Raw genomic sequence first — 53,672 nt, 5'->3', positions numbered from 1 at the left:
GTTTTGATCTAAATGTTATTGGTGACCACGGGGGAAGTTTCTCAGCATTCTTGTAAGCAACCTTCTTGACAACTCGATACAGATTTCTCACTCTGGCCCCATATAAAAATGAGATGTAATCCCCAACTTCTATGTCAAAAAACGTCCAGAGCCCGTTTATACTGTTCGTAAAACCTGCGAGGTTGTACTTTACACACAGCTCGAGGTTCTCCCGGTTTGAGAGCGATAGTAGGAAGTAATCTGACACTGCTCCTCACCTAAGCTAAGTCTTGTCATGATTTAACCGTTTGCCCAAACCCCTAAAAACCCTGGAGATTATATCCATCCGGTGAAACTCATGTCGTGGAAGGAGAAACTCGGCCTTGTGCACATCTACACCGGCAACGGGAAGGGAAAGACGACCGCCGCTTTGGGGTTAGCGGTGAGGATGCTGGGTTCTGGTGGGAGAGTAATAATCATCCAGTTCATGAAGGCCCCGGACGTCTACGGCGAGCAGAAGAAGATAAGGGAGTGCGGAGCGGTTATAGAGTCCTTCGGTTTGCCCAAGTTCGTGCACGGAAAGCCCGAACCGGACGATATAGAGGCCGCCAAGAGAGCATTGGAGCGCGCCAGGGAGGTTGTTTCGAGCGGTGAGTGGGATTTGGTGATCCTCGACGAAATCTGCGTTGCCCTCGGCTTCAAGATGCTAAACGTCGAGGAAGTGAAGGGGCTCATCGAGAGCAAAGCCCCTCACACCGAGCTAGTCCTCACCGGCCGCTACTGCCCGGAGGAGCTCTTTGAGCTGGCAGACTACGTAACGGAGATGAAAGAAATAAAGCACCCATACCAGAGGGGAATCCTGGCGAGACGGGGGGTGGAGTTCTAAGTCTGCACTTTCTTTTCCCCCAGTTTCGACGTTAACCGAAAAGCTTTTTAGTTAGAAAAGCTTAAGATAATCCGGGAATATTTTAGTAACAATTCTTTAGAAAAGGGGGTGATGGAATGAGCGAGCTCATCGGACAGATTGTGCAGGTTCTCAAGGAACAGGTCGTTCAGGACACAGTCGTTCCCAGGAACATAAGGCGCGCAGCGGAGCAGGCCATCGAGGTTCTCCTCGATGAGAGCAAGGAGCCGGCGGTTAGAGCCGCCGACGCCATAGCTATACTCGAGGAGATAAGCGAGGACCCGAACATGCCAATGCACACGAGGACGATAATATGGGAGGTCCTCGGTGCCCTCGAGCAGGTTAAGTGAGCTTTATTTTTTCGCTCATTTCCCGCTCGACCCTTTTCTGCTCAAATACCACAGCTTTGCGCTCTCCTCAACCAGCTCCGCCTTGTAAAACGCCTCCCTCAGACTCCTGCCAGCGGTTACGATGCCGTGCTTCGCCATCAGCGCGGCGTCAGAACCTGCTATGACCTCGGCAACCACCCGGGCAAGCTCCTCAGTCCCTGCGGGTCTGAAGGGTGCGACGGGTATCCTGCCGAGATAGATTTCGGCCTCGGGGGTTATTATCGGTAGTTCCCCCGCTTTCTCGAGCAGGGTCGCCGCGATCGTTGCATAAGGCGGGTGAAGATGGGCTATCGACCTCACGTCCGGTCTTTTCCTGTAGACTGCAAGGTGGAGCCTGTACTCCGAGGAAGGTCTAACACCTGAGAGCTGCCTTCCGCTCATGTCTATGACCGCAACCTGTTCCGCCCTCATGTCGTCCATTACAGCCCCCGTCGCCTTGATGAAGACGAGGTTGCCCTGCCGAATGCTCAGGTTTCCTCCAAAGGCCGCGGTTAGGCCGCGTTCGTGAGCCAGACGGGAGTACCTCACGAGCTGGGCTTTGATGACCCTGCTCATTCTCTCACCACCTTAACCCTGTAGCCGCAGTCCCGACAGTAGGCCCCCTCACCTTTCCATGCCAGCTCGCCGCCGCAGACCGGGCAGGTGTCGGTGCTCTCACTTTCTTTCCAGCGCTCGTAGGTCTCGCGGTCGATGACGAGGAAAAGGCCCTCTTCATCCTCCTCGAAGTGGCCGAGAACCGGGCTGCTCTCGAGCTCAAGGGTTTCTGCATCGATTATCGCCGGCTCCAACCCAATGTTACCCTCGTATTCGATGTCGTTGGCGGGCAGTATCTCGACTATGAAGGCATTCAGTTGTTTGTCCCTGTACGCGATGACCTCAAGGGCATCACTCAGCTCACCGCTCGCGGGGATTATATCCACCATCAGCACGTCCCCCCGCGGAAGAAGGAGCGCAATAACATCCCCGTTCCTGAAAACTGTAACGCCCCTGCCGAGACAGGCCTCCTCCAGGCCAAACTCCTTCAAAATTCTCCTCACGGTCTCGCCGTCCGGAACACCTCCGCGCTCCATTATGATTTCGTCGAGCTCCTTTGCAAGAGGCATAGCGAGGTTGACGGGCTCATACACCTTCATGCTCTCACCGCCACTCAATCAGGAGAAAAATTTATAAACCTACCCGGGGCACTATGGAACGGGTTGCCCAGTAGGGTCCCGCGGTAGCCTAGCCTGGGAGCGGCGGCGGACTGTAGATCCGCAGGTCCCCGGTTCAAATCCGGGCCGCGGGACCACCAGAATTTTAAACTCCTTCTCCGAGCGCTTCTCTGGACGGTTCTCTCGATATCCCTCTGTGGACTCTGTTTATCCTGGGTGCTCTTTCCTGTAGTCCGAGCTTTGCTTGGGAGACCTCCGAGAAAAACTTTTAACCTTTCTCAACATGTTAAATTCAGGTGTTTAAAATGGGAAAGAGCTTCCTCACGGAACAGCAGATTAAAATCCTCCGTCTTCGAGCGAGAGGGCTGAAGCAGAGTGAGATAGCAGAGATGCTGGGTACGAGCAGAGCAAACGTGAGCATCCTCGAGAGGCGGGCACTTGAGAAGATAGAGAAAGCCAGAAACACGCTCCTCCTCTGGGAGCAGATTAACTCGAAGATAAGCCTCGAAGTTAAAGCCGGTGAGGACATCTTCACCGTACCGGAAAAGCTGTTTAAAAAGGCCGATGAACTCGGTGTTAAGGTTCCCTACAACACAGCAGAGGTCATAGCCTTCCTTGTGGAGCACGCGCCCATTGAGGACAGGCTCGCCAGAAGGGACTTCACGCTCTTCCTCGACGCCAAGGACAGGCTCAGGATAAGCGAGTGCCTACTTGAGGACTTCGATGAGGTAGGGAAGAAGGAGTGAGGTAAAGACCCCGTTCAGGGCCATGGCTAAACCACTCACCGCTCCCGCCAATTCATCATCGAGGATTATTCTGGCTGTGCCGAGGCCGTGCGAGGTAACGCCCATCGCGAGCCCCCTTGCTATTCTATCCTTAATCCCCGCCACATTTAGAAGTTCAACTCCGACCGCGTTGCCCAGTATCCCGGTCAGGACGACCAGAACTGCGGTCAGGGCAGGAATTCCACCTATTTTCTCGCTCACTCCTATCGCTATCGCAGTAGTCACGCTCTTCGGGGTCATGCTGAGGAGGACTTCCTCCGCTCCGCCGAAGAGCTTCGCGGTGTAGAAGGCGCTCAGAATCGCAACCGTTCCGCCGATGACTATCCCGGCGGTTATCTCGCGCGCGTAGGCTTTTATCGTCTCCCTGCCCTTGTAGACTGGAACCGCGAGGCTGACAACGGCAGGCCCCAGTAAGAACTTGAGTATGACCGCGCTCTCCATGTAGGACTCGTATGAGTATCCACCCGCCCACAGAAGGGCCGCTATCGCGGTTATCGAGAGAAGAACCGGGTTCGTGTAGAAGGCCCTCTTTCTCCTGTGCAGTTCGGAGAAAGCGTAGAAGACCACCAAGGTGAGCGCTATCCCGTAGGGGTTCATTTCCTCTCACCCCTTAGGAGTTCAACGGTTTTCGCTGTGACGAGGAGTGTTATCAGGAAGCTGATTATCAGCGCGCCGAAGACCGGGACGGCCTGGCTCTTCAGCAGGCCGATGTATGTGATTATCCCCACACCCGGCGGCACGAACATGATGCTCATATTCCTCACGAACAGCTCGGCCTCGTTCTCCACCCAGTCGAGCTTCACCGCGCCGCCGAGGAGGGCCGCGAGGAGGTATAGCATTCCCAGCACGCTCCCCGGAATGGGAAGGTCTAAGGCCGAGCTTGTGAACTCGCCCAGCGCGTAGAAGCCGAAGATTATCGCCAGTCCGCGGTAGGGCTTCATGATTCCAATTATGACCTTGAAGTATAAAAAGCCTCCCGAAAGGGCAATAAACCTCAAGCACGTAACACCAGTGGTGATATTATGCTCCTGCCAAACTACCGCTTTCCCGGCAGATACGGCCCCGAATGGGGCAGTGGAGGAATATTCGGGCTGAGGTACCACAACGGGACGCTCTACTTTACCCTTGCCTTCGAGGCGGAGGCCCACTTCATCGACGTTAGGAGCTGTGAAGAGAAGACCTACGACTTCACGCTCCTCGGCGAAGCCCCAACGAGCGGCGGCGACACCTACAACGCGGTCGAGACGGTTGACGGGTTCATCTACTTCGGCGGCTGGGTTCACGCTCCGGCCGTTTACAGGGAAGACCGGCGGATACTCTTCAACAACAAGTACTCCCACGTTCACGTCTACGACACTGAAGAAGGCTCGGTAAAGCTCCTCTGGAAGGACTCCATACACCACGAGACCGACTGGGCCGGCGAGGTGAGCGATATAATCTATGACCCCTACGGCGATAGACTTTTGCTCGCGAGGGAGGACGGCCACGCGAACCTCGGCGTTTATTCCCTCGACAGGAGAACCGGGAGGGCCGAGGCCCTAATCCACGAGCCGTCTCCAAAGGGAACCAGGGTGCACGATACCGCCTTCTTCGGAATCGGGAACAACTTCACGGAAGGGCTGAGAGAGTTTAGAGCGCTGGATTTAATAAGCGGAAGGTGGGAAACCTTCAAGCCGGGTGAAAGCGTCGATGGAAGGCCCTACATACGGCCAGAGCTCGGGGCTATGGCCTCATCCTACAACCGCGCTTTCGCTTTCGTCCGCGGTGGAATATTCGCCGGAAACCCGTTTATGGGCGAGGAGCTCAGTTTTTACCGCCTCTTCGACTTCTACACCTTCTACGCGCCCTTCAGAGTGAACGCGATCAACGCCGGCGGGGGAATTTTAACAGCATTCAACGCCCACCACGACGCGGTCTATAGACCGGACCCGAGCGACCCGAGGGGATGGGCAAGCACGAACACGATAACTGGCCCGAGCGTTTTGGTTTACGTCGCTCCGCCGATGGTTAAGATAGTCGGAGCCTTTGGAGCGAGGGTTACCAGCATCGAGAAGATGAACGGGAAGCTTCTTGTTGCCACGAACAGCGCACCAAACACTGGCGCTAGGGAGGCGACGCCCTTCGATACCGGCAACAGGGACATCGTCCTCCTCGACGAGAAGGTGCTCCAAGAAAGGCCCCCCGCGGTGAGCTTCTCGCTGCCGCTGGCACTGCCGGGCATGGCAAAAGAGCTTGGCGCCGGAACCTTCGGTGGCTTTCCCCTCGACGGCTACCGTGAGTCGAGAGCCGTCTTCCACCTCAGCGGGGACAACAGGCTGACCGTTTACGAGTACGACCTCTCGCTTCCGGCGGGAGAAGCGACGGCTGAGACCTTCGAACTCAAGGCGGGCAAAAACATCCTCGACCTTAGTTCCTTCAGCGGGATAGTGAGCTTCGAGCTTGAAAAACCTGAAAAGAGGGGAAAGGTAAGGGTGGAGCTCCGCTGAGCTCCCTTTATGATTCCATTTTTCCAAGGATGTTGTTCCATGAATAGCTGGACTCGATGAGTTCCTCAACGGTGAGCCTCTTTATCGCAGTTATCTCCGGCTCGAGCTCCTTCAGGGCCTCGAGGAGCTTCTCCTTAGGTATGAGTTCCTCATCGAAAATTACAAAGCCGTTCTTGGCGTAGCCGTTGAGGAATATCCTCCAGACGCCGAGTTCTTTCTCAAGCTCGTACTGCTTTATTGTGGCCTTCTCCCAGTCGATGTTCCCGAACTTGAAGTTGAGCCTCGTGAGCTTTTTGTTGAAGACCCTCTCCGTCGTCATCTGCATCACCCCTCGTTCAGGCCGAAGTAGTCCTCGATGTCAATGTAGGTCTTCCTGTAGAGCTCGCTGTTCCTCATCTTCTCAACGAACTCCTTGCTCCTGAAGTACTTGTCCTTCTTGTAGTCCCAGTCGGGATGGAGGGCCTTCCACTCCTCCCAGGTGTAGCTGAACTGGGCCTGCACCTTGTCCCTGTAGAGCTCCGGAATCACGTTGAAGGTACAGAACGGGACGACCCTTCCGTCCGGCATTGCGTAGTGGATGACGCAGCGCTCCACCCTCTCAACGTCGTAGTTGTACTCGTCCATGAAGTGCATCATTCCAAGGAAGAGCGCGTTGGTGTGGAACTTTCCGAGGGCGTCGTAGTTGCCGTGCATGAAGGCGTTCTTTATGAGTTCGAGGACGCTGATGCCCTTCGGGGCGTACTCCTCGTCGTAGAAGCTCTTGAACTTCATGAATATCTCTGCACCGAGTTTGAGTTTCTGGAGCCTCCCCAGCTTCTTCCACTGCTCAATTTCCTCGGCTTTGCTCTCGAGGAATTCAACAAAGCCCTCAACGTCTATGAACCTCGGGATTGGAACGACGCGCTTGTTCTCGCGGTCGAGGAAGACGTAGGTTGCCGCGCCACAGCAGTAGTGGCTGGTCATGTAGTAGCGCGAGCCGGTGAAGGCCTCAAAGAACCTGGCTATATGGCCTGCTATCGGAATCGGGTACCAGTCTTCCTTAGCTATTGCACCGTTGGTCTGCTCTTCAATCCTCTTGATGGCGCCCGGTATGGTTATCCTAAAGCGCTGGCGCTCCTTCTTGGGAACCCTCCCGACCTGGGAAATCGGCTGGAAGTTAACTCCCCTGACGATGTCGAGGTGGTTGAGGCCGAAGTTGATTATGGCTCCAAGCTCGTGGTCGTTGACGTTCCTTATGGTCGTCGGGACGAGAACTATTCCAGGTCCGCCGGCCTTTCTCACGTTCTCAAAGATGAGCGGGATTTCCCAGTGGTTCTTCCAGTTGGTCTGGGGCGTCATTCCGTCGTAGCTCAGGTAGAGGGTGTTGGTTCCGGCCTCGCGGATCTTCTTGACGAGTTCTGGGTCAAAGGCGAGCTTTATTCCGTCGGTGTTTAGCTGGACGTGGTCGTAGCCTTCCTCCTTGGCGATTTTAATTATCTCGATGAGGTCATCTCTGATGGTAGGCTCGCCGCCCGTAAACTGCACGGCGTTGGCACCTATTGGGTGCTCCTTCTTGGCATTTCTGAGCATCATACGTATCTGCTCAAGCGTTGGCTCGTATATCGGCTGGCCTTCCTTGGCGTAGAAGAAGCAGTACCAGCAGCTCAGGTTGCAGCGGTTGGTGAGGACGATGTTGAGCAAGTTGGTGTGAGAGCGGTGCCTGGCGCAGAGGCCGCAGTCGAGCGGGCAGTTGACACCACTGTTCTCAACGTTGGCGCTCATGAGCTTGAAGTCGTACTTCCACTTCTGGAAGCGGTAGTACATCTCAACATCCTCATAATAGAGGTCGGTAATCATTCCCTCGGGGCACTTCTTGGTTATCCATACCTTGCCATCCTTCTCCCAGACAAGGGCAGGAACAACTCTCCTCGTCTCGGGACAGATTGAATACGTCCTATGGGGCAGCGGGCCGCCGTAGGCCCTGCTCGCACCCTTCAGCATGTTCTCAAACTCTTCCTCGTTTATCTCCGGGAACTCTATTATATCTCTGATCCTGCGCGTGGATTCGGCAAATTCCTTTTCGCCGCTTGGCACTTCACCAACACTTTCCGCCATAGGGGTTCACCCCAGTTTGACCTCTATTCATCTTGGACGTTTATCCAATCTCTAGGTATAAAAGCTTTTGCGTAAATATGCAAGTTTTCCTTCATAGGTATGGACATATCTGGGTAGCAGGCGAAGTGTTAAAAGCACGAGGGGTATCTTATGGGCGGTGGTGAGATGTCTGCGAGGGAGATGCGGATGGAGATGTTCCTGAAGGCTCTGCTCAAGAGGGACTTCAGCAGGGCCAAGGGACACCTGGAGAAGCTCCAGAAGATGGCGGGAAGTGACGAGTGGGGCAGGGGATACAGCAAGGCCATAAACGGCTTCATGAGCGCCATAAAGGACAACGACCCCGATGCCCTCATAGTTCAGCTGATAACCGAGCACAATAGGGAGAAGGCAGAGGAGCTGCTCAGGCACTTTCAGGATGTAATCCTCGAGCACGAGTTCCGCGATGACTACGAGAAAGGCTACTACACCGCCTGGGTCGAGTTCCTAAGGGCCTACCTCAGCCAGAAGACCCTCACGTGATGACCATGGGAAACGAGGAACTCATGAGAAAGCTCGAAGAAAAAATCAGAAACTGCCAGAAGTGCCCGCTGGGTCAGCTCCGAACTAACGCAGTCCCGGGAGCCGGAAGCTACGATGCAAAGGTCATGTTCGTCGGAGAAGCACCGGGCTACTGGGAGGATCAGAAAGGACTTCCCTTCGTCGGCAGAGCTGGTAAAGTTCTCGATGAGCTTTTAGAAATGATAGGCCTGAGGAGAGAAGAGGTATACATCACAAACATAGTCAAGTGCAGGCCACCAGAGAACCGAGACCCGACCGAGGAAGAGATAAGGACGTGCTCTCCCTACCTCGACAGACAGATCGACATAATCCGACCGAAGGTCATCGTTCCGCTCGGCAGGCACTCGATGGGCTATATCCTGAGAAAGTTCGGATTCGAGCCAGAGCCGATAAGCAAAATCCACGGAAAGACCTTCGAGGCCCACACACTCTTCGGAAAAATAATCGTAATGCCTAGCTACCACCCGGCGGCAGCTCTTTACCGCCCACAGATACGGGAGGAGCTCAGGAAGGACTTCATGAAGCTCAAGGAACTTATAGGTTCTTCCCCATGAACTCTCTTTCACGTTTCAATTACTCTTCTAGGTGTGTGGAAGAGCCTCTGACGTTTTTTAAGCCCAAATCGGATTTGTCTGAAGCTTTTCTGGGAAATGTTTTTATGGTGGTGGCGAGCAGTAATGTACTTGAGAGTATCCATTAATGCAGCAGAACATAACTATACACCACGAGGCAGAATTAGAGTCAGCAAAATACAAGGCAGAGCAGCAATATTTTCGGAGAATTGACAAAACGCCAAAAGTATTCCAGAAAAATTTATATTCCGTCGATTGTTATTGGGGCGAAACCCCTTTGGAGGTGAAACCGTGTCGGACTTTGGTATACTGTCCCTGCTGCCGCCGCTGGTGGCAATTATCCTAGCGATTTGGACGAAAAGGGTTATCTTGGCCCTGTTCGCAGGAGTTTGGATTGGTGGCTTAATGGTGGCGGGATGGAACCCGATAACGGGAACCACCCAGAGCCTGGAGTGGGTAGTGGGCAGCGTGACGGATGACTGGAACGCCAGGATACTGGTATTCGATTTCCTCATAGGTGCAGGAGTTGGATTGGTCTACAAGTCCGGAGGAGTTCATGCCCTGGCCAGGGCGCTCTCCAGGCGGGTGAAGACCAGCAGAGGTGCCTCGGTTCTCGGCTGGCTCATGGGAGTTCTGGTGTTCTTCGACGACTACACCAACACCATCATAGTCGGAAACACGATGAGGCCGATAACAGACAGGACCAGGGTTTCGAGGGAGATGCTGGCTTACATAGATGATTCAACTGCGGCACCCGTTGCGGGGCTGGCCCTTATCTCGACCTGGATCGGCTACGAGCTGGCTATGATAGGGAGGGGCTTTGACGGTGCTGAAGTGACCTACAACTCCTACGACGCGTGGCTCTCAAGCGTTCCCTTCAGGTTCTACTCAATACTGGCCATAATCCTCGTTTTCATCGTCGCCTACACCCACAGGCACTACGGTCCGATGCTCAAGGCCGAGTACCGTGCCAGGACTACCGGAAAAGTCCTCCGCGACGGGGCAAAACCGCTGATGACAACCGAGGTTGACCTCGGCATGCCAAAAGAGGGTGGAAGCCTCTGGGACTTCGTCATACCGATTCTATCTTTAGTCGTTGTGTCCCTGCTGGGACTCTGGTACACCGGTGCGGCAAACCTCTACGCCTACAGCCAGAACCTCGACTGGTGGACAGATTTAGAGAACCCGTTTGGCGTGAACTTCCTCAACTACAGCTTTGTAGACTCATTCCGCGAGGCCGACGCGGCAACTGCTTTGCTGTGGGGAAGCTTTACCATGGTTCTAGTCGCCAGCATAATTCTCCTCGGAAAGAAAAAGATGACCGTGGAGGAGTGGGAGGACACGGTTATCCGGGGAATGAAGCAGATGCTCTTCGCTAACACCGTCCTGGTTCTGGCCTGGAGCCTTGGAACAGCGGCCGAAACAGTCGGAACCGGTACCTACATAATCAACCTTGCCACGGGCTCCGGTGCCAACCTCGGCCCGTGGATGCCACTGATAATGTTCCTCGCGGCAATGTTCGTGGCCTTCACAACCGGAACCAGCTGGGGAACCTTCGCCATAATGGTACCCCTCGGCGTCCAGCTGGGCCTTGCCTTCACCAATGGACACGTCAACGAGGTAGTCTTTGCCACCATCGGCGCCACATTTACAGGCTCAATTTTCGGCGACCACTGCTCTCCGATAAGCGATACAACGATTATGAGCTCGATGTTCAGCGGTTCCGACCACATAGACCACGTGACGACTCAGATTCCGTACGCTCTGACGGCTGCATCAATAGGTGCAGTGCTCTACGTGCTCTTTGGCCTTGGAGTCAGGAGCTGGGTCATTCTCCTGCCCCTGGGAATAGTACTCCTAGTGGCCGCCTGGTACGTCCTCAGCGAGTGGTACGGCAAGAAGTACGGCATCCTGCACGGAAAAGTGCCGATATACGTTGTCGAGGAATGATTGTCTCTTTTCTTTTCTCTCAATTCTCCCAGTCCGGTCTGAGATTAAAAGGCTTTAAAAGCATCTCGGGGCACTTCTTCCGGAGGTGAATCAATGCTCGTCAGGGCTTTCATCCCAGCACATATAACGGCTTTCTTCGTCCCGGTCTTCAACGAGGACCCCCTCAAAGCCGGCTCCCTCGGAGCAGGTATCAACCTCAGCAAGGGAACCAATGTTTTCGTCAGCATCGAGAAGGAGACACTTGAGAAGCATATCCATATTGCCTTCAATGGCGAGCCCGTGAAGCGGGAAGAGGCGTCAATCAGCTATTCGGTGGCTGAGAAGCTCGTTCCAGAAGAATTCATCGGCGAGGTCGAGGTGTGGCAGTACTTCGACTTCCCCAACGGATACGGCTTTGGAAACAGCGCCGGAGGTGCACTGGGGACGGCCTTGGCTTTGAGCTACCGCTTTGGTGGAACTTGGCTCAGGGCCGCTCAGATTGCACATGAGGCGGAGGTAATCCACAGGGGCGGTCTCGGCGACGTTATAGCCCAGCTCGCCGGCGGGATAGAAGTTCGAGTTAAGGCCGGCGGCCCGGGCTACGGCGTCGTTGACAACCTCTTCTTCGAGGATTACAAAGTCCTCGTAGTCCCCCTCGGAAGGCTCTCAACAAGGGAAGTCCTCGACGGGGACGTTGTAACGGCAATAGAAGCCGAGGGACGGAAAGCCCTGGAAGCCCTTCTGAAGGAGCCAACTCCAGAAAAGCTCATGATAACCGCAAGGGACTTCGCCGAGACAACCGGCCTGTTAACCGGTGAGCTCCTGGAACTTGCAAAGGAGCTTGACAAAGTCCTGAAACTTCCCAGCTCGATGATAATGCTTGGGAAGGGTCTCTTCGCCCTCGCCAGGGAAGAAGAGCTCGAGAATGCCAAAACCCTTCTGGCAGAACTTGAAGTCCCCTACGACATAGCGGAAATCTACGTGGAACGGCCGAAGGTGGGGAGGTGGTTGGGCTAACCTTTTATCCTCCTCGCCGTATTCCCTCCGGTGGTGAGCGTGGAGGATATGCGGTACTCCGAACTGGCGGACCTTTACAGAAGGCTGGAAAAAACAACGCTAAAGACACTAAAAACGAAATTCGTTGCCGACTTTCTGAAGAAAACCCCCGACGAATTACTCGAGATAGTCCCCTACCTAATCTTGGGCAAAGTCTTCCCGGACTGGGACGAGAGGGAACTCGGCGTCGGTGAAAAACTTTTGATAAAGGCCGTCTCCATTGCAACGGGCGTTCCTGAAAAGGAGATAGAGGACTCCGTCAAGGACACCGGCGATTTGGGTGAGAGCGTTGCACTCGCAATCAAGAAAAAGAAACAGAGGAGTTTCTTCAGTCAACCTCTAACGATAAAGCGCGTTTACGACACCTTCGTCAAGGTTGCCGAAGCCCAGGGTGAGGGGAGCCAGGACAGAAAGATGAAGTATCTGGCGAACCTCTTCATGGACGCCCAGCCCGAAGAGGGGAAGTACATAGCGAGAACTGTACTCGGGACTATGAGAACCGGCGTTGCTGAGGGTATCCTTAGGGACGCAATAGCAGAGGCCTTCAAAGTCAAACCTGAGATGGTTGAGAGGGCGTACATGCTCACGAGCGACTTTGGTTACGTGGCAAAGGTTGCGAAGCTCGAAGGAAATGATGGTTTAGCAAAGGTAACTGTGCAGATAGGAAAGCCCATAAGGCCGATGCTCGCCCAGAACGCGGCCAGCGTAAAGGAAGCACTGGTTGAGATGGGAGGAAAAGCCGCATTCGAGATAAAGTACGACGGTGCCCGCGTTCAGGTTCACAAGGACGGTGACAGGGTCGTCATATACTCCCGCAGGCTGGAGAACGTCACGAAATCCATTCCCGACGTCGTCTCTGCGGTTTTGGAGAGCCTGAAAGCTGAGAAGGTCATCGTGGAGGGTGAGCTTGTTGCTGTGGGTGAGGGCGGAAGGCCAAGGCCCTTCCAGTTCGTCCTCAGGCGCTTTAGGAGGAAGTACAACATCGATGAGATGATAGAGAGAATCCCCCTTGAGCTGAACCTCTTCGATGTCCTCTACGTTGACGGCGAGACCCTCATCAACCTGCCTTTCTCCGAGAGGAGGAAGAGGCTGGAGGAGACCATTGCAGAGAGCGAGAAGATAAAGCTCGCCGTCCAGCTGGTGACCAACAACGTCGATGAGGCTCAGGAGTTTTACGAAAAGGCTTTGGAGCTTGGGCACGAAGGAGTAATGGCCAAGCGCCTCGATTCCGTCTACGAACCCGGCAACCGCGGAAAGAAGTGGCTTAAGGTCAAGCCAACGATGGAGGACCTTGACCTCGTCATAATAGGAGCGGAGTGGGGAGAGGGAAGGCGCGCACACCTCTTAGGATCGTTCCTTGTTGCGGCCTTCGATCCGCACAGCGGGGAGTTCGTCCCGGTCGGAAAGGTCGGTAGCGGCTTCACGGATGAAGACTTAGTCGAGTTCACCAAGATGCTGAAGCCGCTCATAGTCAGGGAAGAAGGCAAGTTCGTCGAAATCGAGCCAAAAGTGGTCATAGAAGTAACCTACCAGGAAATACAGAAAAGCCCTAAGTACAAGAGCGGCTTCGCCCTGAGGTTCCCGCGCTACGTTGCTTTGAGGGAAGACAAAAGCCCGGAGGAGGCCGACACGATAGAGCGCGTAGCCCGGCTCTACGAGTTCCAGGAGAAGTTCAAGGCGAAAAGGTGAAGGTTTCTACTTCCGGGTCTTCCTCTTTTTCTTCAGCTGGAACAAGAGCTCCTGTCAGCTCTGCAGTTTTTCTAGCCATCAATGGTGTGATCAGGAGGAACCCAGTAGACAGGCCCGCCAGGTAAGCCACGGTGTTCCCGGAATAACTCTGAAGGACCGCCAGCGAGGGGAGGTCGTAAAGGGCGTGAGCAACCATCGAGAACGCCAGCCCGGTGAAGCGCTTTAATCCGTTTCCCCCGAGCAGGAAACCAACGGATATGGCTGCCCAGATCGTGTGGAGGCCGATGAGAACCAGCCGGACTATGATCAGGTGCCACTCTTGGCCGAGGGCGAATATCCAGGTAGTGTAGAATATCCCTTCTATCAGCCCGAAGAAGAGGCCTGTTCCAATTACCAGCTTCCACCTGGCCCACCCGTCAAAGCTCCCGAAGAACCTCAGGGGGAGGAGCTTAACGCTTTCCTCAGTCATGCCCGCCAGAAACGCGAGCGTGACCCAGGCCTTGAGGAGCATCGCCGGCAGCTCGATGATCGACGCCAGAGCCAGTCCGAGGACTCCCATAGCGATAGCTTGGGGAACCCATCCGGTTTCGGGGAAGGAGCGCCATCTCCTCAGTGTGTACTTGATGCTCAGCAGAACCACAAGACTGCCCAACACCGAGATGATGGCGAAGTAGTACTCGATTGCTCTTTCGGGGGTGAGCATGAGACGTGCTTCCTTTTACTCCTTATTAACGTTACCGCCAAGTTTTTTAAAGCCCCTGTCTAATCACCGTGCGAAACTAAGGGAAGTTAACATTGAGGTGTCCAAAATGAACCTGAAGGATGAACTCATAGATGCCTTCTTCTCCGAGGGGGCGATACTCTTCGGGCGCTTCGTTCTGACCTCCGGAAGAGAGAGCGATTACTACATAAACGTCAAGAAGCTGAGCACGAATCCAAGAGCACTCAGGCTGATAGCCAGGCTCATGGCGGAGGAGGCCGAAAAGGCCGGCGTGGAATTCGACCGCGTAGCCGGTCCGGAACTTGGGGCAGTTCCCATCGCCACCGCTCTGGCTCTCGAAACGGGGAACCCCCTCGTGATAGTCCGCAAGAAGCCCAAAGGGCATGGGACTGGGAGCCAGATTGAGGGGGAGATCAACCCCGGCGAGAAAATTCTCCTCGTGGAGGACGTGACGACAACGGGCGGAAGCGTTCTGAGGGCGGCTGAGGTCATCGAGAAGCTCGGTGGGAAGATTGCCGCCATAAGCGTCGTCGTGGACAGGGAGGAGGGAGCGGAGGAGAAGATAGGAGAGCGCTACCCCTTCCTTCCCCTCGTTAGGGTCTCAGAGCTTTTTGAGAGAAGGGGCCTTCGTTCTGCGGAAGAGTGAAAGAAGGGATTCATACAGCCTCGTTAGAGGGTTCCTTTTCTTCTTCTTTCCAAACATCCATTCGTCCAGCACCCCTCCAGCCTCGGATATGGCCTTTGAGGCCCCGCTCCTCGGTGCGTAGTCAAGAACCGGCCGGCCGTAGTTGGTCGCTTCAGGGACTCTGTTATCAAAGGGTACCACCCCGACGACGGGAACCTCGACGCTGTATTCCAGGAAGTCAACTATGTCGTTCACGCTCTCGGCCGATTCCCTCACCTTGTTTAGCACCACGCCGACTTTGAGGCCATAGGTGTCGCCTATGGACTTCAGCTTGATGACCTCGTTCTCTACCATGTGCTCAAGGGAGTGTATCGGACAGCGCTCTATCTCAACGAGGATTAACTGGTACTGGGCCAGGCGGAAGGTTGAGATTGTGTCGAACGGTATGCCGACGGGCGAATCGATTATGGTCACGTTGTAGCGGGTCTGAATCTCACGGACTATGTCCCTCATCCTTTTCTGGTCCAGGTCTATGATGTCGTAGAGCTTGGAGCTGCCAGGCAGGATGTCGACGCCTGTCCTTGGGTCGTGGTAGACCGCCTCAACAACCCTCATGTCTGGGTTCTTCAGGAGAGTGTGTATGTTGTACTGAGGGGTGTATATGCCGAAGTGAAAGGCCAGCTTCGGGAGGTAGAGGTCGCCGTCTATGACGAGGGAGCGGTAGCCCACCTTGGAGAAGTACGTTCCTAGGTTTGCCGTCATGGTGGTCTTTCCGGCACCGCCTCTTCCTGTAATCACGACTGATACCACTGACTAGGCCTCCCCGTTATCGTTCTAGATTCAAGAAAATTATTGAAAAATTATTGAAAGGGCTCAGATGTAATCGCCTATCGTCTTGGCGCGGACCATTATAGCGGCCTTATCCTGGCCGTAGAAGACCTCGACCAGACCGTCGGATTCAAGCTCCTTAACGGTTTTGAAAACCGCAGATGCGGGTGTTTCGAGTTCGGCGCTCAGCTTCTGGAGGGCGACGGCCCTCTTTTTGGTGGCGAGTGTCTTGTACACAATATCCTTACGCCTGCCGAACATCACGCGGCACCGTTACTACTTACGTCGGCGAACTAAATAAACCTTCCGTGAACATCTTTGGCACCCGTTCAAAGGCAAGTTTATAAACACCATCCCCCGAGGAGGGAGCATGCGGGGAATCGTCGAGAGACTGGACTTCGATGGTATGGGCATCGTAAAAGTCAGAAAAAAGGAAATTCACGTTCCGTTTACGGTCCCAGGAGACGTCGTTGAGGTTAAGAAGTGGAGACGGAAGAAGAGGAGGCTAGTAGCTGTAGATTTTGATGTGGTGGAGCCCTCGCCGGAGCGAACCGAGCCCAGGTGCCCATACTTTGGCACCTGCGGCGGCTGCCTCCTCCAACACTTGCCCTACGAGAAACAGGTTGAGTTCAAAGCGGAGAAACTCTCGGCCCTCCTTAGTATGGACGTCGAGGTAGTGCCCTCCCCCGTGATTTATGGGCATAGAAACAGGATAGATGTTGTCATTTCGACTAAGGGCATTGGCTTCAGGAGGAGGGGCACCTGGTGGGATGCCGTTGACATCGAGGAGTGCCCGGTTTTTGGAAAGACCAGCAGGAAAGTCCTGCGCTCGCTGAGGGAGTTTATAGGGGATCACAACCCGAGCCTCTACGAGATAGGGAAGAACGAGGGCTTTTTGAGGTACATCGTCATCCGCGAGGGCAAGTTCACAGGGGAGCTCATGGTTAACCTCGTTACTTCGGAGGGGGCACTTCCTGAGGAGTTCCCTGGGTACTTTGACTACGCCGATTCAATATACTGGAGCGTCAACAGAACCCAGAGCGACGTCTCCTACGGCGAGATAGAGCGCTTTTGGAAATCGGAGTTCATACGGGAAAGGCTCGACGACGTTACGTACCTCATCCACCCCAACAGCTTCTTCCAGACAAACAGCTACCAGGCGGTGACCCTTGTAAGGGAGGTTTCCAGGCTTGTGGATGGCGAGAGGGTTCTTGATCTCTACTCCGGCGTTGGCACCTTCGGGATATATCTGGCCAGACGCGGTTTCGATGTGGAAGGAATAGAGGTCAACCCGTTCGCGGTCGAGATGGCGCGTAGGAACGTCGAACTCAACGGCGTGGAAGCGGTCTTCAGGGTCGGGGAGGACAGGGACGTTGAGGACCTCTCCAGCTACGACACCGTGGTCCTTGACCCGCCAAGAGCAGGGCTCCATCCCAAACTGATCCGGAAAATCTTAAAAGATGGACCACAGAGCATCGTTTACGTCTCCTGCAACCCGAAGACCCTCGTCGAGAACCTGAAGGTTCTTTACGAGAGGTACTCCGTTGAGGACGCCACCGGAATCGACATGTTTCCCCACACGCCGCACGTGGAGGCGGTTGTCAAACTGAAACTCAAAGTTTAACTTTAGAACCGGCAGGTTCAAAAACTTAATATACTTAGTCCGCGTAGATAGTAAGTGGATGAGTTAGAGGTGGGGAAAATGCTTGACGAAAGAGACAGGATAATAATTGAGATGCTCACCAAGGACGCACGCACTCCTTTTACGGAGATTGCGAAGGTTCTTGGCATAAGCGAGACCGCGGTTAGGAAGCGCGTGAAGGCCCTGGAGGAGTCAGGAGTCATAAAGCAGTACACAGTCGTCGTTGATCCATCAAAGCTCGGCTACAATCTCGTCAGCCTGACGGGCGTTGACACTCTGCCCGAGAAGATATTCGAGGTTGCCAACAAGCTAAAGGAGTTTGAGTTCGTGAGAGAGGTCTACCTCACCAGCGGCGACCACATGATAATGGCAGAGATCTGGGCCAGGGACGGGGAAGACCTGTCGGACATAATCTCCAACAAAATCGGCAAGATAGAGGGCGTCACCAAGGTCTGCCCCGCGATAATTCTTGAGAAGCTTAAGTGAGGCCTATCTTTTTTCTTTGCTCTTCTGCGGGGTATCCTATCCGCGCGGCTTCTTGGGAAGGGCTTATCAGCAGTTTATTCTGGCGTCCGAAGGACGCCGTGAAGAAAGTAGACCCTTAAGATATGAATAATCCCCTATGGAAATCAGCCTTCTCAGAAAAGCACGCAATCTTTCCGCCATCCGTAAGGACGCTTGAACGACAGTGAAAGCGGCGCTGAAGCTTTTGGAAAAGCTTCGCCAAAAGTTTGTAGCTCATCCCGGAAGGCGTTACTTTTTTCTTCTGAAAGCCTCGCCCTTTAGGGCGGGGAGGAGGTCAGTAAAAGCTAGTTTCCTGAGTGATGTACTCCCTTTAGACGAGAACAAATTGAAAGTAACCTCTAGAAAGGGTTTGCTTTTCCTTTGACGCCCGAAGGGCGTCTTTTTAGAGTTAAACCTCCTCACGAGAAATCTCAAATGAGTTCTCACTCAAAACAATTGATCCCAAGTTGAAACTCTTCAAGAACTTGCATTTCAAGAAGGAGCTACCAACTTTGATGAAACTTTTGCTTGGCAAGCAAACTTTGCAGAGCAAAGTTTGATCAAAGAGTGCCCTTCTGAAGAAAAGAGCAAAAGACCAGTCGTGCTCTGTCCAAGAGCAAGTTTTGAGGGGTTTAACATTAAATCTCACTCTTTAAACAGTTTCAACTTTATTATCAGCGCCCGAAGGGCGCTTTAGGCAGTGAAACACTCACCAAGGGAGCAAGCGAGTAAAAACCCTTTCAGAATTTGAATCTTTAGAAGAAGCACCTCATCTTCCGCCAGCGCTTTCGTCAGAAAGGGCTGTTGTGGTGGGGGCGCGGGGATTTGAACCCCGGTCCGCGGGTTTCTCCGGGTCAGAGCTCCAAAGGCTCATCCCCAATCAGCAAACCCGCAAGTCCTCATACCTCTGGAGCCCGCGATGATGGACCAGGCTACACCACGCCCCCATCCGGCTTTAGCTTAGCCATGTCAGGTTTATAAGCTTTATGATTGGCGGAAGTTTTATTAACTTTGACTTACAAAAATATCTTGAGGTGGTTGCTGTGGAGGAGCCTATAGTTATCGGAAAGGACAAGTTCAGGATTAGTGAGGACGAGACTGCCAAGAGGGAGCTCAGGGTTGTCAAGGTTCATGACGATGTCATTCAGGTTCAAGAGGAGGTTCACGGCATCATAGCCCTCGTCGGTGCGAGCTCAAGCGTCAACATCAAGAAGGACGAGCTTAAAAACCTCATCAAGGTCGCCAAGGAGGAGTTCGGCTGGGCCGACATCTGCGAGTGATCTTTTCCTCTCTTCTCTCGATTTCAGTTAGAACCCCCGAGTTTTGACGTCTTTTTGTGTATCATCGATGGTGATATTAACGTTTTATAAGCATAAAAGTGACTATGGTTACGGTGGTTGCCATGGCAGTTGGAGATAAGATTACCCTCAGCGTTATCAAAGCGGACATCGGCGGCTGGCCGGGGCACTCTAGGGTGCACCCGCAGCTCGTTGAGACCGCCGAGGAAGTCCTCTCAAAGGCAGTTGAAGATGGAACCCTCATAGACTTCTACGTTGCCTATGCCGGCGATGACCTTCAGCTCATAATGACTCACAAAAAGGGCGTTGACAGCCCCGAGATTCATGGTCTCGCTTGGGATGCCTTTAAAGCTGCCACTGAAGTGGCAAAAGAGCTCGGACTCTACGGGGCAGGCCAGGACCTCCTCAAAGACGCTTTCAGCGGTAACGTCCGCGGTATGGGGCCGGGAGTTGCCGAGATGGAGATAACCCTTAGGAAGAGCGAGCCGGTGGTTACCTTCCACATGGACAAGACCGAGCCTGGAGCTTTTAACCTTCCGATATTCAGGATGTTCGCCGACCCCTTCAACACCGCCGGACTGGTCATAGACCCGCACATGCACATGGGCTTCCGCTTTGAGGTCTGGGACATCCTCAAGCACAAGCGCGTCATCCTCAACACGCCAGAGGAGGTATACGACCTTCTAGCCCTCATCGGTGCAAAGAGCCGCTACGTTATCAAGCGCGTTTACCCGAAGGAGGGCCACTCGATAAGCAAGGACGAGCCTGTTGCAGTGGTCAGCACTGAGAAGCTCTACGAGGTCGCTGGAGAATACGTCGGCAAGGACGATCCGGTTGCGATAGTCAGGGCCCAGAGCGGCCTTCCTGCCCTCGGTGAAGTCCTTGAGCCCTTTGCCTTCCCGCACCTCGTCAGCGGCTGGATGCGTGGTTCCCACAACGGCCCGGTAATGCCCGTCCCGATGCACCAGGCCAACCCGACCCGCTTCGACGGTCCCCCGAGGGTTGTCGCGCTCGGCTGGCAGATAAGCCCGAGGGGAGAGCTCGTCGGCCCGGTTGACCTATTCGACGACCCGGCCTTCGACTATGCTAGGCAGAAGGCCCTTGAGATTACGGAGTACATGCGCAGGCACGGGCCCTTCGAGCCGCACAGGCTACCGCTTGAGGACATGGAGTACACGACCCTTCCGGGCGTCCTCAAGAGGCTTGAAGAGCGCTTTGAGGACGTGGAGTGACCCTTTAATTCCCCTTTTCTGTTCATTCCGGCTCTGTACCCTTCTAATCACCAACGTTTTTATATTCCCCTACCGTATTTTTGGAGCCCGGGCGGAAGCCTTAAATATTCTTCAAAAAAGATATAACACCTGGAGTGATACAAAGGGGTGAGATCATGAGGTTCACGGTACTTCACCTGAAGCTGGACGAGAAAAAGATAGAGAGTGAGAATTTCGAGAAGGATGGAGTTTACGGGGTCATAGACTACGGCCTTGAGCTCCACGAAAAACTTGAGACCCACAGCGTAGATCCATACGACCCCAAGAATGTCGTTGTGATGGGCATGGGGCCCTTCTCAGGTTCAATCCTGCCGGGAGCTCACAGGCTCATGTTCTTCTTCCGCTCGCCGCTCTACGGAACGCTCTTCCCATCAGCAATGGGTGGAGCCGCTTACGCGTTCAAGAACGTTGGAGTGGACTTTGTTACCTTTGAAGGTAAAGCAGAGAAGCCCGTTGTCGTTATCCTCTACAACGACGGCGAGAACGTTAAGGTCGAGCTCCACGAGATAGAACTTGAGAGGCTCATTGAGATATGGAGGGGTTACAAGGGCGAGGAAGGTGTCTACGCACTCACCCAGTACCTAATAGACACCTTCGGTGAGCGCTTCGACTTCGAGTACAGGATAGCGGTCGTCGGACCTGCCGCACTCAACAGCAATTATGGCGCCATATTCTCCCAGACCCTCAGGAAGGGCAAGCGCGTTGAGGGGAGCGAGGACTGGGCCGCTAGAGGTGGCTCTGGAAGCGTTCTTCTCAGAGCACACAACGTCGTCGGGATAATCTTCGGCGGAAAGCCGAGGAAGAGGGCCTTCCCGGGCGAGGATATCTCATCGTTCAGAACGGCGAAGGAGATAGTAGAAGGCGTGCATAAGAAGCCCTACAACGACGTCATAGCGGAGAAGACTGTCAAGTACAAGTACAACCCCAAGCTGAAAACCGGTGGAACCTTTGGAGGAAACTACCCGGCAGAGGGCGACTTCGTTCCGATCCTCAACTGGCAGATGCCCTACATCGAGAAGGAGGAGCGCATAAAGATCCACGAGGCCATAATGAAGCACTATTGGGAGCCATTCAACAAGGAAGCGATCGAGCCAAAGAACTGGACGAACTGTGGTGAACCCTGCCCCGTCGTCTGTAAGAAGTACGCCAACGGCCACCACATCGAGTATGAGCCGAGGGAAGCCAACGGCCCGCTCAGCGGCGTTATAACCCTCCGCGCGAGTGACATAAGCGTTCCAGCCGTTGATGCTATGGGCTTCGATGCCATAGAGTTCGGTGGAACCGCTGCGTGGGTTCTTGAGCTGGTTCACCGTGGACTGCTTAAGCCCGAGGAAGTCGGCCTAAGCGACAAACCTGACTTCACGAAGGATGCCTTACTTGAGAGACCCGTTGAGGCGAGCGAGAAGAACGCGAAGCTCGTTGCTGAGCTGGCCCACCGCGTTGCCTTTGCCGAGAACGAGATAGCCAAGATAATCGGCCTCGGCAAGAGGAAAGCCAGTGTAATTCTCGACGAGCGCTTTAAGGACAGGCTCAAGTACGGAGAAAGCTTCAAGGACTACGCCGTCTTCACACCGCTCGGCGAGGATGGCGAGATGACACCAACGATGTACTGGGCCATCGGAAACTACATCCCGCTTCCGGTGCAGGGAAGATACTGGACGTTCTACCAGTTCGGCGTCTTCCTTGAGCCCGAGGAGCTTGCCCAGAAGATAATAGCGAGCGCCCTCTGGGAGTTCTGGTACGACAACGTCGGCTGGTGCCGCTTCCACAGGGGCTGGATGAAGCCCGTCCTCAAGGCACTCTTCATGGACGCCTACGGTGAGAACGTCGACATGGAGGAGCACGCGAGGAAGCAGATTAAGCGCCTTATCGAGTTCGCGAGGAAGGCAGGCTACACCCCGGTCTTCTGGGACTCAATGAGGGTCATAGACCTCGTCGCCAGGGGAAGCGAGGAGTTCGGGAACGAGCGCTGGGCCGAGAAGTTCAAGATAGACAAAGTCGGCACCGCCAAGGAGTATCTGAAGAGGATCCTTGACGCCTACAGCGAGGCCCTGGGTGTTGAGTGGAGGCTCTGAACAATTCTGCCCCTCGATACCCTTTTATATTCTCTCTTCTTCGGCTTTTTAGGTGGTATAATGAGGGCAGTGGTGATAGGCTCTGGGATAGGTGGACTTTTGACTTCCTCCTTCCTCGCCAAGAACGGCTACGAAGTTACTGTCCTCGAAAAAGCCCCCTACATCGGCGGCCGCTTCACTAATCTGGAATACAGGGGCTTTGGTCTCTCCACCGGTGCTTTCCACATGCTCCCCCATGGTGAGGACGGACCGCTTGCTCATCTCCTCAAGCTACTCGGCGCGAACGTCACGATAGTGAACTCTGACCCAAAGGGCAGGATATTCTACAAAGGTAAGACCTTCCACTACCGCGACGGCTGGAAGTATCTAAGCTGGCGCGAGAGGGCCAGGGCTATGAAGCTCCTCGCGGACGTCAAGAGAAACAAACTTCCAACCGGCGAAGAGGCCGAGATGAGCGGGCGGGAGTGGATACGGGAGAAAATTGGTGACAACGAGTTCGTTGACCTCTTCATCAAAAGCTTCCTCGGCTGGGCCGACAGCGTCCTTGACGTTCCCGCTGGAGAACTTGCGAGGGAGATAAAAGCGGCCCTGAAGTGGGGTGGGCCTGGTCTCGTTAAGGGCGGATGTAACGCTGTAACGGACGAGCTGGCGAGGCTCACCGAGAAAAACGGTGGAAGAATCCTCACAAGGAAGAAGGCCGTCGAGATTGACCCGGAGGAAAAGAAGGTTTTCACGGCCGACAACGAGGAATTCACCTACGATATTCTGATTTCCAACGTTGGAATAAAGGAGACCGTTGAACTCATGGGCAGAGACAACTTCGACCGCGAGTATCTAAAGCGCGTCGACTCGCTTAGGCCGAGCGAGGGCATAAAGTACAACGTCGCCCTGAAGGGTGAACCAAGGGTAGGCAACACAGTCGTCTTCACCCTCGACACGGAGAGGATAAACGGCTACAACGAGCCGTCCAGTATTTCCCCGGAGCTTGTCCCGGAGGGCTACACTCTAATAATGCTCCACCACGCTCTCCAGTCGAAGAATGTCAAGGCCGAGCAGAGGAAGGGAATCGAGGACATCTACAGAATCTTCCCGAACCTCGACGAGGAAGGCGAAATCCTTCTAATCCAGACCTACCTCGACGGGAACCCGGTCAACAGGGTCGCCAGTGGGCAAACTGTGGAAGACTTCCCGATTCAGGATGTTTACATCGTCGGCGACGCCTACAAGCTCCCCGGCGGCATAGAGGTTGATGGCATAGCCCTCGGAGTGATGAGAACCCTTGAGAGGCTCGGTCTCGGAAGTTTCTCGGAATGGTATCTCTGAAATCCCCTAACCTCTTTTCCCTTTACCTTTGCCAACTTATTCCCCCACCCACCGAACCTTTTTCCAATGGACATGGCTGGCATCTAACGAACATTTTTATGCCCATGCGCCTATTCCTTCATCCCGGAGGTGAGGGTATGAAGAGGGTTGTAATAGCTCTGGGCGGGAACGCGATTCTCCAGAGAGGTCAAAAGGGAACTTATGAAGAACAGATGGAGAACGTCACGAAGACCGCCAAACAGATAGTCGATATAATCCTTGACGGTGATTACGAGGTCGTCATCACTCACGGAAACGGGCCGCAGGTTGGCGCTCTTCTCCTTCACATGGACGCCGGTCAAGCCGTTCACGGCATCCCAGCCCAGCCCATGGACGTTGCAGGTGCAATGACCCAGGGTCAGATAGGATACATGATTCAGCAGGCGATAGTGAACGAGCTGAGGAGGAGAGGAGTTGAGAGGCCTGTGGCGACGATAGTCACCCAGACCCTCGTTGACAAGGACGACCCCGCCTTCCAGAACCCGAGCAAGCCGGTTGGGCCGTTCTACGATGAGGAGACGGCAAAGAAGCTCGCGAGGGAGAAGGGATGGACTGTCATAGAGGACGCCGGCAGGGGCTGGAGAAGAGTCGTTCCCAGTCCTGATCCAAAGGGCCACGTCGAGGCTCCTGTAATAGTCGACCTCGTGGAGAAGGGCTTCATCGTCATAGCCAGCGGTGGCGGCGGTGTCCCAGTTATTGAGGAGAACGGTCAGCTGAAGGGCGTTGAGGCAGTAATAGACAAGGACTTGGCTGGCGAGAGGCTTGCCGAGGAGGTAAAAGCCGACATCTTCATGATCCTCACAGACGTCAACGGTGCGGCGGTGAACTTTGGAAAGCCGAATGAGAAATGGCTTGAAAGGGTCACGGTGGACGAGCTGAGGCGCTATTATGAGGAGGGCCACTTTAAGAAGGGTAGCATGGGGCCGAAGGTTCTCGCGGCCATAAGGTTCGTCGAATGGGGCGGCGAGAGGGCAGTGATAGCTTCCCTTGACAGGGCCGTCGAGGCCCTTGAGGGCAGAACCGGAACGCAGGTCGTGGGGCACTGAAGTCCGAGCCCTTTCCCCTTTTGTCCCATTGCTCCTCATTCTGACGGTTGCGCTATTCTCAGCCAAAAAGTTTTTATTTACTCCTTCATTTTTCAGTCCAGAATGTTTGAGCAGGACAGCTGTTCTAAAAAGGGAGAGGGGTAAGAGCGATGCAGACGAAAGTTGACCCAGCGGAAATTAAGAGGATCAAGAGGGAGATAGAGGCCCTTGAAAAGGAGAGGAACGAGATAAGGGCCAAACTCGACGAGCTTGAGAAGGAGCTTCAAAGCTGGATGCAGAAGAGGGATGAGAAGAACAAAGAGGTCCAGCAACTCCGCCAGAAGGGGCGCGAGTATAAGGCCAAGCGCGATGAAATCAACAAGCAGATACAGGAGCTTAAGAAGAACCGCGAGGAGATAAACGCCAAGCTCGACCTCCTCTACCAGGAGATACTGGAGTACAGGACGAAGAGGGACGAGTACAACCAGCTGAGAAGGCTCAAGATGCCGCCGGCGAAGATCCAGGAGAAGATAGAGAAGCTCGAGTGGGAGCTGCAGACCAACCCGAACATCACCCCTGACAGGGAGAAGCAGATCGTGGACCAGATACAGGTCCTCGCAACAGAGCTTGAGATACTCCAGCAGGCGGACCGCTTCCACAAGAAGCTCGTCGAGGCCAGGAAGAAGGTTGACCAGCTCAAGAAGGCGAGGAGGAACATCAGCCTCGAAATACAGAAGCTCGCCAACCAGAGCCAGCAGTTCCACGAGCAGATGATCCAGGCCTTCAACAAGGCGGACGAGATCAAGAAGGAGGCCGACGAGTACCACGCCAAGGTCGTCGAGCTTCGCGACAAGATAAGGGAAGTCAGGAAGGAGCTTCGCGCAATCGAGAAGAAGATACGCGAGTACGATGAGAAGCACAAGGAGCTTATCGCCTACCGCCTCGTTGCCAGGATGCACGCCAAGAAGGATGCCAGCTTCGAGAAGGCCGTTGAGGCCCTTGAGAAGTTCAAGAGGGGAGAGAAGCTCACTCTCGACGAGCTGCTGCTCCTCCAGAGGTACAACCTCGTCTGAGGTCTTGCTATGGAAGTCCTTAGACACGAAGGGCCAGGAAGACTGGGCCTGGTTAGGTTGGGGGAGCACTCCTTCAGAACCCCTGCCTTGGCCGGGGTAGATTTCACCCTCTCCCCGTTCAACTCCTTCTTCCATCCGGATGAACCGGGGGACTACGACTTCAACCTGGCTCCCTCAATTCCCCTGGGCTTCTACACTCCGGGTGAGGTCATAGAGAAGGCTATCGGTAGGCTCTGGAGCGTAAACTACGAGGGCTTCAACGCATTCTACCTTCCGGCTTTGAGGAGAACCGAGTACCTGGGGGAGTTCTTCAAGATAATAGAGAGATACGGCTTCGAGGCCGTGTACCTCGGCAATTCGAAGATTCTGGTCAAGGAGTACCGCTACTTCGTTAAAATCCTGCGCGAGCTCCGAGAGAGGTTTCCCAACGTCATGATAATAGCCGATTTGGAGCCTTTCTTCTATCCGCTGGCGGTCTACCTTGGAGTTGACGCCTTTGACACCCGCTCGCTCAAGCTCTACGACTTCGAGGGGAAGGGCTTCACCCAGTTCAGCCCGTTCATCTGGAGCGATGAACCGAACTCCCTCGACTTCGCCAAGGAGACCATCCTGGAGGTTAGAAAGGCCCTCGAAGAGGGAAAGCTCCGCTACCTTGTTGAGAACTTCTTCCACACCCAGTACCACGCGGGAATCCTCCGCATAGCGGATTTGGAGCACCCCGATTACCTCGAAAAGTACACGCCGATTCAGAAGGAGACTGTCTACTTCATAAGCGACGCCTCAATAAGGAGACCTGAAGTGAAGCGCTGGCACTCCCGCGTTGAGGAGCGCTTCCTGCCTCCGAAGAACACCGAACTGGTGCTCCTCTTCCCCTGCTCGGCTAAAAAGCCCTACTCATTCTCCCGCTCCCACACCCTCTACAGGAAAGCCATGAAAGAGGCCCTCGGCTCTGGAATAAGCAAAGTCCACGAGCTTATACTAACTTCTCCCTTCGGTGTCGTTCCAAGGGAATGGGAGTGGTTAGCTAAATACGACATAGTCGTCACCGGCCACTGGGGTGAGGAGGAGATAAAGCCGGCCGCTGAACTGCTCGCCAAGACCCTTGAAAAGTACCCCAAGGATGTGCCCATCATAGCGCACCTCGATGAGGCCTACGTTGAGATAGCCAGGCTCGCCTCAGAGATGACGGGAAGGGAGATAATCTTCACGGAAGTGAAGAACGGCACAACGAGCAGGGAGAGCCTGGACTCCCTAACCGAGACTCTGAAGGAATTCCAGCTTGAGGGAACAAAGGAAGACAGAACCTACCGCTACTTTGAGAACATAAGGAAGGTCTTTGACTTCTACTTTGGAGCTGGTGCCGGAGAGGCCGTTCTTCCAGAAAACGGCCAGGTCAAGGGCTCGAAGATGCTCCGCCTCTTCGTCGATAACCAGCAAACCGGGACCTTCAAGGATGGCGTCATAAGCGTCACGCCCTTCGGCATGCAACGCATCTACGATGCCCTCAAATCATACTGGGTCAAGGTTGACTTTGACCTCAGGGGAGACGTCTTCGCGGTCGGCGTTGACGAGGCGGACGAGAGGATTCGCCCAGACGACATCGTCGGCATAGTCCGTGATGGGAAGGTAATCGGAGTTGGGAAGGCCGTCCTCGCTGGGGAAGAGATGGTTAACGCCAAGAAGGGCGTCGCCGTCAAGGTGAGGAAGAGGGCGTAACGCCTAAAAACCTCTCTTCCATTCTCCCCATATGCCCAAGCACTTCCACAAAGGCGTCAAGAGGGAGCACCACTTTCTCAAGGGGCTTGAGAAGCCACTCGAAGAGATAGCCCGAATTCCGGGGGTCAAGAAGGTAATCCCGGGTAGAATATACGCGAGTGATTCCAGGGGCTTTGAGATAAAGGTGACGAGAGAAACCCAGACCGGCCTAAAGCTCGTCGCCAAGAGCGATGGGAGCGTTCAGGAGGTCTTTCTGGTCGTCGATAAAGCTGACAGGGTGAGGGTTTGGGGGGAAATTGAGAAGCTGTTTGGAGGAGATAACTAGAGCTCCCTCTTCCCCTCAAAGAACTCAATTAATTCATCATCGCTTATCTCTTCATCTGCTTCCATATAACCGAGCTCCCTCTTCTGGAGCTCTATCAGTCCCGGCGTGAGCAGAAGCTTCCCGTTCAGCTTCGGTACGGCGTAGTGAAGCGTTATCTCGCTGAACTCGTCGAGCTTTATCGTTGGGTTCAGCTCGTACTCAATTTCCTCCAGCCGCTTCCCCTCCGCGATGAACTTTGCCACTATCGCTGAGCCGTCTATGGAGAACTGCACGCTCCCGATATGTCTAGCTTTGGCGCCTTCGATCCTCTCGGTTATGAACTTCTTGGTCTTCCCGGTGAACTCAAAGTCGCCGAGGATTCCCCCGACGACGATTATGCTATCCTCCTCAATGTCCTCCGGTTTCAGTTCCTCCTCCGCGAAGGGGTCGAGGATTATGAGCTTTGACCTATCGAAGGGGAACTCGGTTACGCTCTGGGTCAAAACGCTCCCCAGCTTCGCGAGCTCTTCCCTCTCGTGTGCCTCCACGTTGGTAAATATCAGCCTCTCTCCCCACCACTCGCTCGCGTGCCTGTACTCCAGGAGAACCCAGTCGCGCAGCTCCTCAAGGTGTTCTATCAGCAGGTACGGCATGAGCACCACCACGCCAGCTTTCGAGGGGCACCTTAAAAGCCTGCCGACTTCCAGGTTCTGTCCAGCAAGGGTTTTAACCCGGGTTGAGAACGCTCTCTCATGAGTTTCAGGGAGAAGTACGCGAGGCTCGGCGAGAGGTACGAGCGGATAGACGGCCCTCTGGAGAGGTTCTTCGACACGTTGAGGAGGAAGGCCGCCCGGTTTGTCTCAGGGGAGGTTCTCGAAGTCGGTGTTGGAACTGGTTTCATGTTGCCCTATTACTCCCGGGAGATCGAGCTACACGCTATTGACGCCGTCCCCGAGATGCTGGAGGTGGCCAAGAAGAGAGCCGAGGAATTAGGTCTGAACGCACGCTTCTATGTCATGGACGCCGAGAGGCTGGAATTTCCGGACGAGAGCTTTGACACAGTAGTTTCAGCCTTCGTCTTCTGCACGATCCCGAACCCGGAGAGAGCGATGAAAGAGTTATACAGGGTTCTGAAGCCCGGTGGGAGGGCCGTGTTCCTCGAACACACGAAGAGCGACTGCAGGCTCGTCAACTGGCTCCTCCTCAAGCCTCTTGACCTTTTCCTCGGGTGGCTGATAGGGGACAACACCCTGAGGGAAACGCACAGGCTCGTGGAGAAATACTTCGATGTCGAGCACGAGGAGAGCCACTACAGCGGCGTGGTCCGGCTGATGATCGCCAGGAAACCCGAGAAAATTTAGCACTCCTCCGTATGCTAGACGCTTGAACGGAACTAATCACGAATCTTAATCAAACTCAACGGGCTGTCGTCCCGTGCGTTGGAGCAAAGCTCCAACGTCGCAAGCAAGCTTTTGGAAAAAGCTTGACCAAAAGAGTTCCTTTTCACTTAAGTTGGCCAGTATCATCAGCGTGCACATCTCAAATTCCCAGTAAATCGTGGGTTAATTTCAAAAGAAGTCATTCAAGCAGTTTGCGTTTTGTTCTGGCGTCCGTAGGACGCCTTGAGGAAGGCAAATACTGTGAGATAGCAGATGATGAATAAACACCCTCCAGAATTTGGCGTTTTAAACGAGCACGCAATCTTTCCGTCAACGCTTTGCGCCAGCAAGCAAACTTTGCCATGCAAAGTTTGATCAAAGGGTAAACTTCCTCAAAATGCCAGAACAAGTTTGCATGTCTCTCTGAGATTGCAAACCCAAAGAAGGTTTGCATGTGGAAAAAAGAAAGCTAAAACAGGTTTTGGTCTCTTCTCAACGCCCGAAGGGCGTTGTATCCACAGTAAAACACTGCAGAACCAGCAGGTGAAAGAACAAACCAACCTTAAAATTGAGAATCTCCAAGAATGACATGCGAGCCTTGATCAAACTTCGCGAAGGCGAAGTTTGTTAGAATTGTGGTGCGGTGGCCGGGATTTGAACCCGGGTTACCGGCTTGGGAGGCCGGTGTCCTAGACCAGGCTAGACTACCACCGCTCCGTCCAGCCCGCTGGTAAATAAGCACCCCTGACTTTAAAAGCTTTACTTTTTTCTCCTGCCGAGCAGAATGCCCCCGACTATCATCGCCAGTCCCAAGACAGTCGCGGGCGCTATGCTCTCGCCGACGACGAGGGAGATAAAGAAAAGGCTCAGGAATGGCACGAGGTAGGCCAGGTTCGAAGCGAAGGCCATGTCACCCTCGACCGCCTTATACCAGAGGAGGAATGTAACACCCATCTCGAATAGACCAACGTAAACCGCTCCGACGAGACCCTTGAGTGGCGGGAGGGCGAGCCCACCCGAGAGCGCCAGGGCAGTGAAAACGTAGGCAAAGCCGAAGAGGAAGTTCCAGAACATCTTCTCTACGAGTGGCCTCTCATCCCTGAGGTTCAGAAGCCAGTAGGAGGCCCATATCACCGCGCTGCCGAGGCCGAGTGCAAAGCCCACCGGGTCGGAGAAGTTTAGGTCCGTTATGTCCCCTCTCGTGGCCACGACCAGCGCGCCAAGGAAGCCGATGGAGAGCCCCAGCACAGTCCTTGCCCCAGGCCTCTTTCCTAGGAGTGGAATCGAGAGGAGGACTAGCATCAGCGGCCAGGTGTAGTTCAAAGCCTGCGCCTCCTGGGCCGGAAGCCTGTCGTAGGCCGAGAAGAGGACGATGTAGTAAAGGAGAGGGTTTATCAGGCCGAGGTAGGCGGAGCGGAGGTTCCCCCTCCTCAGTGAGAACTCACGGGAGTAGAGGGCGCCGAAGACGATGAGTGAAGTTAGGGAAGCGTAGAAGAGTAACTGGAGCGGCGTCAAATATCTGAGCGAGAGCTTGAAGGCACTAGCGACCGTTGACCAGAGCAGTACCGCACCGACAGCGTGCTTTTTGGACATGGAAAAAGAAAGGAGCGGAGATTTAAAAAATTCACTCCTCCCTGAAGGCGCCGTACTTCTTGGGGTCGTAGAAGGGTGGAGCAACGGTTACTGCCTTCTTGGGGTTACCCCTTATCTCGACCTCGATTTCCACGCCTGGTTTTGCATATTCAGGCTTCACGAAGGCTATGCCAATGCCTATACCGAGAAGCGGTGAGAGAGTTCCGCTGGTGACCTCGCCGATGGGCTCGCCGTTCGCGTAAACCTTGTAGCCTTCCCTCGGGATACCCTTGTCGACCATCTTGAAGTGCACCATCTTGCTTGGCAGTCCGCGCTCCCTCTGCTTCAGCAGAGCGTCCTTCCCTATGAACTCCTTGTCCCAGAAGAGGGCGAAGTCAAGGTTGGCCTGGAGGGGAGTTACTTCATCGATATCGGTGCTGAGGAGCTGCTTCTCCTTCGTCTCGTTTCCGTAGAGGGTGTAGCCGGCCTCAAGGCGGAGCGTATCCCTCGCGCCAAGTCCAGCGGGCTTTATGCCATACTGCTCTCCAGCCTCAAGGATGGTCTTCCAGACGTGGAGTGCCTTCTCAGGCTCGCCCCTCTTTGATGGGTCTGGGTGGTAGGGGTTGGCGTCCTCGAAGTATACCTCCCAGCCGTTCTCACCCGTGTAACCGCTCCTCGAGAGGAGCATCTTGATGCCGTCCAGCTCGACCTCCTTCGCCTGGAACCACCAGAGCTCGTTGATGTCTATGCCGAAGAGGTCTTTGGCGAGGTCTCTCGCCTTCGGGCCCTGGATTGAGAACATCGCCATGTCGTAGGTCTTGTTCTCTATTTCAAGATCAAGCTCGCCAAACTTCTCGATTCCGCGCTTTATCGCGTTGAACCAGGCATAGAGCTTCTCGAAGGCATCGCTGTCGCAGACCATCATGTAGGTGTCGTTACCCATGTTGAAAACCAGCGTTTCGTCCTTAACGGCACCGCGCTCGTTGAGAACCAGCGTGTAGGTTCCACTTATCGCGGGCGGCTTGCTTATGTCGTTGGTCGTGACGTACTGGAGGAACTCAAGTGCATCTTTACCGCGGAAGATGAACTCGCCCATGTGGGAGACGTCGAAGATTCCGACTCCGTTCCTAACGGCGAGGTGCTCGTCCTTTATGCTGGAGTACCAGATGGGCATCTCCCAGCCGGCGAACTCCTCAACCTTCTTCGCGTGCTCCTTATGCCAGTCGAAAATGTGGACCCTCTTGACCATGGCCATCACCGTTAAAGCTTCAATCGGAGCGTTATAATCCTTTCCAATGCAGGGGTAACTGTAATAAACATTGAAGTACAAATAGGTACTGGGGTGAACAGGATGTTTGAGAAGGTTTTGTACCCTACTGACTTCTCGGAGGTCTCGCTCCACGCGCTCAGGCACTGCCTCCCAAAACTCGTGGAGCAGGGAGTTAAGGAACTCCACCTCATCCATGTCATCGACATAACCGTGGCCGAGTTTGAGGCCTTCGAGCTCGAGGAGATATACCGTGAGAAGCTGGCGGAACTGGCAGAGGAGCTCAAGGAGATGGGGGCAGAGGTTGAGGTCATCGTGAAGATAGGAATTCCCTCCATGGAGATAGCGGAAACGGCCGAGGAGAATAACATCGACCTCGTTGTCATACCCAGCGTGGGTGAGAACATATGGAGGCGGATGTTCGTAGGCAGTACCGCCTCAAACCTCGCGAGGGCCACGAAGAGACCCGTCCTGCTCCTGAAGTACGTTCAGAAGGACGATAAATTTGAGTTCTCCGGGGACTGCTCGGAGGTCTTCAAGCGGCCGCTGGTAGCGCTGGACTTCTCAGAGTGCTCGATAAAGATACTCAAGACGGTTAAGGAGTTCGAAGAACTTATCGAGGGCGGCATACTCCTCCACTCAGTTGACTACGGCAACGTGGACGAGCTGGAGCACAACATAGAGGCCGCCAGGAAGAACCTAGAGAAATCAGCTAAGGGCATCAGGGCGAAGTTCGAAACCGAGGTTATGGTGGGCCCGGCCAGTCAGGCCATAATAGGGATGGCACTGGCAAAGAAGGCCAGCATGATAGTAATCGGCAAGAAGGGAAGGAACTTCCTCAAGGACCTGATCCTGGGGAGTACCGCCGAGAGGGTTATGAGGGATGCAAAAATGCCGGTACTGCTCGTACCGTGCGAATGAGACCTCAGACTGGAACGGCTTCCACATCAAGATTCGGTAGCTACCCTGTTGCCATCATCGGTCGTTTCCTTCTTTTCCCACGGACTTATAAACCTACTCCCTCGTGCTCTCGCCGGTCATCACGGCGGAGGCTATCATGTGGGCCAGCCTGAGGGGTTCGGGAATGAGGCCAGTTTTCGTTGTAACGCGGACTATCTCCCTGGCGGTTTCCTCATCGAGGCCGACCGCCTGGATGTAGAGCTTCCCTGGAATGAGCTCAAGGAGTGGAGGGGCCTTCCTGAGGAGTTCAACCCGCTCTTTGGCGTCGGGAAAGTGCTTTCTTAAAGCATTCTCCATAGCAACAAGGTCGGGCTTTTTTCTGACCACGACCACCACAGGAAGGCCCGTCTCCCTGTAAAGCCTCTCAACGTCCACGACGTTGAAACCCGCGTAGGTTATTCCTTTGAGGAGGATGACGCGCAGGTCTTTAAAGCGGGAGCTTAGAACAGCATCAATCATCGCATCGGTGGCATCTCTTCCATCGACGGTTATCCAGCGCGAGAGAACGCCGACTACTTCCTGGGAACCTTTCATGACGACTCCTATCAGAACGGTCCTCTCACGGTTAAGTTTGGAAGAGAAAGAAAACGTCCCATCATCGAAGCCGACGACACGGATCTGGGGCTTGACCTTGCGTATCATCCGAAGAGCACCCTTGCCATCCACTCTGAGTATTCCCTGTTGAGCTTATCGAGGTCGATTCTCGCTATCACCGGAATCTCATAGGGGTGGAGCTCCCTTATGGCCTCTCTGAGTTCCTTCCACTTGCTCACCTCAGTCTTGAGGATCGCCCCGACCTCTTTACCTTCCTCTATCTTTCCTTCCCACCAGTACATTGCCTCGTGCTCACGGAGGTTGGCGCAAACTATGAGCTTTCTCTCCAGGAGCTCCCTGACGATTTTCCTGGCACTCTCCCAGTCGGGGAAAGTAGTGTAGACGAATATCCCCTCCATGTCCTCACCCACTTCTAGAATCGACGGATAAGCTTAAATCGGTTGTGGGGGTAATAACCCCGGGATGTGGTATGGCGTGGATAAGGGCGCACCTCAGAATCCACGGGCGCGTTCAGGGGGTCGGCTTCCGCTGGAGCATGCAGAGGGAAGCTAGAAAACTCGGCTTAGCAGGATGGGTCAGAAACCTGCCGGACGGAACAGTTGAGGCCGTTGTAGAAGGAGAGGAAGAGAGGGTCGAGGCTTTAATCGGTTGGGCGCATCAGGGGCCGCCCATGGCAAGGGTAACGAAGGTTGAGGTGAAATGGGAAGAACCGGAGGGCCTTGAAGGGTTCAGGGTCACGGGCTAGCCATCTTCTCGACTAGGACTCTCTTTGGACAGTATTTGACCTCACAGTAGTTGCAGACAAACTTTTCTTTGTCCTTCTCTGGGGTGTGGAGGATGAGTTTTCTGAAACCTTCCATCTCCTTAACCCTCACGAACACATCGACGGGGAGAGTTCCATCGATGACTATGTAGAGCTTAGTGGGCTCCTCACGGAGGTTTCTGCTGAATACCTCCATGACAGGAACGCCGTTCTCATAGAGCAGCCTCAGGACATCCGAGAAGCCCTGAAGGTACCGGTCCTTGTCGAGCTCTATCTCAAGAACCTCCCAGCCCATAAGAGGTGCGACGTCGATGAGGCTCGGTAGGGGGTTCAGCTTCGCGAAGATGAGCTTGAGGGGGTATGTCTTCTCTATGTATTCAATGGTGTGGTAGACTATCTTCCTGTTGACACCTATTATTCTGGCGAGCTCACTTATCGGAACCTCGACGTCCCTGAGGTAAACCTTGCCGTTCTTGACGCTGAGGCCGTTCTCAAAGAGGAACTCGGCCACCTTTCTTCTCGCTGGGTAGTTCTTGAAATAGGCCTCGAGTATGAGCATCATCTTTGTTCACCTCTTACACATAACTGAGTAGAAATGGATATTTAAATCTTTCTCCCAATGGGCAAGGTTATTAACCCGGAAGGCAGAAGGGGAAATGCGGGGTGAGGAGAATGCAGAAACTCGACGTCATAGGCATCGGAAACCTCAACTACGACATAATCATGCTCCTGGATAGATTCCCGGATTTCCACGAGAAGGTGAACGCCAAGGAAGCATACTTCGGCCTCGGCGGTGCGGCCGCGAACACGATAACCTGGCTTGCCCACTTTGGATTGAGGACCGGCTACCTTGGGGCTGTTGGAAGGGACGAGATAGGCGAGGCACATATGTCATATTTTAAGAAGATAGGCGTCGACACCTCAGGGATACAGATCGTCGACGCACCCTCCGGCGTGGCCGTAGCGATGGTTCACGGCGACGACAAGAGGATAGTGAAGTATCCAGGTGCGAATCTTCTCAAGAGGCTCGACTTCGACTACCTGTCGAGGGCAAGGCACATTCACATGTCCTCGAACCCGCCGGAGACCATTGAAGGGGTCGTGAAGTTCGCGAGCGAGAGGGGCATAACGATCTCCCTTGACATAGGTGAGGCCGTCCTTCCAGAGGGCGTCGAGGAAAGGGTCGATTACCTCATGATGAACGAGGACGAGTACAGGAGGAAGTTCGGCTCCCTTGACCTTTCCCTCTCGAGGGCCAAAAACCTCGTCGTTACCCTCAACGGCGGCGGGGCTATGGTGAGGGACGAGAGAGGGAACGTGGCAGAGATAAGGGGGCTGAGTGCGAAGGTCGTGGACTCCACCGGCGCCGGCGACTCCTTCGACGCGGGCGTTATCTACGGCGTCCTGAACGGCTGGACGCTCGAAGATTCGGCGAGACTGGGCATGCTCCTGGCGTACCTCACGGTCCAGAAGGTCGGGGCGAGGAGCGCCGTCATTCCCCTCGACGAGGTCGTCAGGATTGCGGAGGAACTTGGAATGGAGCTCCCATTCAGTAGGTCTTGAGGCCCACTACCCTCGCCTGTTTTTCACTCCACCTGTAGGTCAGGTATCCCAGGAGCCCGTAGGTGAGAGACACGAGGAGGAGGTAGGTTATCTCGCTTATTGAGGCTCCGTAGCCGTAGGCGACGACCTTTCTGACTGCCTCGGTAGTCGGTGAGTATGGGAGGGCCTTCGCGAGGTACTGGAGGCCCTTAGGGAGTATCGACACCGGGTACATAGCGCCACTGAGGGCAAAGACGAGCATCTCAAGGATGCTTATGAAGGGACCCGGGTCGCGGAGGTAGAGCACTATTCCAGCTGCCGCCATGCCCATGCCTATCATTCCCACGGTTCCGAGGAGGAGAACCGGGATAGCTCTCGAAAAAGCGACCGGATCGAAGCTGAGACCGAAGAGCAGCACAAAGGCCGGGACGTAGAAGGCCATGTAGACGAAGGAGAGAAGGATTCTCGTCAGGACGTTGCCGAGGAAGAATGTCAGCCTCCTCATAGGGGCCGCGAATGAGTACTCGAGCGTTCCGGCGTAGAGCTCGTCAACCACGCTCCAGACGAAGCCGCTCAAGAAGGTCAATCCAAAGCCCAGAACCATGAACCCGAGAACCGCGAAGGTAACGTAGTCCGAGTAGCCGGTGAGTTCCTGCAGGGCCTCGGAGTTCCTTTCACCGGTCAGGCCGATGCCTATGAGGAGGGCCTGCCCTACAAAGAAGAAGCCCATGGCTATGTCGCTTATGAACCAGACCCTGTAGCTGAGGAATATCCTCCAGCTCTTCACCGCCACGCCCCAGAGGGCCCTCAGTTCAGTAGCCACCATAGCCAATCACCCTCGTTGTCCTCTCGGCCCAGCTGAAGAGGAGGTACCCGATGCCCCAGTAGAGGGGCATCAAAGCGAGGAGCCAGAGGAGGGAGGAGCCCACATCGCTGTAGCTGCCCCCTGCGAAGAGGGCCCTGACTATGACCGCCGAGTGTGTGAGGGGGAAGAGCCTGGAGATGGCTATCACCCAGTCTGGCATGACTGAGAGGGGGAAGAAGACCCCAGAGAGGAAGAGCATGGCAAACTCGAAAATCTGGGCGAATGGGCCGATGTTCTTGAAGAGCATGACCAGTCCAGCGAAGATGAAGCCGAAGCCCATGAAAGCTATAAGGGAGGCGATTATCGCCGGCAGGGACTTCAGGAGGAGGGGGATTGTAACTGGTATGTCGAAAAGGGACACGCCGAAGGCAAAAACTATGACCATTAGGGCGGAGTCCATGAGGAGCCAGCTCAGGGCGAGGCCGAAGAGCAGGCCGGTGAGCCTCGAAGGGGACAGTACGTTGGTTTCGAAGGTTCCCCTCTGGAGCTCCCTTCTCACCCCCCAGACGTAGGCCTCCATCGGCGAAACCGAGACCCACCAGAGGACGTAGCCTATGAGGGCGTAGGTTGGATAGTCGCCCATTCCAGTGGAGGACTCAAGCAGTGCCGAGTACCTGCCACCCAGAACGGCCTGGCCGAAGTAAACGAACTGGAGAAGGAAGACTACCCCCACGAGGATCGAGCTGATTACGCGGAGGGGATATCGGAAAAACATTCTGAATTCCTTCTCCACGACCGCCAGAATCAATCTCTCAGCCCCCTGCCAGTGAGCTTTATGAAGACGTCCTCGAGGGTCGGTTCCTTCCTCTCGACGGAGAGGATCTTAACTCCCTTCCTCACGAGCCACTCGACCAGCTTTGGCAGCTCCTCCTCATCGACCTGAGCCCTAAGCCTTACAACCCCGGTCTCGGGGTTCCTCTCAACAACGGCCATCTTGAAGGGAGAGGGGGCGATTTTCTCCGGCCCAACGTCTTTTGCATGTATCTCGACGGTTTCCTCATCCCTCACGAGCTTCTTAAGCCCCTCCGGCGTGTCGAGGGCTATTATCTTCCCGCCGTCGATTATTGCTATCCTGTCGCAGAGCTGCTCCGCCTCCGCCATGTAGTGGGTTGTCAGGAGCACGGTTTTGCCTTCTTCATCGACGAGCCGCCTTATGAACTCCCTGACGAAGATGGCGCTCTGGACGTCGAGGCCCAGGGTGGGTTCATCTAAGAAGAGAACCTCGGGATCGTTGATCAGGGCCTTGGCTATCGCCAGCCTCTGCTTCATTCCGCGCGAGAAGTTCATCACGAGGTCGTTGCGCCTCTCCCATAGCCCAACTAGCTTTAGAAGTCTCTCAATGCGCTCCCTCTCCTCGTTTTTCGGGACGTAGTATATCCTCGCGAAGTACTTGAGGTTCTCGTAGGCACTCAGCCGCCAGTAGAGGGTTCTCTCGCCCTCGGCAACAAGGTTTATCCTCCTCCTTATCTCTCTGGTCTCTCTCCTAACGTCCAGCCCGAGGATTCTGGCGGTCCCCCCGCTCGGCTCGAGGAGTGTTGTCAGTATCTTTATGGTGGTTGTCTTGCCGGCCCCGTTTGGCCCGAGGAGGCCGAAGAGCTCGCCCCTCTTTACTCTGAAGCTTATCCCTCTGACCGCATCGATCCACTCGACTTTCCGGAGAGGGAAAGGTATCTTCTTGGGATAGCTCTTCCTCAGATCTTCGGCCTCCACCGCCCACATTTCACAGCCCCTTATCCACTTAACTCCCGCGAATAAAAACATTGCCTTCATAACGTTTAAATACCAGTCTGCGTATTTTCTCAGAGCCTCTTAAGAAACCCTTAAAAATCCGTACCCTAACAGCCTTAGAGAGGCCAAAAGTCTTTAGACCGGAGGTGGCGCTCTTGGAAATCATAATCGACAACTTCAAGCCCAAGATTACCCGTCCATTCAAGAGGAAGAGTGAGTACTGGGTCAAGCTCATCCTCTCCGACGGGGAGGAGTACATAATGAAGTTCAAGAGCCCCCTGGAGGCGGAAGATGCTATATACGGCATGCTCGACGACCTTCAGGTCTACGGGGGAAAGGTCAAGCTCAAGCTCCGTGAGGGCAACGTTATAGAGCACATCGAGGTTCTCGAGCTCTACAAGCCCTCCGCGAAGGAGCTTCTCAGCGAGTACTTCACTGAGTGATCTCTGTTCAATGTTCTTTTCCGTCCATTGGAGTTGGAAATTTGACAAAAACCTATATATATCCCTGCACACATAGTTTAATATTGGACAGCCCCCTAGGGTATGTATTTGGAGGCTCAAATATATTCTACGGAGGTCGTTGCTGTGGGAAGGCGCAAGAACAAGGAACTCCTCGAACTCGCAATGGACATGGGCGGAGAAGAGGCCGTTGAGGTAATCAAGGCTCTTGAGAAGAAGAAGGAAGCCACCGACGAGGAACTTGCCGAGATGACAGAGATAAGGGTCAACACCGTCAGGAAGGTTCTCTACATGCTCTACGACCAGGGGCTGGCGGAGTTCAAGCGCATCAGGGACAAGGAGACGGGCTGGTATTACTACTACTGGCGCCTCGAGACGAAGCGCCTCCCAGAGATACTCCGCGCTAAGAAGATGGCAGAGCTGAAGAGGCTCAAGGAGATGCTCGAGGAGGAGACCAGCGAGATCTACTACCACTGCGGGACGCCGGGGCACCCGAAGCTGACCTTTGACGAGGCGATGGAATACGAGTTCCAGTGCCCGATATGCGGCCAGATGCTCATGCAGTACGACAACACCGCGATTGTTGAGGAGCTGAAGAAGCGCATCGAGGAGCTCGAGATAGAACTCGGCCTCAGGAAGAAGCCCAAAGCTAGAAAGAGCGAGTCGAACTGATTCGAACTGAATGGTCCCCATTTAATGAACTTCGGGGATGGTGAAGATGGAAGAAGTGGTTATTTTGGAGAAAGTTTATGGTGACAGGAGCGGTTTTCTTAAGCTCGACAGGAAGCTTAAGGCCATTTTGGGGGAGCTTGAAGTTGAGTGGAAGCTCTCCGCGGTCAAGAAGAACTGGGTCAAGGTTTCTCTCAAGGGTGAGGACGAGGAGATAAGCGCAAACCTCGTCCGCGAGGAGTTCGGTGAGGTTCCCTACAGCCTCAAGGCCGTTGAAGAGGGTAAGACCTACCGTGGAAGGTTTATCGACCTCGGCAAGGTCGGCTACGGTGCCTACGTCGACATCGGAATCTTCCGGCCGAGGCCGAAGGACGCTCTTTTGCCCCTCTACTACCTGAAGGAAACCTTTGGAGACATACCTGTGAGGCAGATGATAGTCAGGTTTGGCTGGGTCGACAACCTGCCGGTAGAGGTCATCGCCACGAAGGTCGAGTTCGGGGCGAGGGAAGTTGAGCTGGCCTTCAGTAAAGAACAGCTGAAGCGCATCAAGAGCTGGCTCGAAGACGGCCACGACAAGCTCTTCATAGCCGGAACGGTGAGCGAAAACGTGGAGAAGGCCCTCATCCAGACCGGCCACGGTAGAGACGTGAAGAGGATCGAAGAGCTTGGACTCATGGAGACCCTGCTCGTCCTCAAGAAGGGAACCCAGGCTCCGGGCATTATCAAGGAGATAGGCCCCCACCTTAAGGGGGCAGTCATCGGGGCCATCAAGTTTTAGGTGTGAGACCGTGGATGAGCCTAACAGTTAAGGCCGCAAGAAGCACGAAGCTGTAGGGGAACAGAGACGGGATGAAGAAGGCCGCCGGAAGGTAAATCACGGTCGTGAGGAAGAGGAAGGCCGTGGGGCCCTTCATCCTTATCTCTTTTCTGTTTGCAGCTGCGTAGACCGCCGTTGCGATGGCGAGGCCGCTGTTGAGGAGGAAGTCCTTAAGGTAGGAAAGGGCGTTGGCGCTTATCCCGGTCGGGAGTCCCTGGGGCGTCCCGAATGCCCTGTACATAAGGAATGCACTGGCACCTGTTATGACGAGGTAAACGTAGTTCCTAAGGTGTCTCTTCGGGAACGCTATAACGAATATCAGCGGGATAGCAACCAGATATGGGTTTATCGCTATCGCCAGCAACGTGAAGAGCGACAGAACCGCGGTCTGAAGCAGGGCCTTCCATTTCTCAGGCGAAAACGTCACGTTGCAGATTACGGAGAGGGTTATAACGAAGCCCGCAAGGCCGAGGGCGCTCCCGCTTATGTGGCCAAGATAGCTTCTAAACATTGGGGCCACGAACGCCAAACCAAAAACTAGGAAGCCGAGCTCGCGGGCCTTCTTGGGGGCGAGGTAGAAGGAGAATGAGAGGATGATGAGCACCAGCACCCAGTGGATAAAGACCACGTTCTCCTCTATCGGGGGGATGAACCTGAAGGCCGCACCCATGAGCGCGCTCAGCGGGGAGTCGGGCAGGCCTCCGACGGTGAACTTAAGGGCCGAGAGCATGTCCATTAGGAAGCCCTCCGTAAAAAGGGGCCTCTCCGCGGTGAGGTACCAGAGGACGTAGAGTGAAAATGCAAGGGCGTAGAACCTCCCGGCGTGACTGTCATCGTTGCTCAGGAGGATTAGGAAGAGAAGCATGAGGAAGAATGCCAGCAGAAGGAAGGCCACCAGTGAACCATCAGGGGGATTCCACAGTCCCTCAAAGGCCCTCTCGGTGAGGTATATGTTGTTCTCGGAGCCGGTTATGAGGATGGTATTGTTGAGAACGATGATGGCAGGAAGAAGAGAGGCGTTTTTTGGAAGGCCCGTCTGGTTCCAGAGGGAGGCCATCAGACCGTTGTTATAGACGTTCCCGACGAGGACGAGGGTGCCGTTTCCGCGGGGCTTTAGGGTATGGAGCCTCTCGTCGACGTAGTATGCCCAGCCCCGGGCCCAGTCATCGTTCCCGGAGACGACGGTGTACGGGGAGTCAGAGTTCAGAAACGCCTGAAAGGCCTCCCTGTTCGGGTGGTAAATTAACTCACCTGCAGAAACAGGGGGGATGATCAGCAGAAGGATGAGCACAATTAGAACCGGAACCTTTCTCATGCTCTCCCTCCCGGAAGGATACCCATGTATGGTTAAAAAGTTAATGTAGCCAGCCCAGCACGGTCCCATCGTCCCGCAGTGGAAATTTAAAAAGGGATCAAGGGGCTCATTCAGACTCAGAGCCAGTGTCATCTTTCATTTCTTCGAGCTTCTTAACCAGTTTGTCGATTATCTCCATGAAGGCCTTGGCCGCGACGGTGTCCTCGTAGAGGACTATCGGGATTCCAGCGTCGCTCGCTTCCCTCGCCTTGAGGTCTATCGGGATCTCACCGAGGAAGTCAACGCCCTCCTTCTCGGCGAGCTTCCTGCCGCCGCCCTTTCCGAAGAGGTCTATCTCATTGCCGCAGTGCGGGCAGATGAGGTAGCTCATGTTCTCCACCACTGCTATGTAAGGCACTTCCATCTTCTTCATCATGTTGACGGCTTTGCCAGTGTCGAGGAGCGCTACCTCCTGCGGGGTGGTGACTATCACAGCCGCATCGAGCTTGAGGCTCTGGGTGACGGTGAGTATCTCGTCGCCCGTTCCCGGCGGGAAGTCTATTATCATGAAGTCAAGCTCACCCCACTTGACGTCGCCGAGGAGCTGCTTTATTGCCTTAGTGACGAGGCTTCCGCGCCAGATGATGGGCTGATCCTCAGGAACCAGGAACCCCATGCTCATGATCTTGATCGGGGTCGTCTGTCCCATGAAGTCGTTCATCGGCGGTATCATCTCGAACCTTCCGTCCTCAAGCTTCTCCGCGAGAACATCGGCCCTGTCAACGCCGAGCATCTTCGCCACGTTCGGGCCGTGTATGTCTGCATCAAGGATTCCAACGAAGTAGCCCTTCTTAGCAAGGGCCGTAGCGAGGTTGACGGCGACGGTGCTCTTTCCAACGCCGCCCTTGCCGCTCAGGACGGCTATCTTGTACTTCCACTTCGTCTGCTTCTCGCTTATCCTCTGGGTGAGCGGATCAGCACCGAGACCGCCTATGTTGAGCGTGGGAGCTTTGATCGTCATTTCAAACACCTCCGGCTTAGGTTGGCCTAAGGGACTTAAAAGCTTTGCCCAGAAAATTGACAGTGTTACCCACATATGGGTAGTTTATGGGTGGATCTGTAGTTTGAAAATGAAAAACAGGGAAAATCACTCCTCCGGCTTCGGGAGGGTGACTTCGACACCGAGGGTCTTCCACATGGCCTTTATCTGCTCCCTGAGCTGGTCTATTGCCTCGGGCTGTTTGAAGAGGTGCTTGAACCTGCCCTGGAGCTTGAGGTACTCCTCAATGGGCTTCTTGAACTCGATAGCTACGACCCTTCCTCCCTCGCGCTTGACCTTGGCGCCTCCTCCCGGTGCCTGTATCTTGATGTTGAAGAAGTCGCCGTTCTCGATCTCGAAGAGCGGCCAGACACCGGTCTCGATGGCGAGGCGAGCTATTTCAACGCCCTTCTCGAGCGGGCTCTTCCATCCGGTCGGGCAGGTGCAGTGAACCTGGACGAATGCTGGACCGTCGACCTTCGCTGCAGTCTTCATCTTCTTGACGAAGTCGAAGGGGTTGCCTATGCTCGCGGTGGCGACGTAGGGCACCTGGTGGGCGGCAGCGATGAGGGCGACCCACTTCTTGGGCTTGTCCTCACCGATGGAGTACTTGCCCGGCGGTGAGGTTGTGGTCCAGGCACCGTATGGAGTTGAACTTGACCTCTGGATTCCGGTGTTCATGTAGGCCTCGTTGTCGTACATGAGGTAAACCGCGTTGTGCCAGCGCTCGAGCATACCGCTGAGGGCCTGCATACCTATGTCTGCCGTACCACCGTCACCGCCTATGGCGAGTATCTTGCCCTTCCTGCCGAGCTTCTTCCAGGCAGCTTCAACACCGCTGGCAGCTGCTGCCGCGTTCTCGAAAGCCACATGAACCCACGGGACCTTCCAGGCGGTGTACGGGAAGACTGCGCTGACGACTTCCATACATCCGGTTGCCTGGGCTATGGCGAAGGCGTTCGGATCGCCGTACTTCTCCTCCATGGCCTCGCTGAAGGCCTTGGTAGCTAATTTGAGAGCAGTAGCACACCCACAGCCGGCACAGGCGGCGTGTCCGGGTGCCCAGTACTCGCGAGTGGTAATCGGGGGCTTCCTAACGGCCATCTTCCTCACCTCACAGTATCTCCTTCCTCAGTCCAATCCAGTTGACTTCATCAAACTCCTCTCCGGCGAGGGCCTTCTTGCTGATCTCAAGAACCTCGTCGAGTTCCTTGAAGGTGACGTCCCTGCCGCCGAGGCCGAGGATGAAGTCAACGAGTATCGGCTTCTCCTTCTGGTTGACGAGTGCCCTGCTGAAGTCCTGGAAGAGGGCTCCGCCGACGCTGAAGGTGACGTTCTTCTCGAGGAGCGCGAGAACCTTGGCCTTCTTTGCAAGCTCCCTAACTTCTTCGGTCGGGAACGGGCGGTAAACGGTGAGCTTAGCGGCACCAGCCTTGATTCCCTTCTCGCGGAGGTGGTCGACGTACTCCTTGACGGTTCCAGCTAAGGAACCCATGGTGACGAAGATTATCTCGGCGTCCTCAGTTCTGTACTCCTCTATCTTCTGGTACTTCCTTCCAAACTTCTTCTCGAACTCGGCAAAGACCTCGTCGATGACCTTCTTGGCGTTCTCGTTGGCCTCCCAGACAGTGTATCTAGCTTCCATGTAGTGGGCCGGGAAGGCAAGCGTACCCTGGGTTATCGGCCTGGCAGGGTCGAGGTAGGCGTGCTTTGGCTCGTACTCGCCGAGGAACTCGTCAACGACCTCCTGGTCAGGTATCTCGACGGGCTCGACGGTGTGGGTCAATATGAACGCGTCGAAGCCGACCATGGCAGGGAGGAGAACCCTCTCGTCTTCAGCGACTTTGAAGGCCATGAGTATAAGGTCAAGGGCTTCCTGGTTGTTCTCGGCGTAGAACTGGAGCCATCCGGTGTCGCGCTCGCTTATGGTGTCCTGCCAGTCGTTCCAGATGTTGATCGGGGCGCTGAGTGCACGGTTTCCAACGGCAATGACTATCGGAAGGCGCATTCCTGCGGCGATGAAGAGTATCTCGTGCATCAAAGCGAGACCCTGGGAGGCCGTTGCCGTGAAGGTTCTGACGCCAGCCGCTGAGGCACCAACACAGGCCGAAATCGCTGAGTGCTCGCTCTCGACCTTGATGAACTCGGCGTCGAGCTCTCCATCGGCGACGAACTCACTTATCTTCTCCGGGACGAGGGTTGACGGCGTAATGGGGAACGCGGCTATAACTTTCGGCTTTGCGAGCTTAGCCGCCCAGGCGGCCGCTTCGTTTGCCTTCATAACGGTCCTAATCGGCATTTTTCATCACCTCACTTGGTCTCCCTAACCATAACTATGGCCTCAACCGGGCACTCGTTTGCGCAGACACCACAGCCCTTACAGTAGTCGTAGTCGAAGACGGGGTAGTTCTCCTCGTCGAGGTAGATGGCCGGCTCCGGGCAGTAGACGTAGCAGAGGTAGCAGCGGACGCACTTGTCCCTGTTGAACTCGGGCATGAAAACCCTCCAGGAGCCGGTCTTGTTTATGACGCTGCTTCCCGGTATGGTTGCTATCGCTCCGGGCGTCATCTTTTCGCTATACTCCTTCTGAACCCTCTCAATGTCGGCCTTAAACGGGCTCTCAGCCATATGTATCACCTCTGGTGAGTTATCAGCTTGAAACTTAAACTTTGCGTGGACAAAATGAAACGAAAGGGTCAGCCAAAGACCTCAGCGAGCTTCTTGAGCTTCTCCCACTCGCGGTTGACCCACTGCTGGAGAACTTCGATGTCCTCCTTGGTCATGTACTTGAACCTGCCCTGGAGTTTTAGGAACTCCTCTATGGGCTTCGGCTCCTTCTTCGTTGACGGCATATTTATCTTGTATTTTCCGTTCTCGTACTCGAAGAGCGGGAAGTATGCTGTCTGGACTGCCAGACGAGCTAGCTCGATGCTCTTGTCGGTTGGGCTTCTCCAGCCGGTTGGGCACGGCGCGAAGAGCTGGATGAAGCTCGGGCCGGGTGTCTTCTGGGCCTTCTTGAGCTTCCTAATGAAGTCCTCGGGATAGGCAACGCTCGCCGTTGCCGCGTAGGGAATTTCGTGGGCTATAACGATGTCGATGACCTTCTTCTTGTGCCTCTTTTCAAGGAAGTGCTTCTTTCCTCCGGGTGTGTTGGTCGTCCAAGCTCCGAACGGGGTTGAAGAGCTCCTCTGGATTCCGGTGTTCATGTAGGCCTCGTTGTCGTACATGATGTAGAGCGCGTCGTGACCCCTCTCAAGGAAACCGCTCAAGGCCTGAAGGCCTATGTCAGCCGTACCACCGTCGCCGGCCCAGCCGACGACCATGACACCGTCTTCTCCCTTGACCTTGATACCCCTGGCCTTTAAAGCGGCCTCGATGCCACCGAGCACAGCACCGGTTGTCTCAAAGGCAGTGTGGAAGAGGTTAGCATCGAGGGTGTTGTAGGGCCAGGCACCGGCGATGATAGTTGAACAGCAGGCGGGGATTGTGAATATCGTCTTCCTACCGTAGGCCTTCAGCACGTACCTCAGCCCAAGGGCGGCACCACAGCCCTGGCAGGCGGTGTGGCCGGCGTAAAAGTGCTCCTCCGCGGGAAGGCTGAGCCTCTTCTTAACGTTCTCGGGAATCTCCATCTTTCTCACCTCTTAAGGTGGTACCAGTCCACCTCTACATCGAGCTCTCCCTTCTCGATTATGGCCTTCATGTTCTCGGCTATCTTCCTGACGTCGTTGACCGTGAAGTCCCTTCCTCCGAGTCCGACGATGTAGTTCTTCATCAGCGGCTTTGCACCGGTGTTGTAGAGGGCTCCCTTGGCCTCGTTGAAGAGTATACCCTCCTGGCCGAAGGAGAAGTTCCTGTCGAGGACAGCTATTCCGTCGACGTTCTTTGCCAGCTCGTAGAGCTCCTCCTTCGGGAATGGCCTGAACCAGCGGACCTTAGCGGCTCCAACCTTGTAGCCCTCCTCCCTGAGAACGTCAACTGCCTGCTTGACGGTTCCCATGAGCGAGCCCATGCCCATGAAGACGAAGTCGGCATCGTCCGTCCGGTAAGTCTCTATCATCTGGCTGTAGTCTCTTCCAAAGCGCTCGCCGAACTCCTTACCGACTTCTTTGATGACTTTCTTTGCCTCCTCGTGGGCTTTCGCGAGCTTGTAGCGGAACTCGTAGTAGTCCGCGGGGGTTCCGAGGGCGCCGACTGAGAAGGGCTTCTCGAAGTTCGCGAGGTCGTAGAGGGGCTCCCTCGGCGGGAGGAACTCGTCGACGAGCTCCTGCGGGATCATCTCAACGACGTCGTAGGTGTGGCTCAGGATGAAAGCGCTCTCGATGACCATTGCCGGGACGTTAACGGTCTCCGCCACCTTGAAGGCCATTAGGACACCGTCGTAAACCTCCTGGTTGTTCTCGGCGTAGAACTGAAGCCAGCCGGTGTCCCTCTGGGCGAGTGAGTCCGTCTGGTCGTCCCAGACGCTCCACGGGGGAGCCATGGCACGGTTAACATCGACCATGACAACTGGAAGCCTCGCGCCGCTCGCCCAGTGAAGCATCTCGTGCATCAAAGCGAGACCCTGGGCCGAGGTGGCCGTGAAGGCCCTGGCTCCAGCCGCCGAGGCGCCTATACAGGCTGCCATAGCTGAGTGCTCGCTCTCGACGGGAACGTACTGGATGTCGGCCTCGCCGTTGGCTATGAACTCGGCTATCTTCTCGATGATGCTCGTCTGGGGTGTTATGGGGTAAGCCGCAACGACCTGAACGCGAGCATGCTTGGCAGCGTAAGCGGCCGCGTAGTTGCCGCTCACAACCTTTCTAATGGGTTTGTACTCCATGCCCAACACCTCACTTCTCCTCTTTCTCCATGGTTATCGCCTTGGTCGGGCACTCGTTCGCACAGATGCCGCAGCCCTTACAGTAGTCGTAGTCAACCGCGACGTAGCCGTCTTCCTTTATGTAGATGGCCGGCTCCGGACAGAACTTCCAGCATATGTAGCACTTGACACACTTGCTCTCGTCGACTATCGGTATGAACGTCCTCCAGTCACCTGTGAAGTTGCTCAAAGTAGTCCCAAGACTTATCGGGGCCTCTGGATACTCATCCACCTTTGTAAGGACGATTTTGGTGGCCCCCTCTTTCCTTTCGCCAAACAACGTGTTCAACTTTATCACCACCCGTTCAGGGTTAAGGAAGGGAAAGAAAATCAGAGCTCGTAGATGACTGTCCTGTTGAAGGACTCCTCTGCAGCCTTGGCGTTCTTCTCGCCGAGCGCTCCTGAGAAGGTCTCCTGGATGGCTTCCTTGACGTGGTCAAGCTCGACTATTCCAGTGGCCTTGGCAACGGCACCGAGGATTGCCGTGTTGGTGATGGGCAGTCCGAGTATTTCGAGGGCTATGGTGGTAGCGTCGACGAGGGCCAGCTTTGCCGGCTTCTTCTTGAGTTTCTCAAGGACCTCTTCCTTGCTCTTCTCGGTGTTGACAATGACTATTCCGTTGTCCTTCAGGCCGGCGGTGACGTCGACCGTGTCAAGAAGACTTGGGTCGAGGACGACGACGATGTCCGGCTCGTAGATCTGGGTCTTTATCCTGATCGGCTTCTCGTCGATCCTGGTGAAGGCCGTAACCGGCGCTCCACGCCTCTCAACGCCGAAGAACGGGAACGCCTGGACGTATTTGCCACTCTTGAAGGCTGCTGAGGCTAAAATGTTGGCGGCAGTAACTGCACCCTGTCCACCTCTACCGTGAAAACGAATCTCGATCATTCTTCATGCCTCCTCAAATTTGTCAAAGTTTATTCATCCAATACATTTATTTAAGTTTCGGTATTGTCCTAAGCTCCCTTCGGCAGCTGTCTTTGGGTAGAGATGAACGTTGTCAGTCGCCAATGGTAAAAAGCGGGCATCATTTCTCAAAAAAACTTCACCCACTAGATTTTTAAGCTCCCATGCTATAGGCCGATATATAGACTATATAGTGGTGGTGACCATGGAGGGACTGGAGCTCGCAGCGGTGGCGGTGGCGTTCTACATCGCATGGAACATAGGCTCCAACGACTCCGCCAACGCGATGGGAACCGCCGTTGGTGCAGGCATACTCAGCTTCCGCCAGGCGACCCTGACGATAGCAATATTCGTCCTCATGGGGGCGTACCTGCAGGGCTACAAGGTCATGAAGACCGTTGGCAAGGGCATAGTACCCGAGGGCCATCTAACGATGGAGATGGCGGTTATAGCACTTCTCGCCGCTGGGGTCTGGGTTACAATAGCGACGGTCAAGGGATTGCCCGTATCGACCACACAGGCCATAGTCGGGGGCGTCATAGGCGTCGGCCTCGCCACCCACGCCCCAGTTAACTGGTGGACGCTCACCAAGATAGCCTCCGCGTGGGTTATCTCACCCATTCTCTCCGGAATATTCGCGATAGTTCTTTTCAAGTTCTACTCATGGGTGATATCACGGATCAAGAGCGTGTCAACAATCGAGACACTCTACAAGGCCCTGGCCATCCTGGGCGGCTCGTACATGGCCTTCAACTTCGGTACGAACGAGGTCGCGAACGCTTCTGGCCCGCTCGTGGGAGCGGGCTTCATGGAGCCGAAGGTGGCGGGCATCTTCGGTGCGCTCGCGCTGGCAACCGGTGCCCTCACGTTCAGCTATGCGGTCATGCACACCGTCGGAAAGAAAATAACCGCCCTCGGCCCGGTTTCGGCCTTCGCGGCACAGTTCGGCTCGGCCATATCGGTGAGCCTGGCGAACTTCTTCGGCCTCCCCGTCAGCTCGAGCCAGTCAATAGTGGGTGGGGTTGTGGGTGTCGGACTGCTAGCCGGCCAGGGTGTTAAGAAGTCGGTGATAAGGGACATAATCTTCGGCTGGGTGGCGACCCCTCTGACGGCGATATTCATATCACTGGCCATCTCCAAGGCTTTTGCCTTCGCCGGATTGGTCTAGCCGTTTTATCTCAACCCCCAGTCTTATCAGCTCTTTTATCATCCCTGTCTGGACATACGCTTTTATCCTTGTCTCGGCCCCATACTCGACCGCCAGGACGTCTCCGATAGCGTTTATCAGTGCCATGACCTGGGGAACCTTCTCGGGCTCCTTCACGATTACCTCGAAAGCCCCGTACTTTGGCAGGGTGAGTATCACCTCTTCAAGAGCATCGTAGAGCTCCCCGAGCTGACCGAGCTTGGCAGAGATTGAGACAACGCGAAAAACGCTTATTCCCCTCTCCTCGACTATCTCCCTTATCCTCTCCGCCTTGTCGAGGATGTCCTCCTCGCTCGTCAGGTCCCTCTTGTTCAGAACGACTATCATCGGTTTGTCGAGCGTTTTTAGCTCCCTGAGGACATGAAGTGATGCCAGCAACTTCCTCCTTATCTCTCCCCATGGCTCGCTGGCATCGAGTACTAGGAGGATTATGTCCGCCTTCACTATCTCCTCGAGCGTCGAGTGGAAGGCCTCAACTATGAACGGGGGGAGCCCGTCGATGAAGCCAACGGTGTCCGTAACGAGCACTCTCTTCCCGGAGAGCTTGAATCGTCTCGTGGTCGTGTCCAGGGTGGTGAACATCTGGTTTCTCGCCTCTATCTCCTCCCCTGCTAAAGCGTTGAGTAGCGTCGATTTTCCGGCGTTCGTGTAGCCGGCGAGGGCGAGCAGTATGAAGCCGACCTCTTCCCTCCTCTTCCTCTTGACTTCCCTGTCGGCCTTGACCCTCTCAAGTTCCCTCCGGATTCTTCCCATTCTGTAGCGGATGTGTTTGAGGTACTGCTGGGTCTGGTATTCACCCATCCCCTTGAAGCCGGCCCTGTCGCCGAGTTTTATCCTCCTTATCGCTTCCTTGACGAGCGGAACCTCGTACTGGAGTGAGGCGAGTTCCACCTGAAGTTTGGCCTCCGTAGAGTGGGCCCTCTTCTCGAATATCTCAAGGACAAGCTGCCAGCGGTCTATGACTTCGACCTTCAGCTCCTTCCAGAGGTTGTATGCCTGACTCGGGGAGAGCTTGTTGGCAAATATGACTTTATCCGGCTTGAACTCATTCACCAGCTCCCTCAGCTCCTCCAGCTTTCCCCTTCCGATGTTGTACTTCGGGTGTTCTTCGCGGTTCTGCTCGAGTATCGCCACTACCTCATAGCCGGCGCTCCTGAGGAGCTCCTCGAACTCGGCCCGGCTAACCCTCTCCCGCCTGGATTTCCTTATGACTCCTATTGCCCTCATTCGATTGAGATTAACCCGGCAGGGTTAATAAGCTTGCTCTATCTTGGGCACCTCTGAAAAACATTACAGTAGGTGATGAGCATCAAGGAACTACCAGGAAATGCCTTAAAGCCCGGCTCATCACACATGTTAAATATATAAAAAGTTGCGATGAGAGTATGGTGGGGGTATCTGGTACTGCTCATCATGGGGACGGGCATCATAGTTGATCGATATAACTCCGCCAGAGGGGGATAGCAGTCTGATAACAAAGGTTTGAAACCTTCCGTTTTAGAAATCCTTTAATCCGTCTTCCCCAAATTCTCTACGGTGGTATTATGGGGGAAGAAGACGTAATGGTAAAGCTCAAGGAGATTGAGGCCCTCTTAGATAAGCTCGGAAAGGAGCACCCAAAGGAGATATCCGCCTTCTCGCGCTTCCTCCGTGAGACCCTCGACAACAAGGCCCTGACGACGAGGGAGAAGGAGCTCATAGCAGTTGCCCTTGGAATCGCGGCGGGCTGTGAGTGGTGCATCTACCTCCACACCCAGAAGGCCCTCGAGGCAGGCGCAAAGCCAGAGGAGCTTCTTGAAGCTGGTCTAGTGGCTGTTCTCATGGCCGGTGGTCCGGCGCTCATGCACCTCATACCGCTGACAAAGGCTATAGAGGCCTTCAAGAAAGATTATGAAAAGGAGTGACCCTTTCCATTTCCATCATTCTTCAGTCAGCTTGAGGATAGCCTCTGCCAAATCTCCGTTGGCCTCTATTAGAGCCTTTCTGGCAGTCTCGTAGTCCGCCCCGGTCTGATCCATAACGAGCTTTATGTCCTCCTCGGAGACGTTTATTATTGCCCTCACTTCCTCGCTTCCGGGAACTATCTGATAGCTCTTCTCACCCTGGGCGGTTATCACAGTTATAGCCGGCTCCTTGAGGACTATCTCCTTGTTCTCCATCCTGATTATTACCTCCTTAACCCCCTCAAGCTCCTCCATCTTGATGCCCATCTGGCGCATGAGCTTCTTCATCTGCCTCGGGTTCATTCCCATCATCCTTACCACCCGGAGAGAATTGGGGAAGGATTTTAAAAAGGTTTATCGAGGAAAGAGCAGATCGGTAGAATTTTGTCAAGCAAAACAGGATTGGAAAACGCAGTCTTAGCGTATTCTCCAAGCGACTTTGCATCCCCGATTCCTTCAGATGGTCCACTATCTTTTTTCCTCTGAAATCTTCATACTCTCTTTAAGAACCTCCGCTCAAAGCTTTCAGCGCTATCTTCTCCGCCAAAGTTACTAATGGAATATCTTGACAGTCTCAAATAGGAAAATAATGAAAAAGAGCTCAGAATAGAAGTCCCACAAGATACGGGGCTGCAACAAGCACCATGAAGAGTATCCCTATTGAAACGCCGTTTCTAACGAATGTTGCCGAGATAAGGCCCACTAAGATTGAACCAAAAATTCCTGCAACTCCTGCATCATTATAAGCCAAAACCAACACTATGGCTAAAAATGTGGCATATAAAGCCTCTGCAGGTACTTTTCTAAAAACGAACAGTGTCAGCTGCTTGGAGTACTTGATCAGTATTGTATACGCTAGTAATGCTGCAAAGAGCGTTGCATAGATAGTCACAAGCATTATCGTTGAGGTTGAGTATCTCTGGAGGAGTACATCTCTTGGAGTCAAACCTCCGAAGGAAGCAAGTTCAGCAAAGAACGGATGAGCTGGTCCAGCGGACATTGGGCCTGTAGGCACTCCCAATGCAATAAGAGGTATGAGCGTTCCTCCAATGTATGTGGCGTTCTTTATAGCATCTCTTACTGCATAAGCCATGAGCGACCCTTTGAGCTCATCTTTCTGGCTCTCCTTTATAAGATCTCCAAAGAGAACCGTCAGCCCAACCGGACTCATAAAGGTTGCCAGAATCCCACTTATCCCCGCTAGGATAGAGGAGAGAGTTACTTCAGCCTTAGTGAGATGATGGAGTGGATTCAATGAAATTTTCCTGGTTTTTACGAGTTTAATTCTTGCGTAATCGCTGCGTCTCAAATGATGATTGTTCGGAGAGATCAAAGTTAAGAGCTCGTAAAGTATCGGCCCAATTGTGATTGCCAGAAAGATGCTTATAAATGCCGAGTGCCCATACAATCCCCTGAGTCCTTGAACAAGCATCGCAAATGGAAATATCGAGAGCAGTGCGAGTATCTTTGCCTTTGACATTATTGCCAGCAGTAGAGTCCCTGCAACAATTAAGTAAACCCACCCCGGCCAGTTCAAGGGGCCGGCCGAGTTTTTGAGCAATTCTCCCAGAGGGGCCAGATAGAATGAGAGTGGAAGCGTTATCGCGATAGCAACCACAGTTCCAATGACGCTTGCTGTTATGCCCTTTCTAAGGAGTATCTCAGAGTATCCATACTTCCTGGCCACAAGTGCATCCGGAACTTGGGGTACGGCCATAACTCCACCGGGTATTGCAGCGAGTGCTGTGGGAACTGCATCGGCTGCTTTAAATGCTACTATTGTCCCCATGAACCATGCAAGAATTAAC

Annotated in this window: 60 protein-coding genes and 3 tRNA genes (2 of these 63 cut by a window edge); 30 read left to right on the top strand and 33 right to left on the bottom strand. The window is 54.5% G+C overall.

All coding sequences use genetic code 11. From position 1 onward, the window contains the following. On the bottom strand, positions 1-247 hold the 5' portion of the coding sequence (locus A3L08_RS01600; protein ID WP_088853375.1) for a PDDEXK family nuclease. Its footprint begins 710 nt before the window's first position; only the first 247 of its 957 coding nucleotides appear in the window; it begins with the start codon at positions 245-247; its stop codon lies off the left edge, out of view. Between the two features lie 90 nt (positions 248-337). On the opposite strand from A3L08_RS01600, the gene cobO reads away from it, so the two are divergent. Both cobO and A3L08_RS01590 read left to right on the top strand, forming a co-directional pair. Next, positions 338-865 (top strand): cob(I)yrinic acid a,c-diamide adenosyltransferase, encoded by a 528-nt coding sequence (gene cobO / locus A3L08_RS01595; protein ID WP_088853374.1) that lies wholly within the window; start codon positions 338-340, stop codon positions 863-865. 116 nt (positions 866-981) lie between these two features. Beyond that, positions 982-1,233: a UPF0147 family protein gene (locus tag A3L08_RS01590; protein WP_088853373.1), complete on the top strand. Its 252-nt coding sequence runs from the start codon at positions 982-984 to the stop codon at positions 1,231-1,233. Between the two features lie 15 nt (positions 1,234-1,248). On the opposite strand, the gene A3L08_RS01585 is transcribed toward A3L08_RS01590, so the two are convergent. Further along, complete coding sequence (locus tag A3L08_RS01585; RefSeq protein ID WP_088853372.1) at positions 1,249-1,827, bottom strand: aldolase; 579 nt, start codon at positions 1,825-1,827, stop codon at positions 1,249-1,251. Continuing rightward, the gene (locus tag A3L08_RS01580) at positions 1,824-2,405 is read right to left on the bottom strand and encodes a hypothetical protein (protein ID WP_088853371.1); all 582 of its coding nucleotides are present in this window, start codon (positions 2,403-2,405) and stop codon (positions 1,824-1,826) included. Before A3L08_RS01580 ends, A3L08_RS01585 begins: the two co-directional genes overlap by 4 nt. A gap of 77 nt (positions 2,406-2,482) precedes the next feature. Between A3L08_RS01580 and A3L08_RS01575 the strand changes: the two genes are divergently transcribed. Continuing rightward, a tRNA-Tyr gene (locus tag A3L08_RS01575) sits at positions 2,483-2,560 on the top strand. A 168-nt stretch (positions 2,561-2,728) separates the two neighbouring features. After that, the gene (locus A3L08_RS01570; RefSeq protein WP_088853370.1) at positions 2,729-3,169 is read left to right on the top strand and encodes a Tfx family DNA-binding protein; all 441 of its coding nucleotides are present in this window, start codon (positions 2,729-2,731) and stop codon (positions 3,167-3,169) included. Here the strand turns inward: A3L08_RS01570 and A3L08_RS01565 are convergent. Both A3L08_RS01565 and A3L08_RS01560 read right to left on the bottom strand, forming a co-directional pair. Further along, positions 3,131-3,805 (bottom strand): CidB/LrgB family autolysis modulator, encoded by a 675-nt coding sequence (locus tag A3L08_RS01565; RefSeq protein WP_088853369.1) that lies wholly within the window; start codon positions 3,803-3,805, stop codon positions 3,131-3,133. The genes A3L08_RS01570 and A3L08_RS01565 overlap by 39 nt on opposite strands. After that, positions 3,802-4,149: a CidA/LrgA family protein gene (locus tag A3L08_RS01560; RefSeq protein WP_088854858.1), complete on the bottom strand. Its 348-nt coding sequence runs from the start codon at positions 4,147-4,149 to the stop codon at positions 3,802-3,804. Before A3L08_RS01560 ends, A3L08_RS01565 begins: the two co-directional genes overlap by 4 nt. Before the next feature lie 81 nt (positions 4,150-4,230). Here A3L08_RS01560 and A3L08_RS01555 point away from each other — a divergent pair, with 81 nt between their 5' ends. Continuing rightward, positions 4,231-5,694 carry a DUF2139 domain-containing protein gene (locus A3L08_RS01555; RefSeq protein ID WP_088853368.1) on the top strand — a complete coding sequence of 488 codons (1,464 nt, stop codon included), beginning with the start codon at positions 4,231-4,233 and terminating at the stop codon, positions 5,692-5,694. Between the two features lie 7 nt (positions 5,695-5,701). Here A3L08_RS01555 and A3L08_RS01550 read toward each other — a convergent pair whose 3' ends face one another. After that, positions 5,702-6,013: a DUF3213 domain-containing protein gene (locus A3L08_RS01550; protein WP_088853367.1), complete on the bottom strand. Its 312-nt coding sequence runs from the start codon at positions 6,011-6,013 to the stop codon at positions 5,702-5,704. Between the two features lie 5 nt (positions 6,014-6,018). Beyond that, the gene (gene tes, locus A3L08_RS01545; RefSeq protein ID WP_088853366.1) at positions 6,019-7,788 is read right to left on the bottom strand and encodes a tetraether lipid synthase Tes; all 1,770 of its coding nucleotides are present in this window, start codon (positions 7,786-7,788) and stop codon (positions 6,019-6,021) included. A gap of 165 nt (positions 7,789-7,953) precedes the next feature. Between tes and A3L08_RS01540 the strand changes: the two genes are divergently transcribed. From A3L08_RS01540 to A3L08_RS01520, 5 genes are all read left to right on the top strand, one after another. Continuing rightward, entirely contained in the window at positions 7,954-8,307 is a 354-nt protein-coding gene (locus A3L08_RS01540) for a hypothetical protein (RefSeq protein ID WP_088853365.1), read from the top strand. A gap of 5 nt (positions 8,308-8,312) precedes the next feature. After that, positions 8,313-8,900 (top strand): type-4 uracil-DNA glycosylase, encoded by a 588-nt coding sequence (udg, locus tag A3L08_RS01535; RefSeq protein ID WP_088853364.1) that lies wholly within the window; start codon positions 8,313-8,315, stop codon positions 8,898-8,900. 309 nt (positions 8,901-9,209) lie between these two features. Next, positions 9,210-10,868, top strand: a complete 1,659-nt coding sequence (locus A3L08_RS01530; RefSeq protein WP_088853363.1) for a Na+/H+ antiporter NhaC family protein — start codon at positions 9,210-9,212, stop codon at positions 10,866-10,868. Between the two features lie 93 nt (positions 10,869-10,961). After that, positions 10,962-11,864 carry a pantoate kinase gene (locus A3L08_RS01525; RefSeq protein WP_088853362.1) on the top strand — a complete coding sequence of 301 codons (903 nt, stop codon included), beginning with the start codon at positions 10,962-10,964 and terminating at the stop codon, positions 11,862-11,864. Positions 11,865-11,912: 48 nt separating this feature from the next. Continuing rightward, complete coding sequence (locus tag A3L08_RS01520) at positions 11,913-13,592, top strand: ATP-dependent DNA ligase (protein WP_088854857.1); 1,680 nt, start codon at positions 11,913-11,915, stop codon at positions 13,590-13,592. Here A3L08_RS01520 and A3L08_RS01515 read toward each other — a convergent pair. Next, positions 13,576-14,295: a hypothetical protein gene (locus tag A3L08_RS01515; protein WP_088853361.1), complete on the bottom strand. Its 720-nt coding sequence runs from the start codon at positions 14,293-14,295 to the stop codon at positions 13,576-13,578. The genes A3L08_RS01520 and A3L08_RS01515 overlap by 17 nt on opposite strands. Positions 14,296-14,407: 112 nt before the next feature. Here A3L08_RS01515 and pyrE point away from each other — a divergent pair, with 112 nt between their 5' ends. Further along, positions 14,408-14,959, top strand: a complete 552-nt coding sequence (pyrE, locus tag A3L08_RS01510; protein WP_394335138.1) for an orotate phosphoribosyltransferase — start codon at positions 14,408-14,410, stop codon at positions 14,957-14,959. Here pyrE and A3L08_RS01505 read toward each other — a convergent pair. Both A3L08_RS01505 and A3L08_RS01500 read right to left on the bottom strand, forming a co-directional pair. Then, complete coding sequence (locus A3L08_RS01505) at positions 14,915-15,748, bottom strand: MinD/ParA family ATP-binding protein (RefSeq protein WP_088853359.1); 834 nt, start codon at positions 15,746-15,748, stop codon at positions 14,915-14,917. The genes pyrE and A3L08_RS01505 overlap by 45 nt on opposite strands. Positions 15,749-15,811: 63 nt before the next feature. Further along, positions 15,812-16,027 (bottom strand): hypothetical protein, encoded by a 216-nt coding sequence (locus A3L08_RS01500; protein WP_088853358.1) that lies wholly within the window; start codon positions 16,025-16,027, stop codon positions 15,812-15,814. Positions 16,028-16,136: 109 nt separating this feature from the next. Between A3L08_RS01500 and rlmD the strand changes: the two genes are divergently transcribed. Together rlmD and lrpA are read left to right on the top strand one after the other, a co-directional pair. Next, on the top strand, positions 16,137-17,390 hold the full coding sequence (gene rlmD / locus A3L08_RS01495) for a 23S rRNA (uracil(1939)-C(5))-methyltransferase RlmD (RefSeq protein ID WP_088853357.1): 1,254 nt from the start codon (positions 16,137-16,139) through the stop codon (positions 17,388-17,390). A 78-nt stretch (positions 17,391-17,468) separates the two neighbouring features. After that, positions 17,469-17,894 carry an HTH-type transcriptional regulator LrpA gene (lrpA, locus tag A3L08_RS01490; protein WP_088853356.1) on the top strand — a complete coding sequence of 142 codons (426 nt, stop codon included), beginning with the start codon at positions 17,469-17,471 and terminating at the stop codon, positions 17,892-17,894. A gap of 825 nt (positions 17,895-18,719) precedes the next feature. On the opposite strand, the gene A3L08_RS01485 is transcribed toward lrpA, so the two are convergent. Next, a tRNA-Trp gene (locus tag A3L08_RS01485) sits at positions 18,720-18,859 on the bottom strand. A 96-nt stretch (positions 18,860-18,955) separates the two neighbouring features. On the opposite strand from A3L08_RS01485, the gene A3L08_RS01480 reads away from it, so the two are divergent. The 8 genes from A3L08_RS01480 (at position 18,956) to A3L08_RS01445 (ending at position 28,057) form a co-directional block, all read left to right on the top strand. Then, positions 18,956-19,192, top strand: coding sequence for a hypothetical protein (locus A3L08_RS01480; protein ID WP_088853355.1), 237 nt, complete (start codon positions 18,956-18,958; stop codon positions 19,190-19,192). 122 nt (positions 19,193-19,314) lie between these two features. Further along, complete coding sequence (gene fbp / locus A3L08_RS01475; protein ID WP_088853354.1) at positions 19,315-20,442, top strand: fructose-1,6-bisphosphate aldolase/phosphatase; 1,128 nt, start codon at positions 19,315-19,317, stop codon at positions 20,440-20,442. 155 nt (positions 20,443-20,597) lie between these two features. After that, positions 20,598-22,556 (top strand): glyceraldehyde-3-phosphate:ferredoxin oxidoreductase, encoded by a 1,959-nt coding sequence (gene gor / locus A3L08_RS01470; RefSeq protein ID WP_088853353.1) that lies wholly within the window; start codon positions 20,598-20,600, stop codon positions 22,554-22,556. A gap of 60 nt (positions 22,557-22,616) precedes the next feature. Continuing rightward, positions 22,617-23,879 (top strand): phytoene desaturase family protein, encoded by a 1,263-nt coding sequence (locus A3L08_RS01465; RefSeq protein ID WP_088853352.1) that lies wholly within the window; start codon positions 22,617-22,619, stop codon positions 23,877-23,879. 137 nt (positions 23,880-24,016) lie between these two features. After that, positions 24,017-24,964, top strand: coding sequence for a carbamate kinase (gene arcC, locus A3L08_RS01460; protein ID WP_088853351.1), 948 nt, complete (start codon positions 24,017-24,019; stop codon positions 24,962-24,964). 149 nt (positions 24,965-25,113) lie between these two features. After that, positions 25,114-26,016: a coiled-coil protein gene (locus tag A3L08_RS01455; protein ID WP_088853350.1), complete on the top strand. Its 903-nt coding sequence runs from the start codon at positions 25,114-25,116 to the stop codon at positions 26,014-26,016. A 9-nt stretch (positions 26,017-26,025) separates the two neighbouring features. Then, on the top strand, positions 26,026-27,732 hold the full coding sequence (arcS, locus tag A3L08_RS01450; RefSeq protein WP_088853349.1) for an archaeosine synthase subunit alpha: 1,707 nt from the start codon (positions 26,026-26,028) through the stop codon (positions 27,730-27,732). A 31-nt stretch (positions 27,733-27,763) separates the two neighbouring features. After that, complete coding sequence (locus tag A3L08_RS01445) at positions 27,764-28,057, top strand: DUF2103 domain-containing protein (protein WP_088853348.1); 294 nt, start codon at positions 27,764-27,766, stop codon at positions 28,055-28,057. Here the strand turns inward: A3L08_RS01445 and A3L08_RS01440 are convergent. Continuing rightward, positions 28,054-28,689, bottom strand: coding sequence for a hypothetical protein (locus A3L08_RS01440; RefSeq protein WP_088853347.1), 636 nt, complete (start codon positions 28,687-28,689; stop codon positions 28,054-28,056). The two genes, A3L08_RS01445 and A3L08_RS01440, sit on opposite strands and share 4 nt — an antisense overlap. 99 nt (positions 28,690-28,788) lie before the next feature. Here A3L08_RS01440 and A3L08_RS01435 point away from each other — a divergent pair, with 99 nt between their 5' ends. Then, positions 28,789-29,397 carry a class I SAM-dependent methyltransferase gene (locus A3L08_RS01435; protein ID WP_088853346.1) on the top strand — a complete coding sequence of 203 codons (609 nt, stop codon included), beginning with the start codon at positions 28,789-28,791 and terminating at the stop codon, positions 29,395-29,397. A gap of 654 nt (positions 29,398-30,051) precedes the next feature. On the opposite strand, the gene A3L08_RS01430 is transcribed toward A3L08_RS01435, so the two are convergent. From A3L08_RS01430 to gcvT, 3 genes are all read right to left on the bottom strand, one after another. Continuing rightward, positions 30,052-30,129: transfer RNA gene (locus A3L08_RS01430), tRNA-Gly, on the bottom strand. Between the two features lie 45 nt (positions 30,130-30,174). Then, positions 30,175-31,008, bottom strand: coding sequence for a DMT family transporter (locus A3L08_RS01425; RefSeq protein ID WP_088853345.1), 834 nt, complete (start codon positions 31,006-31,008; stop codon positions 30,175-30,177). Positions 31,009-31,039: 31 nt separating this feature from the next. Then, the gene (gene gcvT, locus A3L08_RS01420; protein ID WP_088853344.1) at positions 31,040-32,236 is read right to left on the bottom strand and encodes a glycine cleavage system aminomethyltransferase GcvT; all 1,197 of its coding nucleotides are present in this window, start codon (positions 32,234-32,236) and stop codon (positions 31,040-31,042) included. Positions 32,237-32,338: 102 nt separating this feature from the next. On the opposite strand from gcvT, the gene A3L08_RS01415 reads away from it, so the two are divergent. Then, positions 32,339-33,175, top strand: a complete 837-nt coding sequence (locus A3L08_RS01415; RefSeq protein ID WP_088853343.1) for a universal stress protein — start codon at positions 32,339-32,341, stop codon at positions 33,173-33,175. Positions 33,176-33,268: 93 nt separating this feature from the next. On the opposite strand, the gene A3L08_RS01410 is transcribed toward A3L08_RS01415, so the two are convergent. Both A3L08_RS01410 and cutA read right to left on the bottom strand, forming a co-directional pair. After that, positions 33,269-33,856 (bottom strand): endonuclease dU, encoded by a 588-nt coding sequence (locus A3L08_RS01410; RefSeq protein WP_088853342.1) that lies wholly within the window; start codon positions 33,854-33,856, stop codon positions 33,269-33,271. Continuing rightward, positions 33,853-34,167 carry a divalent-cation tolerance protein CutA gene (cutA, locus tag A3L08_RS01405; protein WP_088853341.1) on the bottom strand — a complete coding sequence of 105 codons (315 nt, stop codon included), beginning with the start codon at positions 34,165-34,167 and terminating at the stop codon, positions 33,853-33,855. The genes A3L08_RS01410 and cutA overlap by 4 nt, the downstream gene beginning before the upstream one ends. A 71-nt stretch (positions 34,168-34,238) precedes the next feature. On the opposite strand from cutA, the gene A3L08_RS01400 reads away from it, so the two are divergent. Further along, complete coding sequence (locus A3L08_RS01400) at positions 34,239-34,514, top strand: acylphosphatase (protein ID WP_088853340.1); 276 nt, start codon at positions 34,239-34,241, stop codon at positions 34,512-34,514. Here A3L08_RS01400 and A3L08_RS01395 read toward each other — a convergent pair. Beyond that, a complete protein-coding gene (locus A3L08_RS01395; protein ID WP_088853339.1) occupies positions 34,504-35,094 on the bottom strand; it encodes a regulator of amino acid metabolism, contains ACT domain protein in 591 nt (196 codons plus the stop codon). The two genes, A3L08_RS01400 and A3L08_RS01395, sit on opposite strands and share 11 nt — an antisense overlap. Before the next feature lie 110 nt (positions 35,095-35,204). Here A3L08_RS01395 and A3L08_RS01390 point away from each other — a divergent pair, with 110 nt between their 5' ends. Beyond that, positions 35,205-36,095 carry an ADP-dependent ribose-1-phosphate kinase gene (locus tag A3L08_RS01390; RefSeq protein WP_088853338.1) on the top strand — a complete coding sequence of 297 codons (891 nt, stop codon included), beginning with the start codon at positions 35,205-35,207 and terminating at the stop codon, positions 36,093-36,095. Here A3L08_RS01390 and A3L08_RS01385 read toward each other — a convergent pair. From A3L08_RS01385 to A3L08_RS01375, 3 genes are read right to left on the bottom strand one after another with little or no spacing between them, the layout of a single operon-like run. Further along, positions 36,082-36,900, bottom strand: a complete 819-nt coding sequence (locus A3L08_RS01385) for an ABC transporter permease (protein WP_088853337.1) — start codon at positions 36,898-36,900, stop codon at positions 36,082-36,084. The genes A3L08_RS01390 and A3L08_RS01385 overlap by 14 nt on opposite strands. After that, positions 36,887-37,654 carry an ABC transporter permease gene (locus A3L08_RS01380; RefSeq protein WP_088854856.1) on the bottom strand — a complete coding sequence of 256 codons (768 nt, stop codon included), beginning with the start codon at positions 37,652-37,654 and terminating at the stop codon, positions 36,887-36,889. The genes A3L08_RS01385 and A3L08_RS01380 overlap by 14 nt, the downstream gene beginning before the upstream one ends. A 29-nt stretch (positions 37,655-37,683) precedes the next feature. Continuing rightward, positions 37,684-38,658 carry an ATP-binding cassette domain-containing protein gene (locus tag A3L08_RS01375; protein ID WP_088854855.1) on the bottom strand — a complete coding sequence of 325 codons (975 nt, stop codon included), beginning with the start codon at positions 38,656-38,658 and terminating at the stop codon, positions 37,684-37,686. 164 nt (positions 38,659-38,822) lie between these two features. On the opposite strand from A3L08_RS01375, the gene A3L08_RS01370 reads away from it, so the two are divergent. From A3L08_RS01370 to A3L08_RS01360, 3 genes are all read left to right on the top strand, one after another. Continuing rightward, complete coding sequence (locus A3L08_RS01370; RefSeq protein ID WP_088853336.1) at positions 38,823-39,110, top strand: hypothetical protein; 288 nt, start codon at positions 38,823-38,825, stop codon at positions 39,108-39,110. A 144-nt stretch (positions 39,111-39,254) separates the two neighbouring features. Then, positions 39,255-39,800, top strand: coding sequence for a transcription factor E (tfe, locus tag A3L08_RS01365; RefSeq protein ID WP_088853335.1), 546 nt, complete (start codon positions 39,255-39,257; stop codon positions 39,798-39,800). A gap of 46 nt (positions 39,801-39,846) precedes the next feature. Further along, positions 39,847-40,575, top strand: a complete 729-nt coding sequence (locus tag A3L08_RS01360) for a DUF2110 family protein (protein WP_088853334.1) — start codon at positions 39,847-39,849, stop codon at positions 40,573-40,575. Here the strand turns inward: A3L08_RS01360 and A3L08_RS01355 are convergent. The 9 genes from A3L08_RS01355 to A3L08_RS01315 form a co-directional block, all read right to left on the bottom strand. Next, positions 40,565-41,929 (bottom strand): hypothetical protein, encoded by a 1,365-nt coding sequence (locus tag A3L08_RS01355; protein WP_088853333.1) that lies wholly within the window; start codon positions 41,927-41,929, stop codon positions 40,565-40,567. The two genes, A3L08_RS01360 and A3L08_RS01355, sit on opposite strands and share 11 nt — an antisense overlap. Before the next feature lie 106 nt (positions 41,930-42,035). Continuing rightward, complete coding sequence (locus tag A3L08_RS01350; protein WP_088853332.1) at positions 42,036-42,929, bottom strand: Mrp/NBP35 family ATP-binding protein; 894 nt, start codon at positions 42,927-42,929, stop codon at positions 42,036-42,038. A 126-nt stretch (positions 42,930-43,055) separates the two neighbouring features. Then, positions 43,056-44,051, bottom strand: a complete 996-nt coding sequence (gene porB, locus A3L08_RS01345; RefSeq protein ID WP_088853331.1) for a pyruvate synthase subunit PorB — start codon at positions 44,049-44,051, stop codon at positions 43,056-43,058. 10 nt (positions 44,052-44,061) lie between these two features. Then, entirely contained in the window at positions 44,062-45,246 is a 1,185-nt protein-coding gene (gene porA / locus A3L08_RS01340; protein ID WP_088853330.1) for a pyruvate synthase subunit PorA, read from the bottom strand. 11 nt (positions 45,247-45,257) lie between these two features. Beyond that, on the bottom strand, positions 45,258-45,575 hold the full coding sequence (gene porD / locus A3L08_RS01335; protein WP_088853329.1) for a pyruvate synthase subunit PorD: 318 nt from the start codon (positions 45,573-45,575) through the stop codon (positions 45,258-45,260). Between the two features lie 68 nt (positions 45,576-45,643). Further along, complete coding sequence (locus A3L08_RS01330; RefSeq protein WP_088853328.1) at positions 45,644-46,579, bottom strand: 3-methyl-2-oxobutanoate dehydrogenase subunit beta; 936 nt, start codon at positions 46,577-46,579, stop codon at positions 45,644-45,646. A 5-nt stretch (positions 46,580-46,584) separates the two neighbouring features. Beyond that, positions 46,585-47,769, bottom strand: coding sequence for a pyruvate ferredoxin oxidoreductase (gene porA / locus A3L08_RS01325; RefSeq protein ID WP_088853327.1), 1,185 nt, complete (start codon positions 47,767-47,769; stop codon positions 46,585-46,587). Between the two features lie 10 nt (positions 47,770-47,779). Next, positions 47,780-48,097 (bottom strand): 3-methyl-2-oxobutanoate dehydrogenase subunit delta, encoded by a 318-nt coding sequence (locus A3L08_RS01320; RefSeq protein ID WP_088853326.1) that lies wholly within the window; start codon positions 48,095-48,097, stop codon positions 47,780-47,782. 41 nt (positions 48,098-48,138) lie between these two features. Next, positions 48,139-48,696, bottom strand: coding sequence for a pyruvate/ketoisovalerate ferredoxin oxidoreductase subunit gamma (locus A3L08_RS01315; protein ID WP_088853325.1), 558 nt, complete (start codon positions 48,694-48,696; stop codon positions 48,139-48,141). 223 nt (positions 48,697-48,919) lie between these two features. Here A3L08_RS01315 and A3L08_RS01310 point away from each other — a divergent pair, with 223 nt between their 5' ends. Beyond that, complete coding sequence (locus A3L08_RS01310; protein ID WP_088853324.1) at positions 48,920-49,882, top strand: inorganic phosphate transporter; 963 nt, start codon at positions 48,920-48,922, stop codon at positions 49,880-49,882. Here the strand turns inward: A3L08_RS01310 and hflX are convergent. Further along, positions 49,838-51,148: a GTPase HflX gene (gene hflX, locus A3L08_RS01305; protein ID WP_088853323.1), complete on the bottom strand. Its 1,311-nt coding sequence runs from the start codon at positions 51,146-51,148 to the stop codon at positions 49,838-49,840. The two genes, A3L08_RS01310 and hflX, sit on opposite strands and share 45 nt — an antisense overlap. A 317-nt stretch (positions 51,149-51,465) precedes the next feature. On the opposite strand from hflX, the gene A3L08_RS01300 reads away from it, so the two are divergent. Next, positions 51,466-51,825 carry a carboxymuconolactone decarboxylase family protein gene (locus tag A3L08_RS01300; protein ID WP_088853322.1) on the top strand — a complete coding sequence of 120 codons (360 nt, stop codon included), beginning with the start codon at positions 51,466-51,468 and terminating at the stop codon, positions 51,823-51,825. A gap of 15 nt (positions 51,826-51,840) precedes the next feature. On the opposite strand, the gene A3L08_RS01295 is transcribed toward A3L08_RS01300, so the two are convergent. Beyond that, complete coding sequence (locus A3L08_RS01295; RefSeq protein WP_088853321.1) at positions 51,841-52,176, bottom strand: nascent polypeptide-associated complex protein; 336 nt, start codon at positions 52,174-52,176, stop codon at positions 51,841-51,843. A gap of 289 nt (positions 52,177-52,465) precedes the next feature. After that, positions 52,466-53,672 carry the 3' portion of a tripartite tricarboxylate transporter permease gene (locus A3L08_RS01290; RefSeq protein ID WP_088853320.1) on the bottom strand. Its footprint extends 152 nt past the window's final position, so the window shows 1,207 of its 1,359 coding nt (coding positions 153-1,359); its start codon lies off the right edge, out of view; the stop codon is at positions 52,466-52,468.

Origin of the sequence: Thermococcus pacificus, from assembly GCF_002214485.1 — an archaeon.
Lineage (GTDB): Archaea > Methanobacteriota_B > Thermococci > Thermococcales > Thermococcaceae > Thermococcus > Thermococcus pacificus.
The sequence above is the reverse complement of the archived record's forward strand: the minus strand, read 5'-3'. Positions and strand labels throughout refer to the sequence as shown.

Bases quoted from the DNA above. Each gene is read 5' to 3' on its own strand.
- cobO (WP_088853374.1), top strand. From the start codon at position 338: ATGTCGTGGAAGGAGAAACTCGGCCTTGTGCACATCTACACCGGCAAC.
- A3L08_RS01590 (WP_088853373.1), top strand. From the start codon at position 982: ATGAGCGAGCTCATCGGACAGATTGTGCAGGTTCTCAAGGAACAGGTC.
- A3L08_RS01585 (WP_088853372.1), bottom strand. From the start codon at position 1,827: ATGAGCAGGGTCATCAAAGCCCAGCTCGTGAGGTACTCCCGTCTGGCT.
- A3L08_RS01580 (WP_088853371.1), bottom strand. From the start codon at position 2,405: ATGAAGGTGTATGAGCCCGTCAACCTCGCTATGCCTCTTGCAAAGGAG.
- A3L08_RS01570 (WP_088853370.1), top strand. From the start codon at position 2,729: ATGGGAAAGAGCTTCCTCACGGAACAGCAGATTAAAATCCTCCGTCTT.
- A3L08_RS01565 (WP_088853369.1), bottom strand. From the start codon at position 3,805: ATGAACCCCTACGGGATAGCGCTCACCTTGGTGGTCTTCTACGCTTTC.
- A3L08_RS01560 (WP_088854858.1), bottom strand. From the start codon at position 4,149: ATGAAGCCCTACCGCGGACTGGCGATAATCTTCGGCTTCTACGCGCTG.
- A3L08_RS01555 (WP_088853368.1), top strand. From the start codon at position 4,231: ATGCTCCTGCCAAACTACCGCTTTCCCGGCAGATACGGCCCCGAATGG.
- A3L08_RS01550 (WP_088853367.1), bottom strand. From the start codon at position 6,013: ATGACGACGGAGAGGGTCTTCAACAAAAAGCTCACGAGGCTCAACTTC.
- tes (WP_088853366.1), bottom strand. From the start codon at position 7,788: ATGGCGGAAAGTGTTGGTGAAGTGCCAAGCGGCGAAAAGGAATTTGCC.
- A3L08_RS01540 (WP_088853365.1), top strand. From the start codon at position 7,954: ATGTCTGCGAGGGAGATGCGGATGGAGATGTTCCTGAAGGCTCTGCTC.
- udg (WP_088853364.1), top strand. From the start codon at position 8,313: ATGGGAAACGAGGAACTCATGAGAAAGCTCGAAGAAAAAATCAGAAAC.
- A3L08_RS01525 (WP_088853362.1), top strand. From the start codon at position 10,962: ATGCTCGTCAGGGCTTTCATCCCAGCACATATAACGGCTTTCTTCGTC.
- A3L08_RS01520 (WP_088854857.1), top strand. From the start codon at position 11,913: ATGCGGTACTCCGAACTGGCGGACCTTTACAGAAGGCTGGAAAAAACA.
- A3L08_RS01515 (WP_088853361.1), bottom strand. From the start codon at position 14,295: ATGCTCACCCCCGAAAGAGCAATCGAGTACTACTTCGCCATCATCTCG.
- A3L08_RS01500 (WP_088853358.1), bottom strand. From the start codon at position 16,027: ATGTTCGGCAGGCGTAAGGATATTGTGTACAAGACACTCGCCACCAAA.
- rlmD (WP_088853357.1), top strand. From the start codon at position 16,137: ATGCGGGGAATCGTCGAGAGACTGGACTTCGATGGTATGGGCATCGTA.
- lrpA (WP_088853356.1), top strand. From the start codon at position 17,469: ATGCTTGACGAAAGAGACAGGATAATAATTGAGATGCTCACCAAGGAC.
- fbp (WP_088853354.1), top strand. From the start codon at position 19,315: ATGGCAGTTGGAGATAAGATTACCCTCAGCGTTATCAAAGCGGACATC.
- gor (WP_088853353.1), top strand. From the start codon at position 20,598: ATGAGGTTCACGGTACTTCACCTGAAGCTGGACGAGAAAAAGATAGAG.
- A3L08_RS01465 (WP_088853352.1), top strand. From the start codon at position 22,617: ATGAGGGCAGTGGTGATAGGCTCTGGGATAGGTGGACTTTTGACTTCC.
- arcC (WP_088853351.1), top strand. From the start codon at position 24,017: ATGAAGAGGGTTGTAATAGCTCTGGGCGGGAACGCGATTCTCCAGAGA.
- A3L08_RS01455 (WP_088853350.1), top strand. From the start codon at position 25,114: ATGCAGACGAAAGTTGACCCAGCGGAAATTAAGAGGATCAAGAGGGAG.
- arcS (WP_088853349.1), top strand. From the start codon at position 26,026: ATGGAAGTCCTTAGACACGAAGGGCCAGGAAGACTGGGCCTGGTTAGG.
- A3L08_RS01445 (WP_088853348.1), top strand. From the start codon at position 27,764: ATGCCCAAGCACTTCCACAAAGGCGTCAAGAGGGAGCACCACTTTCTC.
- A3L08_RS01440 (WP_088853347.1), bottom strand. From the start codon at position 28,689: ATGCCGTACCTGCTGATAGAACACCTTGAGGAGCTGCGCGACTGGGTT.
- A3L08_RS01435 (WP_088853346.1), top strand. From the start codon at position 28,789: ATGAGTTTCAGGGAGAAGTACGCGAGGCTCGGCGAGAGGTACGAGCGG.
- A3L08_RS01425 (WP_088853345.1), bottom strand. From the start codon at position 31,008: ATGTCCAAAAAGCACGCTGTCGGTGCGGTACTGCTCTGGTCAACGGTC.
- gcvT (WP_088853344.1), bottom strand. From the start codon at position 32,236: ATGGTCAAGAGGGTCCACATTTTCGACTGGCATAAGGAGCACGCGAAG.
- A3L08_RS01415 (WP_088853343.1), top strand. From the start codon at position 32,339: ATGTTTGAGAAGGTTTTGTACCCTACTGACTTCTCGGAGGTCTCGCTC.
- A3L08_RS01410 (WP_088853342.1), bottom strand. From the start codon at position 33,856: ATGATACGCAAGGTCAAGCCCCAGATCCGTGTCGTCGGCTTCGATGAT.
- cutA (WP_088853341.1), bottom strand. From the start codon at position 34,167: ATGGAGGGGATATTCGTCTACACTACTTTCCCCGACTGGGAGAGTGCC.
- A3L08_RS01400 (WP_088853340.1), top strand. From the start codon at position 34,239: ATGGCGTGGATAAGGGCGCACCTCAGAATCCACGGGCGCGTTCAGGGG.
- A3L08_RS01395 (WP_088853339.1), bottom strand. From the start codon at position 35,094: ATGATGCTCATACTCGAGGCCTATTTCAAGAACTACCCAGCGAGAAGA.
- A3L08_RS01390 (WP_088853338.1), top strand. From the start codon at position 35,205: ATGCAGAAACTCGACGTCATAGGCATCGGAAACCTCAACTACGACATA.
- A3L08_RS01385 (WP_088853337.1), bottom strand. From the start codon at position 36,900: ATGGTGGCTACTGAACTGAGGGCCCTCTGGGGCGTGGCGGTGAAGAGC.
- A3L08_RS01380 (WP_088854856.1), bottom strand. From the start codon at position 37,654: ATGTTTTTCCGATATCCCCTCCGCGTAATCAGCTCGATCCTCGTGGGG.
- A3L08_RS01375 (WP_088854855.1), bottom strand. From the start codon at position 38,658: ATGTGGGCGGTGGAGGCCGAAGATCTGAGGAAGAGCTATCCCAAGAAG.
- A3L08_RS01360 (WP_088853334.1), top strand. From the start codon at position 39,847: ATGGAAGAAGTGGTTATTTTGGAGAAAGTTTATGGTGACAGGAGCGGT.
- A3L08_RS01355 (WP_088853333.1), bottom strand. From the start codon at position 41,929: ATGAGAAAGGTTCCGGTTCTAATTGTGCTCATCCTTCTGCTGATCATC.
- A3L08_RS01350 (WP_088853332.1), bottom strand. From the start codon at position 42,929: ATGACGATCAAAGCTCCCACGCTCAACATAGGCGGTCTCGGTGCTGAT.
- porB (WP_088853331.1), bottom strand. From the start codon at position 44,051: ATGGCCGTTAGGAAGCCCCCGATTACCACTCGCGAGTACTGGGCACCC.
- porA (WP_088853330.1), bottom strand. From the start codon at position 45,246: ATGCCGATTAGGACCGTTATGAAGGCAAACGAAGCGGCCGCCTGGGCG.
- porD (WP_088853329.1), bottom strand. From the start codon at position 45,575: ATGGCTGAGAGCCCGTTTAAGGCCGACATTGAGAGGGTTCAGAAGGAG.
- A3L08_RS01330 (WP_088853328.1), bottom strand. From the start codon at position 46,579: ATGGAGATTCCCGAGAACGTTAAGAAGAGGCTCAGCCTTCCCGCGGAG.
- porA (WP_088853327.1), bottom strand. From the start codon at position 47,769: ATGGAGTACAAACCCATTAGAAAGGTTGTGAGCGGCAACTACGCGGCC.
- A3L08_RS01315 (WP_088853325.1), bottom strand. From the start codon at position 48,696: ATGATCGAGATTCGTTTTCACGGTAGAGGTGGACAGGGTGCAGTTACT.
- A3L08_RS01310 (WP_088853324.1), top strand. From the start codon at position 48,920: ATGGAGGGACTGGAGCTCGCAGCGGTGGCGGTGGCGTTCTACATCGCA.
- hflX (WP_088853323.1), bottom strand. From the start codon at position 51,148: ATGAGGGCAATAGGAGTCATAAGGAAATCCAGGCGGGAGAGGGTTAGC.
- A3L08_RS01300 (WP_088853322.1), top strand. From the start codon at position 51,466: ATGGGGGAAGAAGACGTAATGGTAAAGCTCAAGGAGATTGAGGCCCTC.
- A3L08_RS01295 (WP_088853321.1), bottom strand. From the start codon at position 52,176: ATGATGGGAATGAACCCGAGGCAGATGAAGAAGCTCATGCGCCAGATG.